We start from the raw sequence: 47,717 nt of genomic DNA, 5'->3' as shown, positions 1-47,717 counted from the left end.
ACAGGAAAAAATCCAAACTGGTGGAAACCGCTCGCCGCGCCAGATACCCGATACCCAGCACAAAAACGAAGTACAACGCCAACAACGCGTAATCCACCGCGTTGGCATCCAGCAGCTGACCCTGAGCTAGCAGCACCGCCACGCCACCTCCAGACCCAACAAAGTCGAACGACAACCACCACACTCGCGACAGCAGCCGGACAGTACCGCACAGTGGGGCGGATCACATCGCTCCGATATCATTTCGTTGGAACTCGACACTAAATCGATCAGGCGATTCCCGCCGGACGGGCGGCCCGTTCGCGCGCCTCGCGACACACGGGGCGTGACGAGCCGCGCGACCCGGCACGGCCATGCGAGTGATATGCGAAAATCCGCTCCCCGCAACGGAATGTGACCGGTACCGTCACTGTTGGCACATGCGCAGCGACGGGGGTGGAGCTGTGAACGCCCGGATCGATCTGGCGATCATCGACGGACTGGCGACGGACCCGAACGACCGGCCCGCGAACGACGCACAACGCGTCCGCGACCGGTCGGAGCAGTTCTGGCGGAACCTCGCCCGGCTGCTGACCCCGTGGACCACCACGCGGCTGCGGCCGTGCTGCCACGGCAAGCCGGACCGCGGCTGACGCGGATCTCGCTACGCGCCAACGCCTTTCAGCAGGGTATCCACGACGAGCGCGGCCATCTCATCCGTGTCGGCGCCCGCCTTGCCCTCCTCGGCGGCCTCGTGGATCAGCGCGTAGTAGACCCGCCGCACCCACTCCAGGTCGACGTCCGCGCGCAGCACGCCGGCGTCCCTGGCGCGCTCCATCAGCCCGGTGCAAGCCCGCCGCACCTCGCCGTGGATGCGCGAGACCTCGCCGGTGATCGCCCGGCTCATCGCGAATCCCCAGTCGACCTTCACCCGCAACACGTTGGCGGTGACCTGGTGCAGCGCGACCAGCGGCGGCGCACCGGCCGGGCGCGCGGCCTCGACCGCGTCGCGGAACTGCTGGGCCGCCCAGGTGGCCATCGCCTCCACCAGCGCCTCCCGGCTGGCGAAGCGCCGGTGCACCGTCGTGCGCGCGACCCCGGCCGCCTCGGCGATCTGTCCCATCGACGCCGCCGGGTCCTCGCGGAGCACGCGTTCGGCCGCCTCCAGGATCCCCCGCGCGGTCCGCTCGGAGTCCGCACGCATCGCTCGCGCCACAACCACCTCCCAAAAACCACCGAAACACTACACGGAAGTACTAGTTCACCAGTTACTTGCGACATCTATGTCGCATCTATATGGTCTGCCGCATCAACATTGATGCAACAGGGAGTCGGAGCATGGACCTGCAGTTGACCGGCAAGACCGCGCTCGTGACGGGCGCCAGCCGCGGCATCGGGCTGGCGGTCGTGTCCGCGCTCGCCGCCGAAGGCGTGCGGGTCGTCGCCGCGGCGCGCACGATCACGCCGGAACTCGCGGCGACCGGCGCGATCGGCCGCACCGCCGACCTGTCCACACCGGACGGCCCGGCGAACCTAGTCGAACAAGCCCTCGCCGACGTGGGCGAACTGGACCTGCTCGTCAACAACGTCGGCGGCGGCGACGGCGGGCTGCTCGGCGGCCTCGCCGACCTCACCGAAGACGAGTGGCAGCGGACCTTCGACCTGAACTTCTTCAGCGCGGTCCGCACCACCCGCGCGGCGCTGCCCAGCCTGCTGCGTCGCCGGGGCTCGATCGTCAACATCTCGTCGATCAGCGCCCGGGTGCCGCACTCCGGACCGATGCCCTACGCCACCGCCAAGGCGGCGCTGACCGCCTTCGGCAAGGCGCTCGCCGCGGAGGTCGGACCGAAGGGCGTGCGGGTCAACACCGTCTCCCCCGGCCCGGCGCGCACGGCGATGTGGGAAGCGGCGGACGGGCACGGCGCGGCGATGGCCGAAGCGCTGGGAGTCCCCCTCGACCAACTGCTCGCCCAACTCCCCGCCGAAGCGGGCATGACCACCGGCCGGCTCGTCGAACCGGCGGAGGTCGCCGCGCTGGTCGCCTTCCTGGCCTCCCCGCACGCGGCGAGCACCGCGGGCGCCGACCACCTCGTCGACGGCAACGCGATCAAAACCGCCTGATCAAGGCCGCTTCGCGCCTGGTGAGCATGGGAACCTTCCTGTCACCCGCGGGCCGACAACGCCCGCGGTGCCCCGGAAAGGTGACTCAGAACAGCCGGTACTCGTCCGGCTCGATGCCGCGCAGCTGGTCGTAGTCCAGCACCACGCAGCGGATCCCGCGGTCCTCGGCCAGGGTGCGGGCCTGTGGCTTGATCTGCTGCGCCGCGAACACCCCGGCCACCGGCGCCAGCAGCGGATCCCGGTTCAGCAGCTCCAGGTAGCGGGTCAGCTGCTCGACGCCGTCGATCTCGCCGCGCCGCTTGATCTCGACCGCCACGCTCGCCCCGGCGGCGTCCCGGCACATCAGGTCCACCGGGCCGATCGCGGTCGGGTACTCGCGGCGCACCAAAGACCAGCCGTCGCCGAGGGTCGTGACGTGCGCGGCGAGCAACTCCTGCAGGTGCGCCTCGACGCCGTCCTTGACCAGACCCGGCTCCACGCCCAGCTCGTGCTTGGAGTCGTGCAGCACCTCTTCGATGCTGATCACCAGCTTCTCGCCGGCCTTGTTCTGCACGGTCCACACGCCGGGATCCTCGATCAGCCAGCACGGCGGGCTCATCCAGTTCAACGGCTTGTAGGCGCGGTCGTCGGAGTGGACCGACACCGACCCATCGGCCTTGACCAGCAGCAGGCGCTGCGCCATGGGCAGGTGCGCGGTGAGCCGGCCGACGTAGTCCACCTGGCAGCGGGCAATGACAAGTCGCACCCGGCACAGAGTACGGGCGTCGATCCAGAAGTCGAGCACCCCCGGGGCGCACCGGGCCGGACCTCGTTCTTCCCGCTGAGCGAGATACCGTTACGCCCCGTGTCCTTCGCCCGAACCCTGCTGCGCGTCAAACCCGCCGAGCAACTCGCCGACGACGGCTCGCGCTCCCAGCTGCACCGGACCCTCGGCCTGGTACCGCTCGTGGCGCTGTCGGTCGGCGCGACCCTCGGTACCGGGATCTTCGTGGTGCTCGCCGAAGCCGCGCCAGCCGCCGGACCCGCCGTGGTCCTCTCGTTCGTGCTGGCCGGCGTGGCCGCGCTCTGCTCCGCGCTGTCCTACGCCGAGCTCGCGGGCAGCGTGCCGGTGTCCGGCTCGGCCTACTCCTACACCTACGCCACGCTCGGCGAGCTCGTCGCCTGGATCTGCGGCTGGTGCCTGCTGCTGGAGTACGGGGTGTCGGTCGCCGCGGTCGCGGTCGGCTGGGGCGGCTACCTGAACGAGTTCCTGCAGGGCACGATCGGCGTCACCATCCCCGAAATCTTCGCCGCTCCGCCCGGCGACGGCGGCGTGTTCAACTTCCCCGCCGCGCTGATCGTGCTGCTCGCCATGGGCGTCCTGCTGCTGGGCGTGCGGGAGAGCGCCCGAGCCACCACGATCACCACCCTGCTCAAGATCGCGGTGCTGGTGTTCTTCTTCGCCGTGGCGATCACGGCGTTCCGCTCCGAGAACATGACGCCGTTCGCCCCGGCGGGATTCGCCGGCATCTCCGTGGGCGCCTCGGCGGTGTTCTTCTCGTTCATCGGCTTCGACGCGGCGTCCACCGCCGGTGAAGAAGCCCGCAACCCGTCCCGCGACCTGCCCCGCGCGATCATCCTGTCGCTGGCCATCGTCACCGCCATCTACGTCCTGGTCGCCTTCGCCGCCGTCGGCGCGGTGGGCGTCGGCGCGCTCGGCGAATCCGACGCCTCGCTGGCCGCCGCACTGCGCATCGTGACCGGCCAGGGCTGGCCCTCGGTGGTGCTCGCGTTCGGCGCGGTCGTCGCCATCGCCTCGGTCGTGCTGACCGTGCTGTACGGCCAGACCCGGATCCTGGTGTCGATGTCCCGCGACGGCCTGATGCCGGGAATGCTGTCCAAGGTGAACCGGCGCGCGGTGCCCGCCCGGAACACCGTGGTGGTCGGCACCGTGGTGGCGCTGCTCGCCGCCGTCGTGCCGCTCAACCAGCTCGCCGAGGCCACCAGCATCGGCACCCTGGTCGCGTTCGGGCTGGTCAACATCGGTGTCCTGGTGCTCCGCCGCACCCGGCCCGACCTGCCGCGCAGCTTCCGCACCCCACTGATGCCGGTGGTGCCGCTGCTCGGCCTCGCCCTGTGCGTGTACCTGATCTTCGGCCTCGACGCGGTCACCTGGGTGACCTTCGCGATCTGGTCGGCGATCGGCCTGGCGGTGTACTTCGGCTACGGCCGCCGCAGGTCCCGGCTCAACGAGCGCAACACCGAACCCGCGAAGTGAGCATGGGAACCTTCCTGTCACTCCCGGCCCACCGAAGCCGTGGTGCGGGTGACAGGAAGGTTCCCATGCTTTCGTCAGGGCAGGCGTAGCCACACGGTGGTGTCGGCGGGGAGGAAGCCCCCTTCGAGCGGGGCGCTCGACAGCAGAACGTCCCCCGGCGGGAGCGGGACGGCCGCGGGGCCGGTGTTGACCAGGACCAGGACGTCCTTGCCCCGCCGGAACGCCAGGACGTCGCCGGCGTCGTGGCGGTCGTCCCAGCCGAACCTCTCGTCGCCGCTGAACCCGCGCCGAAGCCGCAGCGCGGCGCGGTAGAGCTCCAGCATCGAGCCGGGGTCACCGCGCTGCGCCTCCACCGAGTAGCCGCCCCAGTCGGCGGGTTGAGGGAGCCACGGCGGCGCGTCGCCGAACCCGAAGGACACCCCGCCGCGGGTCCACGGCAGCGGCACCCGGCAGCCGTCGCGCCCCTTCACCTTCTGCCGGGAACGCGCCCACTTCGGGTCCCGCAGGACCTCCGCGGGCAAGTCCGCGACCTCCGGCAGCCCGAGCTCCTCGCCCTGGTACAGGTACGCGGAGCCGGGCAACGCCAGCGCGAACAAGATCGCCGCGCGCGCCCGCCTGGTGCCCAGCTCCAGGTCCACGGGCGGTTCGGTTCCGCCCGACGCCAGCCAGACCCGCAGGTCGACGTCTGCGGGCAGCCCCAGCGCGGACACCTGCCGCACCACGTCGTGGTTGGCCAGCACCCAGGTCGCCACGGTTCCCACTGACGATGCTCCCGCGATCGACCCCGACACGACCCGCCGGTACTCCGCCGCCCGCCAGCGCACCCGCAGGAACTCGAAGTCGAAGGCCTGCTGCAGCTCGCCGGGCCTGATGTAGCGGACCCGCCGGTCGCTGCGCGCCCACACCTCGGCCACCCCTACCAGCGGCGGGTCGAACTCGTGGAACACCCGGTTCCACTCGCGGTACACGTCGTGCACCTCGGGCCGGTCCAGGAACGGGTGGTCGGGGTTGGCGGCGAAGTCGTCCAGCCCGGTGCTGCCCTCCCCGCCGAGGACCTCCCGCAACGGCTCACGCAGGTCCTTGACCAGCGCCGCGGCCACGTCCACCCGGAAACCGTCGACACCGCGGCGCCCCCAGAACCGCAGGATGTCCAGGAACTCGGCGCGCACCTCCGGATTCGCCCAGTTGAGGTCGGGCTGCTCCGGGGCGAACAGGTGCAGGTACCACTGGCCGTCCGCCACCCGCGTCCAGGCGCTGCCGCCGAACCGCGACTCCCAGCCGCTCGGCGGACGCGTCCCGCCCGGCCCCCGGCCGTTGCGGAAGACGTACCGGTCGCGCTCCGGCGAACCGGGCCCGGCGGCCAGGGCCCGCCGGAACCACTCGTGCCGGTCCGAGGTGTGGTTCGGCACTAGGTCGATCAGCACCCGGATGCCGAGCCCGTGCGCGGCTGCCACCATCCGGTCGAAGTCCCGCAGGGTGCCCAGGCTCGGGTCGATGCCGCGGTGGTCGGTGATGTCGTAGCCGCCGTCGACCCACCGCGACGGGTAGCAGGGCGTCAGCCAGATCGCATCCACGCCCAGCCAGGCGAGGTGGTCCAACCTGGACGTCAGCCCCGGGAGATCGCCGATCCCGTCGGCGTTCGAGTCGGCGAAGCTGCAGGGGTAGATCTGGTACGTCACCGCGCTTCGCCACCAGGGGTGGGGCACTCGGGCTCGCTCCTCTTGCTCGGGTCGTGGTTCGAGGTTCTCAGCTTGTGGTTCGGTTCGCCGGGTTTGGGCTGGGGGATTGGAGGGGTTGGGACTTTTTGGGGTTCGGTGTGCTTTGGGCCATCCCCGCGATGAGTAGATCGTGGGGGCTTTTTATCGCAGGGATGGCCCGGAGTGGGCTGGCGGGGTGGCGGCTTGCGTTGCGGGGTGGCCGTTTTCGGGTTGGTCAGGGCTGGTGGGGTTTTGGTTTCGGGTTGATCCGTCGCAGGGGTCCGGCCGTTGTGGAGATGGCGCGATTTCGCGGGAAAGCGACCGTCGCTCCCAGCTGTTGGCGTACGGCCGATGGTGGCGCGGTGGTTTTGGTGGTGGATGGGGTCGCCTTCGGCGTGTCGTGACCGTTTCCCTTGACATGGCACGGTTTTCGCGGCCTTGGGCGGGGCGTTTCACCTGATCAAGCGACCCTAAAAACAGTGCGAACACGAGTTCGAGTGCGGGACAATTGTGGCATGACACCGCTACTGAACACCCATGATGCGACCGGGGACCTTGCTGGTCCGTGGTCGGCGGTGTCCTGCACCGACACCGAACTCGCTACCCGCATCCAAGAACTGGAGAAGGAGATGCGGGTGATGATGTGGGAACAGCTCCAATACATCGCCGAAGCCGACCACCGGGCCATCCACACCGAAACCACCGCCCGATCACTGCACGTCTGGCTGCAAGGACTGCTCAACATCGACCCGCGTGACGCGAAAACGCGTGTCACAGTCGCCCGCAACGTCGAGGACCGGCAAACCTTCCACGGCGAGCTCATGCCTCCCGACCTCCCCGACACCGCCGCCGCCTTGGCCGAGGGCGCGATCGGACTGGACCACGCGCGCGTCATCGTCAACGGAATCCGGCGTTTGCCCGAGTACGCCCGCTGCCACCAGGTCACCGAGGTCGAATCAACCCTTGCCGGGTATGCGCGGACGATGTCGCCGAGAGAGTTGGAGAAACTCGCCGAACGCATCCGCTACCTCCTGGATCAGGACGGTGCGTTCCGCGACGAGGAAGCCCAGCACGAAGCACGCGAGCTCCACTACGGCACCACCCGGGATGGCATGACCGTCATCAAGGCGAAGCTGGACCGCGAGACGGGTGCGAAGTTCGCTGCGTTGATCGAGCCTCTTGCCGCACCCCGGCCCGAGATCGACGGGGAGAAAGATCCCCGCACTGCGGGGCAGCGCAACGCCGATGGGTTCGCGGCATTGCTGGATTTGGCACTGGACCACGACGGGATGCCTCGTACCGGCGGGCAACGGCCGCAGATGACCATCGCCATCGACTTCGAGGACCTCAAGCGGGGCTTGGGGTTCATCGGCGAGGACGGCATGCCCGGCACACTCAACACCGAACGCGCCATCACCGCCCACAACGCACGCCGCATCGCCTGCGACGCCGAAATCCTACCCATCGTCCTCAGCGGCGACAGCCTGCCGCTTGATGTCGGCAGGGCGAAACGAACCGCACCCACCCACATTCGCGCCGCGTTGCTTCGGCGGGATGGCGTGTGCGCGTTCCCTGGATGCGACCATCCGCCGGGGACTCCTGAAGCGCACCACGTTCAGCATTGGGTCGACGGCGGAGCAACAGACCTGAACAACATGGTCATGCTCTGCGCACACCACCACCGCACGCTCCACAACCAGCGCTGGGACATCACCATGCACGACGGGCGACCCGAATTCATCCCACCGCCCACAGTGGACCCCAGACGAACACCCAGGCCAGGCGGCAGAGCACTGCCCGCCCGGCACCGCGCGATCGTTGACCGGCACCTGGCGTCGTCGCGTGGTCATGCGAGCGCGCCCTCAGGCTGATCCGGGCCGCTGGGGGTGCTGCGTGCGGCATCATGGGCTCATGCAGCAGACGAGCAGCCGCGAGGTTTACGCCAACTCGTGGATGACCGTTCGCGAGGACGGCATTCGCCGGGCCGACGGCTCGGACGGGATCTACGGCGTGGTCGACAAGCCCAACTACGCCTTGGTGATCCCGCTCGACGGCGATCGGCTCCACCTCGTGGAGCAGTTCCGCTACCCGTTGGGCTTGCGGCGTTGGGAATTCCCGCAGGGCACCGCTCCCGATCGGCTCGACGTCGCGCCCACCGAGCTGGCCGCGCGGGAGCTGCGCGAGGAAACCGGACTACGGGCCGAGAAGCTCGTCGACATCGGCGTCCTCGATGTGGCTCCCGGGCTCACCAGCCAGCGAGGCCGGGCGTTCCTGGCCACCGGGCTCACCTCCGGCGAGCACGAGCGCGAGCTGGAGGAGCAGGACATGCGCGCCGCCTGGTTCTCCCGGAGCGAGTTCGAGGCGATGATCGCCGCAGGTGAGATCACCGATGCGCAGTCGATCGCCGCATACACCCTGCTTCTCCTGCACGAACGCCGGAACCCGGCCTGACCTGCTCCGGAACCTGCCGCGGACCTTGACCGTCGGCTCCGACAGGTACCGGTCAGGCCTCGTCGAGCACCGACCGCAGGAACGCCCGGGTGCGCTCCTGCTCCGGATTCTCGAACAGCTCGGCGGGCGGCTTGTCCTCGACGATCTTGCCCGCGTCGAACATCAGCACCCGGTGCGAGACGTCGCGGGCGAACTTCATCGCGTGCGTCACGCACAGCATCGTGATGTCGCTGGTGCGCGCCAGATCTCGCAGCACGTCCAGCACCTCGGCGGCCAGCTCCGGATCCAGGGCCGAGGTGATCTCGTCCAGCAGCAGCACGTCCGGGCTCATCGCCAGCGCCCGCGCGATCGCCACCCGCTGCTGCTGGCCGCCGGAAAGCTGCGTGGGATAGGCGTCGATCTTGTCCGCCAGGCCCACCACGTCCAGCAGTTCCCGCGCCCGCCGCTCGGCGTCCTCAGTGGACCGGCCGAGCACGTGGACCGGTGCTTCGGTGATGTTGCGCAGCACCCGCATGTTCGGGAACAGGTTGAACTGCTGGAACACCATGCCGATCCGCCTGCGCACCTTCCTCAGGTGCTTCTCGTCGGCGGGCACCAGCCGTCCGCCCCGGCGCACGTGGGTCAGGCAGTCCTCGCCGACGTGGATGGTGCCGCCGTCGACCCGTTCCAGCGTCATCAGCAGCCGCAGGATCGTCGTCTTGCCCGATCCGCTGGGCCCGATCAGCGTGACCCGCTCGCCCGGCCGCACCGCGAAGTCCAGCTCGTCCAGCACCACGTTGTCGCCGAACCGCTTGACCACGCGGTCGAACCGGATCATGTCGTGGCCCGCGTCAGATCCCGACACGACTTTCCAACCTCCGCACCAGCAGCGACGACGGGTAGCTGAGCAGCAGGAAGCAGATGCCCGCCAAGGTCAGCGGCTCGACGTACCGGTAGGCCTCCGCCCCGGCTTCCTGCGCCGCTCCCACCAGGTCGAGTACCCCGATCGCCAGCAGCAGCGGCGTTTCCTTGAACATCGAGATCGTGTAGTTGCCCAGCGCCGGCAGCACCCGCGGGATCGCCTGCGGGAGGATCACGCTCGTCCACACCCGGCGGGTGGGCAGGCTCAACGCCGTCGCCGCCTCCCACTGGCCTCGCGGTACGCCCTCGATCCCGGCTCGGTAGACCTCCGCGGTGTAGCAGGCGTAGTGCACACCGAGGCCGATCACGCCGGTGGTCAGCGAGGAGAACCTCACGCCGATTCCGGGCAGCACGTTGAACAGGAAGTACAGCTGCACCAGCAGCGGCGTGCTTCGGACGAACTCGATGAGCACCCAGACCGCCCCGCTGACCAGCCGGATCCGGGATCGCCGCAACAGCGCCAGGACGAGGCCGAGCGCGAAGGCCACGATCGAACCCAGCAACGTCGCCTCGAACGTCACCACCAGGCCGCGCAGGATGTCCGGGATGATCCGTCCGGTGAACTCCCAGTCCCAGATCAACTAGACCGCCCCGCCTTCGGCTCGGCCGAGCGCCTTCGACGGCGCTACTGGCTCGCGGCCGACGGCCGCTGCGGCCCGCTTCTCCAGCGCCCGCATCACCGCCGTGATCAGCAGCGCCAGCACCAGGTACAGCGCCAGCATCAGCAGGTAGATCAGCGCGGTCTGGCCGGTGAAGTTCGGTTCGAGGACGTCCCGGCCCTGGTAGGTGATGTCGTGCACGAAGATCAGCGACAGCAGCGCACTGCTCTTCAGCAGCTGGATGAACAGGTTGTTGAACGGCGGGATCATCTCCACCACCGCCTGCGGCAGGATCACCCGCCACATCCGCTGCGCCGGGCCGAAGCTCAGCGCGACCGCGCACTCGTGCTGTTCCTTCGGCACCGCCCGCACCGCGCCGCGCACGATCTCGCCGCCGTACGCGCCGTGGTTCAGGCCGAGCACGAGGATGCCCGCCCACAGCGGCAGCAGCTCGAAGCCGACCAGCAGCGGCAGCGCGAAGAAGATCCAGAACAGCTGCACCACTTCAGATGTGCCGCGCCAGACTTCGACGTAGCTGCGGGCGATGACGCGCACCCACCGCCACGGCGACAGCATGCCGAGCCCGGCCGCGAACGACAGCACGACGCACAGCGCGATGCCGCACAGCGTCGCGATCACCGTCGCCGGCACACCTTGCAGCAGGACCGAGAGGAAGTGCGAGACGTTCCCGGACATGTCGCCTCCCGTCGCCGGGATCACCTACCGGCGCACAACGCCTCCGTGGTCACGTCGGCCGGTGGCAGGTTGTCGCTGGTGAAGCCGAACGGCTCGGTGATGCGCACCCACTCGCCGCTGTCGTGCAGCTTCTTCAGCTCGATGTTGAACGCGTCGCGCAGCGCGGTGTCCGACGAACGGAACACGAACGCGCCCGCCTGCACCTCGGCCTTGCCGTTGATCACCGGCGTGAAGCCCTTGGTGACCTCGACCTGCGCGCCCGGGTTCTTCTTCACCACGTCGTTGAGCGAGATGTTGGTCAACGCGGCGCAGTAGGCGCGCTTGTTGAGGACCGCCTGCAGCAGCGCGTTCTGCGTGTCGAAGACCTGCACCTGCGAATCGGGCACGCCCAGCCGCTGCGCGTAGCCCTTCTCCACCGCCCCGCTGAGCACCGCGAGCTGCAGCTTCTTCCTCACCACGTCTTCGAACGTGGCGACGCCCTCCGGGTTTCCCCTCGGGACCAGGAACGCCGTCGGCGCCAGGTAGTCCGGGATCGAGAACGCCGCGTTCTTGCAGCGCTCGGGAGTGATGAACATGCCCGCCGCGACCACGCTGAACTTGCCCGCGTTCAGCGCCGGGATCAACTGGTTGAAATCGACCTGCGATGCCTGCACGTCGTTGACGCCCAAGCCGCGGAACACCGCGCGCGCCACCTCCGGCGCCTCGCCGGTGACCCGGCCGGCCGCGTCGGTGAAGCCGTAAGGCGCTTCGCCTGCGATGCCGACCTGGATGGTGCCGGAGCTGCGAGCCGCTTCGAGCGGATCACCGCCGGCCCCGCCCCCGCCGGTGCGCGCGCACCCGCCCAGCACGAGTGCGCCCGCCGCGGCGCAGGAGCCCTTCAGGAAATCTCTTCGCGTCCACCCTCTGCTCGCCATGACCATCGCCCCTTCAACGCGGGAGCAGGGTCCTCGCCCATGGTCACGCCCGAACGGGTGTACCGCAGCTCAGTCGGTCACGCGTTCGATTTCGGCGCCCAGGCCGCGCAGGTTCTCCACGAAGTTCGGGTAGCCGCGGTCGATGTGGAACACGTCCCACACCTCGGTCGAACCGTCCGCGCACAGCCCGGCGAGCACCAGGCCCACCCCGGCGCGGATGTCGGTGGCCCACACCGGGGCGCTGGACAGCCGCTCCAGGCCGCGCACCACCGCGTGGTGCCCGTCGGTGCGGGCGTCGGCGCCCATCCGGACCAGCTCCTCGATGAAGCGGAACCTGGACTCGAACAGGTTCTCGGTGATCATCGAGGTGCCATCGGCGACCGCCGACAACGCCAGCGCCATCGGCTGCAGGTCCGTCGGGAAACCCGGGTACGGCAGCGTCACGAAGTCCACCGCGTGCGGGCGGCCGTGCATCACCACGCGGAAGCTCTCCTCGGACGTGGTGACCTCCGCCCCGGCGCTGCGCAGCTTCTCCAGCACCAGGTTCACGTGCCGCGGGTCGACACCGCGCACCATGATGTCGCCGCGGGTCGCAGCGGCGGCGAACGCCCAGGTCGCGCCGACGATCCGGTCCCCGATCACGCGGTGCTCGACCGCCTTGAGCGAGGACACCCCGTGCACCGTCAACGTAGAGGTGCCGGCACCTTCGATCTTGGCGCCCATCTGCTGCAGCATCACGCAGAGGTCGACGATCTCCGGCTCCCGCGCCGCGTTGTCGATCACGGTGGTGCCTTCGGCCAGCACGGCGGCCATCAGGATGTTCTCGGTCGCGCCCACGCTGGGGAAGTCCAGCCAGATCTGGGCGCCGCGCAGGTTCTCCGCCTCGGCCACCACCGCGCCGTGCTCGATGTGGCTGGTCGCACCGAGCTGCCGCAGCCCGTTCTGGTGCATGTCCAGCGGGCGGGAACCGATCGCGTCGCCGCCGGGCAGCGTCACGACGGCACGACGGCACCGGGCGACCAGCGGCCCCAGCACGCACACCGACGCGCGCAGCTTGCCCATCGACGGGGAAATGGCCTCGTGGCTGATCGCCGCCGGAGTCGTGATGTGCACGGTGCCGCCATCGATCGACACCTCGCAGCCGAGGCTGCGCAGCACGTCGGCCATCAGCGGAACGTCGAGGATCTCCGGGCAGTTGACGATTGTCGTCGTGCCCTCCGCCAGCAGCGCCGCGGCCATCAGCTTCAGCACGCTGTTCTTCGCCCCGACGACGTCGACCTCGCCGACGAGGCGCGCCCCGCCGTGTACCCGGAAGTGCTCACTCACGAGCATCGAGGTTACGGCCCACCCCCCACCGCCATCGGAGCGGGTTGCATCGGAGCGAGCATGGGAACCTTCCTGTCACTCCGGCCCCGCAGAACTGGAGCATGGGAACCTTCCTGTCACGCCCGACAGGACACGGCCGGCTCCGCCTAGGCTGACGGCATGGCTGTCCACCTGACGAAGATCTACACGCGGGCCGGCGACTCGGGCACGACGCGGTTGTCGGACAACTCCAAGGTGCACAAGACCGATCCGCGGCTCATCGCCTACGCGGACGTGGACGAGACGAACTCCGTGCTCGGCGTGGCGTTGGCCACCGCGCAGCTCGCCGACGACGTCGTCGAGGTGCTGCGGGCGGTGCAGAACGACCTGTTCGACGTGGGGGCGGACCTCTCCACGCCGGTCGCCGAAAGCCCGAAGTACCCGCCGCTGCGCATCACCCAGACCTACGTCGACCGCCTCGAAGGCTGGTGCGACGAGTTCAACGCGCGCCTGGGCAAGCTGGACTCCTTCATCCTCCCCGGCGGCACCCCCGGCGGCGCGCTGCTGCACCAGGCCCGGTGCGTGGCCCGGCGCGCCGAGCGGTCCGCGTGGGCGCTGCAGGAAGCCGACGGCGAGCGCACCTCGCCGCTGCCCGCCAAGTACCTGAACCGGCTTTCGGACCTGCTGTTCATCCTCGCCAGGGTGGCGAACCCGGACGGCGACGTGCTCTGGCGCCCGGGCGGCAACGCCTAGAGATCCTTGCCGAAGCACCTGCTCAGCGGGTCGTCGCGGTACACCCCGAACTTCTCGATCTCCGTGTAGCCGGAGGAGGCGTAGAGGCCGATCGCCTCCGGCTGCCGGGTGCCGGTCTCCAGCACGATGCGCTTGCGGCCGGCCAGCGCGGCGGTGTTCTCCAGTTCGGCGAGCATCCGCCGCGCCAACCCGTTCCCACGCGCATCGGGAGCGATGTACATCCGCTTGAGCTCGGCGTCGCCGTCCCGGAAACCAGGCCCGTCGCCGTCCTGGACCCGCCACCCGCCGGAGGCGACCGCGCGGGCGTCGACGTAGCCGAGCAGGAACAGGCCACCGGGCGACCGGAACTCGACGGGGTCCACCGGCGTCAGGTCTTCCTCGCCGTAGCGCACGACGTACTCCCGCTGGAGCTCGTCGATCAACCTCTTGGCGTCGGGGTGGTCGTACTCGACCGTCTCGATGCGCATTCCCGCAGCTTAGAACCCTGGTCAGCGCACCGGTTTCGGCGCACGAAAAAGCGGGGCCCGGTAGCGGACCCCGCTGGTCGTTTCAGGATGCCCAGGGCACCGACCGGCCCGGTGGGGCCGATTCGAGCCAGGACAGGAAGCCGGTCAGGGCGTCGGTGTTCATCGCCAGCTCCAGCTCCGGGCCGGTCAGGTCGAGGACCGTCGATCCGGACGGCATCGCATACGCCTCGGCCATCGACGGCTCGCGGCGCCGCGCGATCTCCACGTCCCGGCGGTTGATCACCCAGTTCGGCCCGGACCGCAGGCTGAGCACGCGATACCAGGTGAACTCCTCGCCCCGGTAGTGCGCGACACCCAGGTGCCAGCCGCGGCCACCGCCGTCCTTGCTGGCGCGCAGCGCCACGTCGATGCCCCCGACGCGCAGTTCCCGCAGCCGCCGCCACGCGAGCGCCCCGACTACCAGGGCAGCGATCACCAGCAGCCCGAAGGCCGCTGCCAGCAACAAGACCGGGGAACCCATGCGCGGCCCGGATCAGGCCGAGTGGCCGGCCGCTCGCAATCGGCTCAAGGCCCGTGCTCGGGCCTGTTCGTCGGCGCTCTTGACGTCCGCGCGGGCCTGCTCCACGTCGATCTCGGAGGCGAGCTCCGCGGACTCCGCCAGCACGCTCACCCCGTCCGCGGTGACCGACAGGAAACCACCGTGCACCGCGGCCGTGACGGTCTCCTTCTCGGTGGTGGTGATGCGCACCACACCACCCTCGATCAGCTCGCCGAGCAGCGGCTCGTGCCCGGGCAGGATGCCGATCTCTCCCTCGGTGGTCTGCGCGACCACCGCGGTCGCCTCCCCGGACCACAGGCGGCGCTCGACGGCGACCAGTTGGACGGACATGTTGGCCACGCGCGTCTCCTTTGTCGGGTGTGTGCCCGCAGTCTATCCGGTGCCACCAGGGCGATCGTGACTGGCCGGGCTGATAATGCCTTGTGGTGGTGCTTTCGCAAGCGGGGTCGGGGTCCGCGCGGACCCCGACCCCGTTGCCGGTCTGCCGACCCCTTCAGCGGGGCCCGGCGCTCACTTCTCGGTGAGCTTCTTGTACGCCTGCTCCAGGTCGTCGAGACCACCGATGGATAGGAACGCCTGCTCCGGGTAGTGGTCGAAGTCGCCCTTGCAGAGCTTGTCGAACGCCTCGATGGTCTCCTTCAGCGGAACGAAGGAGCCCTCCTGGCCGGTGAACTGCTTGGCCACGAAGAAGTTCTGCGACAGGTAGCGCTCGATGCGACGCGCCCGCTGCACCGTCACCTTGTCCTCTTCGGACAGCTCGTCCATACCGAGGATGGCGATGATGTCCTGCAGTTCCTTGTACTTCTGCAGGATCCGCTTGACCTCCTGCGCCACCCGGTAGTGCTCCTCGCCGACGATGGCCGGGTCGAGGATGGTGGAGCTGGACGACAGCGGGTCCACCGCCGGGTAAATGCCCTTCTGCGAGATCGGCCGGGAAAGCTCGGTCGTCGCGTCCAGGTGGGCGAAGGTCGTCGCCGGGGCCGGGTCGGTGTAGTCGTCCGCGGGCACGTAGATCGCCTGCATCGAGGTGATCGAGCGACCCTGCGTCGAGGTGATCCGCTCCTGCAGCTCACCCATCTCGTCGGCCAGCGTCGGCTGGTAACCCACCGCGGACGGCATCCGGCCCAGCAGGGTCGAAACCTCCTGGCCGGCCTGGGTGAACCGGAAGATGTTGTCGATGAACAGCAGCACGTCCTGGTTCTGCACGTCGCGGAAGTACTCCGCCATCGTCAGCGCGGACAGCGCGACCCGCATACGGGTGCCCGGCGGCTCGTCCATCTGGCCGAAGACCAGCGCGGTGTCGGCGAGCACGCCGGACTCCGCCATCTCCACCCAGAGGTCGTTGCCCTCACGGGTGCGCTCACCGACACCGGCGAAAACCGAGGTGCCACCGAAGTTCTTGGCGACCCGTCGGATCATCTCCTGGATCAGAACGGTCTTGCCGACACCGGCGCCACCGAACAGACCGATCTTGCCACCCTGCACGTACGGGGTGAGCAGGTCGATCACCTTGATGCCGGTCTCCAGCATCTCGGTCCGGCCTTCGAGCTTGTCGAAGGCCGGTGCCTTGCGGTGGATCGTCCAGCGCTCGGCGTCCGAGCCGTAGCCCGGCTCATCGAGGCAGTGGCCCAAGGCGTTGAACACGTGGCCCTTGACGACGTCGCCGACCGGCACCGAGATGCCCGCGCCGGAGTCGGTCACGGCCACGCCGCGCACCAGACCCTGGGTCGGCTGCATCGAGATCGTCCGCACGACGCTGTCACCCAGGTGCTGGGCGACCTCCAGCGTCAGCGTCTTGGCCATGCCTTCCGCAGTGATGTCCACGGAGAGCGCGTTGTAGAGGTCCGGCACCTGGTCTCGCGGAAACTCGACGTCCACGACCGGGCCGAGAACCCGGACGACGCGGCCAGTGCCCGTAGCAGTGCTAGTGGCAGTAGCGGTCATGTCACTCACTTCCTGCTGACGAGAGCGCCTCGACACCACCGACGATCTCGCTGATTTCTTGGGTGATCTGGGCCTGGCGAGCCTGGTTTGCCTCACGGCTGAGGTTGCGGATCAATTCGTCCGCGTTGTCCGTCGCCGACTTCATAGCCGTACGGCGGGCAGCGTGCTCGGACGCCGCTGCATCCAGCAGACCGGCGAACAGGCGGGTCTTGATGTACTTCGGCAGCAGGGCCCGGAGCAGGGCCTCCGCGTCCGGTTCGAACTCGTACGTCGACTTGAGGGTCTTCGTAGGCTCTTCGGCGTACTCGACCTCAAGCGGCGCGATCCGCCTGACCGTCGGCTTCTGGGTGAGCATGGAGACGAACTCGGTGTGCACCAAGTGCAGCTCATCCACACCCAGCGTACCGTCCGTGCCCCCGTCGTCGAGGTAGTCGTCGGCACCCGCCAGGAATGCCTTGACCAGCGTCTCGCCCACCTCGGCGGCGTCGGTGTAAGCGGGCCGGTCGGTGAAACCGGTCCAGCTCGCCTCGACCTTGCGCTGCCGGAAGCGGTAGTACGCCTCGCCCTTGCGGCCGATGACGTACAGCACGGGGGTCTTGCCCTGCTCGCGCAGCAGCGACTGCAGCTCCTCCGCCGCCTTGATCACGTTGGCGTTGTAGCCACCGCAGAAGCCCCGGTCGCTGGTCACGATCAGCACGCCGGCGCGCTTCGGGTTGGAGCGTTCGGTCAGCAGCGGGTGGTCCAGCGTGCTCACGTCGGCCAGCGCGGTCAGGACGTTGGTGATCTCGTCCGCGTACGGGCGAGACGCCTCGACCCTGGCCTGCGCCTTCATGATGCGCGAGGTAGCGATCAGCTCCTGCGCCTTGGTGATCTTCCGGGTCGATTTGACCGACCGGATGCGGTTTCGCAGTTCCCGAAGTTGAGCCATGGCTATCCGGTCACTTCTTCGGGGCGGGGCGGTTGACCTTGACGGTCTCCTGGCCCACCTCGTCGGCCGCCAGCGCCTCGGCTTCCGGCTGCTCCTCCGGTGCGACCGAGGAACCGTCGGACGAGGTGAACTGCTTCTTGAAGTCCTCCACCGATTCCACGATGAACTTGACACCGTCGTCGGAGAGCTGCTTGGTCTCGACGATGTCCTTCAGCACGGACTCGTGGGTGCGCCGCAGGTGCGCCAGAAACTCGGACTCGAAGCGGCGCACGTCGGCGACCGGCACCGAGTCGAGGTGCCCCTGGGTGCCCAGGAACAGCGACACGACCTCTTCCTCGACCGGCAGCGGCGCGCCCTGGCCCTGCTTGAGGATCTCCATCAGGCGGGCACCGCGCTCCAGCTGCGCCTTCGACGCGGCGTCCAGGTCGGAGGCGAACGCGGAGAACGCCTCCAGCTCGCGGAACTGCGCCAGGTCGATCTTCAGCGACCCGGTGACCTTCCGCATCGCCTTGATCTGCGCGGAACCACCGACGCGCGACACCGAGATACCGACGTCGATGGCCGGGCGCTGACCCGAGTTGAACAGGTCGGACTGCAGGAAGCACTGGCCGTCGGTGATGGAGATGACGTTGGTCGGGATGTAGGCCGACACGTCGTTGGCCTTGGTCTCGATGATCGGCAGACCCGTCATCGAACCGGCGCCCATCTCGTCGGAGAGCTTCGCGCAGCGCTCCAGCAGACGCGAGTGCAGGTAGAACACGTCGCCCGGGTAGGCCTCGCGGCCCGGCGGGCGGCGCAGCAGCAGCGAGATCGCCCGGTAGGCCTCGGCCTGCTTGGTCAGGTCGTCGAAGACGATCAGGACGTGCTTGCCCTGGTACATCCAGTGCTGGCCGATGGCCGAACCGGCGTACGGGGCCAGCCACTTCAGACCCGGCGAGTCGGAGGCCGGCGCGGCGACGATGGTGGTGTACTCCATCGCCCCGGCGTCCTCGAGGGACCGCTTCACGCCGGCGATCGTGGAGCCCTTCTGGCCGATCGCGACGTAGATGCAGCGGACCTGCTTCTGCGGGTCGCCGCTGTCCCAGTTGCCCTTCTGGTTGATGATCGTGTCGACCGCGACCGTGGTCTTGCCGGTCTTGCGGTCGCCGATGATCAGCTGGCGCTGGCCGCGGCCGATCGGGGTCATCGAGTCGATGGCCTTGATACCGGTCTGCAGCGGCTCGCCCACGCCCTGCCGCTGCACGACCGTCGCGGCCTGCAGCTCCAGGGGACGCTGCTCCTCGGCGACGATGTCGCCGAGGCCGTCGATCGGGGCGCCCAGCGGGTCGACCACGCGGCCGAGGAAGCCGTCGCCGACCGGCACGGACATGACCTTGCCGGTCCGCTTGACCTCCTGGCCTTCCTCGATCTTCTCGGACTCACCCAGGATGACCGCACCGATCTCCTGAGCTTCCAGGTTCATCGCGACACCGTAGATGCCGCCCGGGAACTCCAGCAGCTCCTCGGTCATCACCGAAGGCAGACCCTCGACATGGCCGATGCCGTCACCGGTATCAGTGACGACCCCGACCTCCTCGCGGCTGACCTCCGGGGAGTAGCTGGAGACGTACTTCTCGATCGCACTGCGGATCTCGTCCGACGAGATCGTCAGCTCCGCCATGTCTCGTTCCTGCCCTCGGTTAGTTCTTGGAAGGGAGTTGGTTTGGGCGCCGCACCGGTTTCCCGGGCCTACGGCCCGTGGTCTTAGTCGGCGAGGTCGCGCCGCAGGGACTGCAGGCGTCCCGTGATGCTGCCGTCGATGACCTCGTCGCCGATCCGGATCAGCAGCCCGCCCTCGACCGCGGAGTCGACCTCCAGGTGCAGGGCGATCGGCCGCGAGTAGATCCGCTGCAGCGTGCGCGACAGCCGCTGCTGCTGCTCATCGCTGAGCGGGATCGCGGACCGGACGTGCGCCACCGAGCGCTCGCGGCGCTTCGCCGACAGCTCGGCCAGCTCTTCCAGCCCCTCGCTGACCCGCCGGCCGCGCGGCCGGGCCACCAGCTGGCGGACCAGGTCCAGGGTCACCGGCTCGACCTTGCCCTCGATGAGCTGGTCGACGACGGCGTACTTGCCCGCCTCGTCGCCGGTCGGGTCCGACAGCAACCGCTCCAGGTCCACCTGGGAGCCGATGATGCGACCCAGCCGGAACAGCTCGTCCTCGACGGCGTCGAGCCGGCCGGCCCGCTCGGCCTGCACCAGCAGCGCGGTGCGGCCCAACCGCTCCAGCCCGTCGACCAGGTCCTTCGGGCTGGACCAACGGGCCCGGACGGCCTCGACGACCACCGGCAGCGCCCGCGCGCCGAGCTTGTCCGCCAACAGCCCGCGGGCCAGGTCTTCCCTGGACCGCGGGTCGGTGGAGGCGTCGGCGAGCGCCCGCCGCAGCGTGGACTCGCGGCCCAGCAGGGCGGCCACGCCGAACAGCTCGTCGGCGAGCCCGGTGATCTCCGCAGCCTGGGCCCCATCGGTGGCCTGCAGCAGCTGCAGCTCGGTGGCTGCCAGCGCCTCACGGCTCGCGGCGTTCACGAGGGTGCTCAACTCTCAGCGCCTTTCACTCGGTTAGGCCTTGGCCGATTCGGACGACGCCGGGGCCGAGGTGGCCTCCAGCTCGTCAAGGAACCGGTCGACGGTGCCCCGCCGACGGGCCTCGTCCTCCAGGGACTCGCCGACGATCCGGCCGGCCAGCTCGACCGCCTGGCGGCCGAGGTCCGACCGCAGCTCGGCGACGATCTGAGCCCGCTGGTGCGCCAACTGGGTCTGGCCCTGGTTGATGATCCGCTCGGACTCGGTCTGCGCCTGGGTGCGCATCTCTTCCAGGATCTGCTGGCCTTCGGCGCGGGCGTCATCGCGGATCCGGGCCGCTTCCGCGCGGGCCTCGGCCAGCTGCGACTTGTACTGCTCCAGCGTCCGCTGGGCCTCGGCCTGCGCGGCCTCGGCCTTGGCGATACCGCCTTCGATCCGCTCGCTGCGCTCCGCGTAGATCTTCTCGAAGCGCGGGACCGCGTACTTCCACAGCACGAACAGCAGCAGCAGGAACGCGATCAGACCGACCACGATCTCCGCGGGTTCCGGGATGATCGGGTTGTGCTCGCCTTCGGCGGCCAGCAGCATCTGCGTCTTCACCACAACGTCTCCCAACGCGTTGAGCCGTTATCAGGCAGCGGACGCGATGAAGTAGACGACCAGGCCGATCAGCGCCAGCACCTCGACCAGAACGAAGGAGATCCAGGCGATGCCCTGCAGCTGGCCCTGGGCCTCCGGCTGGCGGGCGGTGCCGTTGATGACGGCGGCCCAGATCAGGCCGACACCGATACCGGGGCCGACGGCGCCCAGGCCGTAACCGATCGCGGCCAGACCGGGGTTGATGCTGCCCGCGGCTTCGGCGGCCTGCGCGAGAACGATGTTGCTCACTGTCACTACCTTTCACTCGGTCCGCTTCTCGGCGCGGATCGACAGGTCCTTTGTTGGGAACGAAGTCTCTTGTTCAGTGGCCTTCGGACAACGCCGCGCCGATGAAGCTCGCGGTCAGCAGCGCGAAGATGTACGCCTGCAGCACCTGGATCAGGGCCTCGACGAAGGTCAGCGCGATGGCGAAGGCGAACCCGACGAGCGAGACCGGCTTCAGCGCGGCCCCGGCCTCGAGCAGCAGGAACTCGCCACCGAGCGTGAACACCAGCAGGATCAGGTGACCGGCGAACATCGCGGCGAACACTCGGATCGCCAGCGCGGCCGGCTGCGCGATGAACTTCTGGAAGAGCTCGATCGGCGACAGCAGGAGGTAGATCGGCTTCGGCACCCCGGGCGGGAACATGATGTGCTTGAAGTAGCCCAGGAATCCATGCCGCGCGAAGCCGACACCGTGGAACACCAGGTACACCACGGCGGCCAGCGCGAGCGGGAAGCCGATCCGCGACATCGTGGGGAACTGGATGATCGGGATGATGCCGAAGATGTTGTTCACCAGGATGAACGTGAACAGCGCGAAGATCAGCGGCACGAACGGACGGAAATCCTTGGCCCCGATGTGTTCCCGCGCGATCTTGTTGCGGCTGAACTCGTAGACGAACTCCGCGACGAACTGCCCCTTGCCCGGAACGAGCTTCAGGTTCCGGGTGGCGATCACGAAGTACGCGGCCACGATGATCGCCGAGAGAACGACGAGGACCATCGGCTTGGTGACTCCGCCGAAGATCGGCGGAAGGATAAAGCTATCGGCGCCCGGCGGTTGGAATGTTCCGCCCTCGGCCAGCATCAGCGCGCCCAACTGGGCTCCTTCCGGTTCTCCCGGTGAACTTCACTCTGCCGGGGGAATCGTCACGTTTTGCACTTAACGTACCTGATACGCGATCTGGCACGCGGAGGGGCCCTCCCCACCCGGTGGGATCGAGGGGCCTCCGTGCGCCCCTTGGACCCGCGCTGTGCAGGGAAGGCTTCTGCGGCGGGACGATACCAGCGGGTAGGTAGTCTCCCGACATGTGGTCCGCTTCCACCCGTCCGGCGCAGCGGCCGGGGGCCTGGAAACCGCGTCGAGACGAATCAGCTTCCCGGCACGATCGTGGGAATCTTGGTGCGCTTGAACGCCACCACCTCGGCGCCCGCCCACACCATCACGGTGGCCAGCATGGTGAACGCCAACGATTCCCGGTGGATCGCGTCGACGCCGCCGAGCAACGTCATCACCACCAGCAGCACGATCATCTTCCCGACGTAGCCGCCGAGCGCGGCGACCATCACGAAGTGCGGGCTCATGCCGCCGGTGAACCGCATCAGCCAGATCGTCAGCAGCGACGAGGCGAACGCCACAACGCCGCCGATCAGCGCCCCGACCAGGCCGGGCACACCGACCAGCACAGTCGCCACGACCGCCCCGATGGCCACCGTCGCCACACCCGGCCACAAGGCGGTGCGCAGCATCGCCGCAGCGAGCCGGCGCACGGTTTCGGCGTGCGGGTTCACAGCGGGCTCGGCCGGCTCGGCGGGGTTCGGCGTGTCGGTCGCTTCGCTCATCGGGACTCTCGATCGGCTCGGGTGCGCATACGCGGAATCACCGAAATGATAGCCGCCAGCAACACCCCCAAGCCTACGACCCACGCCACAACGACCGCGTTGAACAGCGTCAACGACACCGCGCCGAAGGCGATGACGGCCGCCCACAGGTAGATCAGCAGCACCGCGCGGCGCTGCGAATGCCCGATTTCCAGCAGCCGGTGGTGCAGGTGCATCTTGTCGGCGTGGAACGGGCTCTTGCCCGCCCGGGTGCGGCGCACCACGGCCATGATGAGGTCCAGCAGCGGCACGAACAGCACTGCCGCGACGACCAGCAGCGGCGACAGCAGCGCGATGGTGTCGGTCGGGTTCAGGTGGGCGTAGTCCATCCGGCCGGACGCGGACGTGGTCGCGGAGGCCAGCATCAGGCCGATCAGCATCGAACCCGAATCGCCCATGAAGATCTTGGCCGGCTGGAAGTTGTGCGGCAGGAAGCCCATGCAGGCGCCGGCGACCGCGGCCGCGATCAGCGCCGGCGGGTAGGCGTTGACGTCGCCGTTCTGCCGGTCCAGCACGGCGAGGCAGAACACGAACGTCGCGGTGGCCGACACCAGGCCGATGCCGGAGGCCAGGCCGTCCAGCCCGTCCACGAAGTTCATCGCGTTGATCATCGCCACGACCAGCAGCACCGTCAGCAGCTGCCCCTGGTTGCTGCCCAGCACCATGAGCTGCCCCAGGTTGCCGTCGGTGCCGCCCCACGGCACCCAGAACACGAACCACTGGACGCCGAAGAGCACCAGGATCCCGGCGGCGGTGACCTGCCCGGCGAGCTTCGTCAGGGAATCCAGCTCGAAGCGGTCGTCCAGCGCGCCGACGAGGACGATCAGCCCGCCGGCGATGACCACCGCCGAGATGTCGTTGGAGTAGGTGAACCCGCGCGACAGCGTAGGCAGGTTGGCGGCCAGGAACATGGCCACCAGCACCCCGCCGAACATCGCGACCCCGCCCATCCGCGGCATCGGCTTGACGTGCACGTCGCGCTGCCGCGGATATGCGACGGCGCCGACCCGGAAGGCCAGCAGCCGGACCAGTCCGGTCAGCAGGAAGGTCGCCGCCGCGGCGGTGAGCATGACGAGCAGGTACTCACGGGCGGGAAGCCCGTTCGGAGCCCACGACGCGTTATCCATACCGGTGGCTCACCCGCGCGGGGCCGAGGCCCGCGTGAATTCGAACTTCAGCCCCCAGAACGGATTGCTCAAACCCGGCGCTCCTCATCGCTGTTCACGTTGCGGCTGGCGGAGCCAACGCTATCGGCCCGCGCTCGGACGGGTTTCACCGGTCCGCTTCGAGGTCCTCACCGAGCACCTCGGACAGGTCGGCGAGGCTCACGGCGCCCTCCCGCAGCACCCGCGGCGCGCCCTGGGTGAGGTCGACGATGGTGGAGGCCACCGGTTCCCCGGACGGGCCTCCGTCCAGGTAGATCTGCACCGAGTCGCCGAGCTGCTCGCGAGCCTCGCCGGCGCTGGCGGCCGGCGGCTGGCCGGTGCGGTTGGCGCTGGAGACGGCCATCGGGCCGACCTCGCGCAGCAGGTCCAGGGCCACCGGGTGCAGCGGCATCCGCAGGTTCACCGTGCCCCGGGTGTTGCCGAGGTCCCAGGACAGCGACGGCGCCTGCGGCAGCACCAGCGACAGCCCGCCGGGCCAGAACGCCTCGATCAGCGCCCGCGCCTGCTGCGGGACCGACATCACCAGCCCATCCACAGTGGACCAGGAGCCGACCAGCACCGGCACCGGCATGTCCGGGCCGCGCCCCTTGGCGGCGAGCAGGGCGTGCACTGCGTTGGCGTCGAAGGCGTCCGCGCCGATGCCGTAGACGGTGTCGGTGGGCAGCACGACCAGCCCGCCCGCGCGAACCGTGTTGGCCGCGGCGGCCAGACCCTCTTCGCGGCTGTCCGGACTGGTGCAGTCATAGACGGTGCTCACACCCGAATCCTGGCACGCCCCCCGTTCGACCCGTTCGAGTGGTGCCGTCGATCCCCGTCCGGGAATATTCGTCCCGAGTAACACCCGGGCGCTCGACCGAGATCCGTTGGGTGTGCCCGCACCGGGCAACGCCGGTGGCGTCCGGGCGTCTGCCGGAAGCGGGCACGGAACTGCGACGAAATGCGAGGAGAGCGAATGACCGCCCCACCCCAGGGTGTCGAGGTCGACCAGATCGAGTTCCCGGCCGGGAAGATCCGCTTCTACCGGGCGGGCTCCAGCGGTCCGGCGATCGTCCTGCTGCACGGCGGCGGGCCGGACAACGCGATGCTGGCCTGGCGCCACGCGATCGGCGTGCTGGCCGCCGACCACCGGGTGTTCGCGCCGGATCTGCCCGGCCAGGGCGGCAGCATGCCGTGGTACGGCAGCGCGAACCAGCGCACCTTCGAAGAGGTGCTGCGCTGGCTGCTGGACGCCTGGCGGGTGCCGGACGCCATCCTGGTCGGCCTGTCGATGGGCGGCAGCATCGCGGCCGGTTTCGCGCTGCGCAATCCGCAGCGGGTGCGCGGACTCGTGCTCGTGGACAGCACCGGCATGCAGCACAAGATGCCGCACCACTTCCTGACCTACGCGCTGCTGCGCACCCGCTTCGCCGGTCCGCTGGCCGCGAAGTTGTTGCGGCTCAACCGGTCCTTCGCCCGCCTGGTGCTGACGCGGGGCTTCTTCGCGGGCGCGCAGACCGTGCCGGACCTGGAGTCCATTGTCGACGAGGTCGTCGCCGAGGCGGGCGCGCGAGGCTCGGTGTTCGCCGACTGGCACGCCGACGCCGTCGACCGGCGGGCGATGCGGATCAACCACCTCCCGCACCTGGACCGCATCCACTGCCCGGTGATGGTGATCCACGGCGAACGCGACGCCATCGTGCCGGTGTCGGCGGCCCGCGACGCCGCGGACGCGATCCCGGGCGCGTCGCTGCGGGTGATCTCCGGCGCCGGCCACTGGCCGAACCGCGAGAAGCCCAGCGAGTTCAACGCCCTGCTCCGCGAGTTCGTCAACGCCCACTGACCCCTGCGGGGTGGTGGGAGCATGGGAACCTTCCTGTCAAACCGCAGGTCAGGGCGTCGGCGGCGGGGTGCGGCGGGCGGTGGCGAAGCGGGGGCGGCCGGCCAGGTCGGTGTGCTCCTGCACGTCTTCGAGGACGCGGCGGGCGCGCAGCAGGGCGGGCACCGAACCGCCGTGGGTGTCGTCGTGCTCGATGGCCACCCCTCCGCCGGGACGCAGCAGCCGCGCCGCGCAGCCGATGACGTGCCGGACCACATCGAGGCCGTCGCGGCCGCCGAACACCGCCTCGTGCGGGTCGTGGTTGCGGACCTCCGGCGGCACCGGCGTGCCCTCCGGCACGTAGGGCGGGTTGCAGAGGACCAGGTCGACCAGGCCCTCCAGCTCCATGAACACCATCGGATCGGTGACATCGCCCGCGTACAGCTGGATCGGGGTGTCACCGGCCTGCGCCTGCTGGTCGGCGTTGCGGCGCGCCCAGGCCAGCGCGGTGGGTTCCTTCTCCACCGCGTGCACGGTGGCGTCGGGGCGGGCGTTGGCCATCGCCAGCGCCAGCGCCCCGGACCCGGTGCAGAGGTCCACCACGACCGGCCGGTCCACGCCCTCCAGCGTCGCCAGGCCCCACGCGAGCAGCAGCTCCGTCTCCGGGCGGGGCACGAACACCCCGGGCCCGACGCTGAGCGTCACGTTGCCGAGCGAGGCGTTGCCGGTGAGGTGCTGCAGCGGCACTCGCGCGGCCCGGCGGCGCACCAGGTCGTGCAACGCCTGGACCACCGGCGGATCCACCAGCGGCACCATCATCAGCTTGGTGCGTTCGACGCCGAGCAGGTGCGCGGCCAGCAGCTCCGCATCGGTGCGCGGGCTCGCCACGCCCGCAGCGGCGAGGATGCGTTCCGCCTCGAGGATGGCCAGGCGCAGGGGCTGTCGCGTCACGCGTTCAGCTTAGAGAACGCATGTAACCCGCAGTCCCGCCTGCTCAACTTACGAATGCCACGAGGCAAGCGGCGCAGCCGCTTAGCCCACCCTCGCAACTCGCACCACCGCGGGTTCTCAGGGGTCTTCTCGCGAGGACAGCCCCGACGTGGTGAATTGGCATTCATGATGTCGGGGATCCCACAGCGAGAAGACCCCTGAGGTTCCGCCACCCGCACCGCCACGCAAAACGAGCCTGGAACACCGTTTTAGAGCGCGAGTCGTTCTTTCCTGTCGGCGGCGAGCAGGGCGGCGACGACCGCTTCCAGATCGCCGTCCAGGACCTGGTCCAGGTTGTAGGCCTTGTAGTTCACCCGGTGGTCGGAGATGCGGTTCTCCGGGAAGTTGTAGGTGCGGATGCGCTCCGAACGGTCCACTGTGCGCACCTGGCTGCGCCGGGCCTCCGCGGCCTCCCGCTCGGCCTCCTCCTCGGCGTGGGCCTGCAGCCGGGCCTTGAGCACCTGGATGGCGCGGTGCTTGTTCTGCAGCTGCGACTTCTCGTTCTGGCAGGACACCACGATGCCGGTCGGCAGGTGGGTGATCCGCACCGCCGAGTCGGTGGTGTTCACGCTCTGCCCGCCGGGCCCGGACGACCGGTAGACGTCGATGCGCAGGTCCTTCTCGTCGACCTCGACCTCGACCTCCTCCGGCTCGGGGTAGACCAGGACGCCCGCGGCCGAGGTGTGCACCCGGCCCTGCGACTCGGTGACCGGCACCCGCTGCACGCGGTGCACGCCACCCTCGAACTTCAGCCGCGACCACACCCCGTCGGGGCTGGTGTCGCCGGCCTTGGCCTTGATGGCGACCGTGGCGTCCTTGTAGCCGCCGAGGTCGGATTCGGTCTTGTCCAGCACCTCGGCCCGCCAGCCTTGGCGCTCCGCGAACCGCAGGTACATGCGCAGCAGGTCGCCGGCGAACAGCGCGGACTCCTCGCCGCCCTCGCCGGACTTGACCTCCAGCAGCACGTCGGAGCCGTCGTGCGGGTCGCGGGGCAGCAGCAGTTCGGTGAGCTTCGCCTCAAGCGGCGGGATCGCCTCGGCGAGCCGGTCGGCCTCCTCCGCGAAGGTGGAGTCCTCGGCGGCGAACTCGCGAGCGGTGTCCAGGTCGGACCGCGTCTGGTCGAGCTCCCGCGCGGTGCGCACGACCGGGGTGAGCTCGGCGTAGCGGCGGCCGAGCTTGCGGGCGTTCGCCTGGTCGGCGTGCACGCCGGGGTCGGCCAGCCGCTGCTCCAGCTCCACGTACTCGGCGAGCAGACCCTCGAGCTTCGATGTCTCCACTGGCGACCCTCTTCACTTGCTGCGGACGTTCGGACACCAAACGCGGCGACGGCGCCCGTCCCGCGCTGTTCGCGTGGGACGGGCGCCGTCGGTGCAGCTACTTCTGCGTCTTCTGGCGCTTGCCGTAGCGGGCCTCGAAGCGAGCCACGCGACCGCCGGTGTCCAGGATCTTCTGCTTGCCCGTGTAGAACGGGTGGCAGTTCGAGCAGACCTCGACGGTGATCTGGCCGGTCTTGCGGGTGCTGCGAGTCGTGAAGCTGTTGCCGCAACCGCAGTTGACCTGCGTCACCACGTACTCGGGGTGGATGCCACTCTTCAACGGCTTGTCCTCTCTACTTGGCCGCCGGGTCCACGCGGCCGCTGCCGCGCGGTGAACCGGTGCCGGATCAACCCTGCATTCTGCCAGACCAGGGCTCGTGACCTGCAACGCAGGGTGCCCGTCCGGTATTCCGGTGGGCCCCGGGCAACCGTCCAACGCACCAGAGGGACCGCCTGCCGAGCAGCCCCGGGCCGAGGGTGCATCCGGAGTGGTCCGCCATTCATCCTCTACGCGTGCTGCTCTGTTCGGTCCTGGGAAAGCTCACGGTGCGGTCGTGGGTTTCCCTCCCCCTGCTCTTCCTCTGCAGCGCAGCCGGCGTCGCCGCCCTGCTCAACGTGCTGCTCGTGCAGCACGTGAGCTTCGACCAGGACCTGGACCTCTCCGCCCCGCTGCTGTTCGGCTTCGCTGCCGGGCTGACGGTGCTCAGCGCCAACCACGTCCGCTGGACCTCCGGGTGGCAGCGCCGCCTGCGGTTCGGCTACCCGCTGCTGATGATGGCCTGCGCCCTCGCCCTGGACGGGCTGCGGATGCCGGTCTTCGCCGCGCTCGCCATCGGCCCGGTCGCCGCCGCACTGCTGGCCACCCTGCTGGTCCGCGCCCACCGCGACCGCGACGCCCCGGAATGCGCCCGGGCCTGACGCTCCGCCGGTGCGAGCATGGGAACTTTCCTGTCAACGCGGTGGCAGGAAGGTTCCCATGCTCGCGTTCCGCCCCCGGAAATGCGGCAGGGCCCGCACCGGGGTCGGTGCGGGCCCTGCCGTCGGTCGAAGGAACCGGGCTGGCGGTCGGAACCGTCAGTCGTCGTCCTTGCCCGGGGTGGTCTTGGCGACCTGCATCAGGAACTCGATGTTGGTGCGCGTCTTGCGCAGCCGGTCCTGCAGGAGTTCCAGAGCCTGCTGCGCGTCGAGCGCGGCGAGCACCCGGCGCAGCTTGTGGGTGACGGCCAGCTCGTCGGGCGAGAGCAGGATCTCGTCCTTGCGGGTGCTGGAGGAGTCCACGTCCACCGCCGGGAACAGCCGCTTGTCCGCGAGCTTGCGGTCCAGCTTCAGCTCCGCGTTACCGGTGCCCTTGAACTCCTCGAAGATGACCGTGTCCATCGTGGATCCGGTCTCCACCAACGCCGTGGCGAAGATGGTCAGCGAGCCGCCGTTCTCGATGTTGCGGGCCGCGCCGAGGAACCGCTTCGGCGGGTACAGCGCCGTGGAGTCCACACCACCGGACAGGATTCGCCCGGATGCCGGGGCCGCCAGGTTGTAGGCGCGGCCCAGCCGGGTGATCGAGTCCAGCAGGACGACCACGTCGTGGCCCATCTCGACGAGCCGCTTGGCCCGCTCGATGGACAGCTCGGCGACCGTGGTGTGGTCCGACGGCGGCCGGTCGAAGGTGGAGGCGATGACCTCACCCTTGACCGAGCGCTGCATGTCGGTGACCTCTTCCGGACGCTCGTCGGCGAGGACGACCATCAGGTGGCACTCGGGGTTGTTGGTGGTGATCGCGTTGGCGATCGCCTGCAGCACCATCGTCTTACCGGCCTTCGGCGGCGAGACGATCAGCGCGCGCTGCCCCTTGCCGACGGGCATCACCAGGTCGATGATCCGGCCGGTCAGGTTGTGCGGCTCGGTTTCGAGGCGCAGCCGCTCGTTCGGGTAGAGCGGGGTCAGCTTGTGGAACTCGGGGCGGTTCTTCGACGCGTCCGGCTCCAGGCCGTTGATGGAGTCCACCCGCACGAGCGGGTTGAACTTCTGCCGCTGCTGCTCGCCCTCCCGGGGCTGCCGGATGACGCCCTTGATGGCGTCGCCGCGGCGCAGCCCGTACTTGCGGACCAGCGACAGCGACACGTAGACGTCGTTCGGGCCCGCCAGGTAGCCGGAGGTGCGCACGAAGGCGTAGTTCTCCAGCACGTCCAGGATGCCGGCCACCGGCAGCAGCACGTCGTCCTCGCGGACCTCCGGCTCGCCGCCGCCGCCCTCACCGCGGCCGCGGTTGCGGCGGCGGTCGCGGAACCGGCGGCCACGACCCCGACGACCACCCTCGTCGTCATCGTCGTCCTGCTGCCGGTTGTCGCGGTCCCGGTCCTGCCGGTTGTCGCGGTCCCGGTCCTGCCGGTTGTCCCGGTCCTGCCGGTTGCCGCGCTGCTCCTGGCGGTTGTCCCGCTCCTGGCGCTCCTGACGGCTGTCACGGCCGTCCGACTTGCGCTCGCGCTGCTCGTCACCGCCCGATTCGGCGGTCGCACCGGCCCGCCCGGACGAGCGGCGCCGGCGGTTGCCACCGCGACGGCCGTCGTCCTCGCCGCCGGCGGCCGGCTCGGCGGCCTGCGCGCGGCGGCCTCGGCCGCGGGTGGGAGCCCCGTTGGTGCCGGACTCGGCCGCGGTCTCGCGCGGGGCGGCCTCGGTCTCGGTCTCGTCCAGCGCCGGCTGGTGGGCCTTGGCGGCCGGAGCTTCCTCGGCGCGGGACGGGCTCTTCTTGGTGGAGCGGGTCTTCGGCGCCGTGGTGCCGCCCTGCTTCTCCTTGATGGCGGCGATCAGGTCGCCCTTGCGCAGGCCACCAGTCTCGATCCCCAGTTCCCCCGCGAGTTGGCGCAGTTCGGCAAGGACCATGCCGGAGAGTCCGCCGCGTCGCCGCGGGGTTCCGTTGGCCTCGGATTCCTGCTGGCCAGCCGAAGAGGCGTTCGTCGCCTCGCTGCTCAACAGTTCGGTGTTGCTCACGAATGTCCTTCCTGACCGGACCGCGCCTCCTACGCGACCCAGCGGATTGCCCGCCCGCTCTGGAGTGCGGGCGGCCTGTGTGTGCTACCAGCCCTCTTGCCGGTGTGCTCAGCGCCGCGCTCGCGGCGCGACCGATTTCGGCAATGGCTCGGGGAACCAGCAGCACCGGGCGGTGGGAGGTACCCGGCTCGCGTGGTCCATGTGCGACGCATCCACTCCGATCCACACGTGCCGATGCACGCTCTGCTGCCGCCTCATTCCAGGAACCCCCGGCTCAACTTCGTGCCCCGGTGGTGAACCGGGAAGCTACGGGACATCGAGTCGGCGTCATGGTCACCTTGGGGGGCCACACCGTGGAACTTAAGGCCCCCACCCCGACATCGGCAACGGATGCGCACCGCCGATCGTCCCGAAGCGAACTCGATTGAGTTGAGAACTCCTGCCTCGGTCACCGCGATCGCCGAACCCGCTAAGTTGATCTTCACCCGTGGCGGGTGGAGTTCAATTCACAGCGGGAGATGCGTCCCGGAAAACGATGTCCCGGGCACGGCACCGGCGCCCTGGGCGCGGTGACTGATTGACCTTGAGGGTAGACGCCCCGTAGTTCGGGTGCAACAACCCCCCTGGGCGTGTGGCACGCCCGCTCCGATCACGTCCTCGGTAGCCGACCAGCTGCTGTCGCTGTTGGCGACCGGTGACACTTCCTTTGTACCACTTGTCGCGAATGCGCTTGCTCCGGGGCCGTGAACAGGGCTTTTCCGGCCCCGTTCACGGCCTCGGGTCATGCCTGCGGCTCGACCCGCACGCCGGTCCGATCGACCGGAAGGCGCAGCTCGTCGAAGCCGTTCGGCGCAATGTCGGCGGGAAGCTCCCCGCCCGGCGGGAACGCCAGTACGGTCGGTCCCGCACCGGACACGGCGGCGGCGACGCCGGCCGAGCGCAACCGGCGGACCAGCGCGATGGTCTCCGGCCACGCCGACTCGCGGTAGTCCTGGTGCAGCCGGTCGTCGGTGGCGGCCAGCAGCAACGCGGGATCGCTGGTGACGGCGTGCACCGCCAGCGCCGCACGACCGGCCGCGAACGCGGCGTCGGCGTGCGGAACCCGCTCGGGCAGCAGGCCGCGGGTGGTGTGCGTCGACGACTCCGCTTGGGGGACAAGGACGATCGGTGACACATCCGGGTGCGGATCCATCCGGACCGCTTGGAAGCGCCCGGAATCCTGCCATGCGACGACGAAACCGCCGAGCAGGCTCGCTGCGGCGTTGTCCGCGTGCCCCTCGCGGACCGCGGCCATCTGCAGCGCGCGGTCGGCGTTTTCCTTGTCCCGCAAGTCGAATCCGGCGAGCCCGAAGGCGGCGGCGACCCCGGCGACGATGGCCGCCGCCGAGGAACCCAGCCCGCGGGAGTGCGGAATCGCGTTCTCGCAGTGCAACCGCAGCGCGGGCGCCGGGAAACCCAGTTCGGCCAACGCCTTGTGGATGACCCGCACCACCAGGTGACGCTCGTCAGTGGGCAGGGCGGCGGCGCCCTGCCCCTGCACCGACACCTCGGCGGTGCCCGCGGCGCCGTCGACGACCTGGACGGAAACCTTGTCGTACAACGACAAGGCCATGCCCAGCGCGTCGAACCCCGAGCCGAGGTTCGCGGTCGAGGCAGGCACCGTCACCCGGACGGCCGACACCGGCAATGCGGTCATGCCAGTTCCAGCGCGGTGGCGACCGCGCCCGGGTCCACCGGCAGCGGCTCCACCTCGACCATGCCGGACAACGCGGTGTCCGGGTCCTTCAGGCCGTGGCCGGTGACCGTGCATACCACGACGGAGCCCGCCGGGAGGCGGCCGTCGGCGGCGGTGACGAGCAGCCCGGCGACGCTGGACGCCGAGGCGGGCTCCACGAAAACGCCTTCCCGTGAGGCCAGCGTCCGGTAGGCGGCGAGGATCTGCTCGTCGGTCACCGCGTCGAACAGCCCACCGGACTCGTCCTTCGCGCGCACCGCGCCCGCCCACGACGCCGGGCTGCCGACCCGGATGGCGGTCGCGATGGTCTCCGGCTGCGCAATCGGCTGGCCGTGCACCAGCGGCGCGGCACCGGCGGCCTGGAAGCCGAACATGCGGGGCGTCCGCTCGATGACGCCGTCACCGGCGTACTCGGTGTAGCCCTTCCAGTAGGCCGTGATGTTGCCGGCGTTGCCGACCGGCAGGCAGTGCACGTCGGGCGCCCGGCCGAGCACGTCGCAGATCTCGAACGACGCGGTCTTCTGACCCTCCAGCCGGACCGGGTTCACCGAGTTGACCAGGGTCACCGGGTGCTCCGCGGAGGTCTTGCGGGCCAGCTCCAGGCAGTCGTCGAAGTTGCCCTGGACCTGCAGGATCTTCGCGCCGTGCACGACCGCCTGGGCGAGCTTGCCCAGCGCGATCTTGCCCTGCGGCACGAGCACCGCCGAGGTCAGCCCGGCGCGGGCGGCGTAGGCCGCGGCCGACGCCGAGGTGTTGCCGGTGGAGGCGCAGATGACGGCCTTGCTGCCCTCGGCCAGGGCGTGCGTGATGGCCACGGTCATGCCGCGGTCCTTGAACGAGCCGGTGGGGTTGGCGCCCTCCACCTTCAGGTAGACGGTGCAGCCGGTGAGCTCGGAGAGGTGGTGGGCGGGCACCAGCGGGGTGTTGCCCTCCTGGAGGGTCACGATGCGCGCCCCGTCCGGGACCGGAACCCGGTCCCGGTACGCCTCGATCAAGCCGGGCCATCCGGCGCCGGACCGCACCGGCGCACCCTGGATGTTCGTCACGACGATTCACCTTCCACACGCATCACGCTGACCACCTCGCGCACCACCGGTAGCTGCGCGATCTTGTCCACTGTGGACTTGAGTGCCGCGTCGGGGGCCGTGTGGGTGACCACCACGAGGCTGGCCTCCGCACCCCGGCCCTGCTGACGCACCACCGAAATGCTCACATCGTGCTCGTTGAACATGGCCGCGACCTGCGAGAGCACGCCCGGTTTGTCGGCCACGTCGAGGCTGATGTGGTAGCGGGTGGGGGTCATGCCCATCGGGCGCATCGGCAGCTGCGCGTGCGCCGACTCCCGGGGCCCCCGGCCCGCCACGACCAGGTTGCGCGCGACCGCGACGAGATCGCCGAGCACCGCGCTGGCGGTCGGCGCTCCCCCCGCGCCCTGACCGTAGAACATCAGCTGCCCCGCGGCCTCCGCCTCGACGAACACCGCGTTGAAGGCGTCGCCGACGCCGGCCAGCGGGTGGCTGCGCGGGATCATCGCCGGGTGCACGCGAGCGGACACCGACTCGGTGCCGTCCTCGTCCACCACCCGCTCGCAGATCGCCAGCAGCTTCACCGTGCGGTCCAGGGTGCGGGCGGCGGCGATGTCGCCGGGCGTCACCGCCGAGATGCCCTCCCGGTGGACGTCGCTGGCGGTCACCCGGGTGTGGAAGGCCAGCGACGCCAGGATCGCGGCCTTCGCCGCCGCGTCGAAGCCGTCCACGTCAGCGGTCGGATCCGCCTCGGCATAACCCAGCCGACCGGCCTCGTCCAGCGTCTCGGAGTAGCCGGCGCCGGTGGAGTCCATCGCGGACAGGATGTAGTTCGTGGTGCCGTTGACGATGCCCATGACCCGGTTGATCCGGTCCCCGGCCAGCGACTCGCGCAGCGGGCGCAGCAGCGGGATCGCACCCGCCACGGCCGCCTCGAAGTAGATGTCGGCACCCGAGGCGTCCGCCGCCGCGTACAGCTCGGAGCCGTGCTCGGCGAGCAGCGCCTTGTTCGCGGTCACCACCGACTTGCCGGACTTGAGCGCGGTCAGCAGCAGCGAGCGCGCCGGCTCGATGCCGCCGATCAGCTCCACGATGACGTCGACGTCGCCCTCGACCAACGCGTGCGCGTCGGTGGTCAGCAGGTGCTGGGGCACGTCGGGGTGCTTGTGCGGTCGACGCACCGCCACCCCGGTGACCAGCATCGGCGCGCCGGTCCGCGCGGCGAATTCATCCGGTTGGTCCTGCAACAGGCGCAGCACCTCGGTCCCGACGGTCCCGCACCCCAAGAGTGCGACCCTGATCGGTTCACGGTCCTGGCTCACTCACACCTCCAGCCGGAGCAGGTCGTCCTCGGTCTCCCTGCGCAGCAGCAACCGCGCCTGACCATCGCGAACCGCAACGACGGGCGGCTTGGGCAGGCGGTTGTAGTTGCTGGCCATCACGTAGCAGTAGGCGCCGGTGGCGGCGACTGCCAACAGGTCTCCTGGAGCAATGTCCTCCGGCAACCAGCAGTCGCGCACCACTACGTCACCGGACTCACAGTGTTTGCCCACGATGCGGGACAGCACGGCGGGCGCCTCGGCGGTGCGGGACACCAGCCGGCAGTCGTAGACGGCGTCGTAGAGCGAGGTGCGGATGTTGTCGCTCATGCCGCCGTCCACGCTGACGTACTTGCGCTGCGCGTCGCCGCCGAGCGCCACGTCCTTGATGGTGCCGACCTCGTAGACGGTCACCATGCCGGGGCCGACGATCGCGCGGCCGGGCTCGACGGCGATCTTGGGCACGGAGATGCCCGCGTTGTCGGCTTCCTTTCCGACGATCTCGTGCAGCCGGATCGCCAGTTGCTCGGGCGGCAGCGGGTCGTCGTCGGCGGTGTAGGCGATGCCCAGCCCGCCGCCGAGATCCACAGTGGACGCGCTGGCCAGCGCGTCGGCGCCGTGCTCCTCGCGCAGCTCTGCGAGCAGCCGGACCACCCGGTGCGCGGCCAGCTCGAAGCCGTCCACGTCGAAGATCTGCGAGCCGATGTGGCTGTGCAGGCCGGCCAGCACCAGCGAATCGGCCTTGAGCACCCGGTGCACCGCCTCGGCGGCCTGGCCGTTGGCCAGCGAGAAGCCGAACTTCTGGTCCTCGTGCGCGGTCGCGATGAACTCGTGGGTGTGCGCCTCGACGCCGACGGTGATGCGCACCAGCACGTGCTGGCGGACGCCGCGCTCGGTGGCGATGTGGTCCAGCCGGGCGATCTCGTGGAACGAGTCCAGCACCACGGAGCCGACCCCGGCCTCGACGGCGGCGGTCAGCTCGGCGACGGACTTGTTGTTGCCGTGGAACGTGATCCGCTCGGCGGGGAACCCGGCGCGCAGCGCCACGGCCAGCTCGCCGCCGCTGCACACGTCCAGGCTCAGGCCCTCCTCGGCGACCCACTTGGCGACCTCGGTGCACAGGAAGGCCTTGGACGCGTAGTGCACGGCGGCCGGGTCGCCGAACGCCTCGGCGTAGTCGCGGCAACGCGACCGGAAATCGTCCTCGTCGAGCACGAACAGCGGCGTGCCGAAGTGTTCGACGAGCTCGCGTACGTCGATGCCGGCGAGCCGGACGACGCCGTCAGCGCCGCGCTCGCAGTTGCGCGGCCAGACGTTCGGGTGCAGCAGGTCGACTTCGTCCGCGGTCGCCGGGAGGGGTCCCGCGGTGTTGCCGGGCAGCACGACATCGGCGTGCCGCGGCCCGGCGGGATGGGCGCGCATTTACAGCTCCTTCGCGCGGCCTGCCGATGGGCAGGCCGTTGTTGCATTCATCTGCCCCGCGTGCGCCCTACATCTTGTCCGGGGCGCTGACCCCGAGCAGGCCGAGGCCGTTGGCGAGGACCTGGCGGGTCGCCTCGCACAGCTGCAGCCGGGCGATGGTCAACGGGCTCGCCTGGTCGTCACCGGGCTGCAGCACGCGGCACGCGTCGTAGAACTTGTGGTACGCGGCGGCCACGTCCTCCAGGTAGCGGGCCACCCGGTGCGGTTCCCGCAGCTGGGCGGCCGACAGCACCACGCGCGGGAACTCGCCCAGGGTGCGGATCAGGTCGCCCTCACGTTCGTGGGTGAGCAGCGACAGGTCGGCTTCGTCCACCGGCCCGCGCTCGATGCCGAGCGAGGCGGCGTTGCGCTGCAACGAGGACAGCCGGGCGTGCGCGTACTGCACGTAGAAGACCGGGTTCTCGTTGGTGCGCTTGCTGATCAGGTCCAGGTCGATGTCCACCGCGGAGTCCGCGGAGGACCGGATCAGCGAGTAGCGGGCCGCGTCCACGCCCACGGCGTCGACGAGGTCCTCCAGGGTCACGACGGTGCCCGCGCGCTTGCTCATCCGCACCGGCTTGCCGTCGCGCACCAGGTTCACCATCTGCCCGATGAGCACCTCGACGACGGCCGGGTCGTCGCCCAGCGCCGCCGCGGCAGCCTTCAGCCGGGCGATGTAGCCGTGGTGGTCGGCGCCCAGCATGTAGATGCACAAGTCGAAGCCGCGGCCGCGCTTGTCCCGCAGGTAGGCGACGTCGCCGGCGATGTAGGCGGGCGCGCCGTCGCTCTTGATCAGCACCCGGTCCTTGTCGTCGCCGTACTCGGTGGAGCGCAGCCACCAGGCGCCGTCGGCGAAGTACACGTGGCCGGACTGCTTCATCTCCTCGACGCACGCGGCGACCGCGCCGGAGGTGTGCAGCGAGTCCTCGTGGAAGAACACGTCGAAGTCGGTGCCGAACTCGTGCAGGCTCTGCTTGATCTCGTCGAACATCAGCCCGACGCCGATGCGGCGGAACGCCTCGTGCCCCTCCGCCTCGGGCAGCTCCAGGGCGTTCGGCTCGGCCTTGAGCACGGCCGCGGCGATGTCGGCGATGTAGTCGCCGCCGTAACCGTCCTCCGGCGCGGGCTCGCCCTTCGCGGCGGCGATCAGCGACCGCACGAACCGGTCGATCTGCGCGCCCGCGTCGTTGAAGTAGTACTCGCGGGTCACCTCGGCGCCCTGCGCGGCCAGCACCCGGCCGAGCGCGTCGCCGACCGCGGCCCACCGGGTGCCGCCCAGGTGGATCGGGCCGGTCGGGTTGGCGGAGACGAACTCGAGGTTGACCTTCAGCTCCGAGTAGAGCTCGCCGCGGCCGTAACCGGCGGACTTGGTGAGCGCCTCGCGCACGATCTGGCCCTGCGCGTCGGCGGCGAGCCGGAGGTTCAGGAAGCCGGGCCCGGCGACGTCGACGGAGTCGATGGCGTCCTGCCCGGTCAGCGCCTCGGCGAGCCAGCCCGCGAGATCGCGCGGCGACACGCCGACCTTCTTGGCGACCTGCATGGCCACGTTCGTGGCGTAGTCACCGTGCTCGGGGTTGCGGGGTCGCTCGACCGTCACCGCCTCGGGCAGCACGGAAGTGTCCAGGTCCCTGTCGGAGAGGACCTCGACGGCGGTGTTGCGGACCAGTTCTGCGAGCGCGGCGGGAGTCACCTTATGCAGTCTAAGGAAGCGTCCGCGCTGCTCAGCCAACGGGTTGGGGACGAGCGAGCAGGGAATAACACGCCGTGTGATCGACTCGTCACTCTGATGTGAGAACGTGGTGGCGAGCATTGGACGCACGGCCACCCGCGGCGCCCGGAATCTCTACACTGACGGGCCGGATCCCCCCGGTGGTTCTCGGCGAGACGAGGTTTGCGAAGAGCATGGCGAACAGGAAGAGCAAAGCGGTGCGCGGCGCCGTGGTGCACCAGCGGTCGATCCCCTGGATGCTGATCTCCGGCGTCACCGTCGTGGTGGTTTTCGCGGCCGTGATCTTCGGGTACGCGTACAGCCGGTGGTCGGGACAGGAGTCGGTCCGGCAGGCCCAGGCCGAAGCGGAGAAGGCCACCGAGGCGTTCAAGCCGTCGCCGCAGAACCCGGACCCGTCCAAGACCATCCCGGGCGTCACCGTCGTCGACTACCCGGGGCAGATCCACGTCCGCCCGGACCAGCGGGTGGCCTACGACCACACGCCGTCGTTCGGCGGCCCGCACGACGGCATCTGGGCCGACTGCACCGGCGTGGTCTACCCGGAGGCGGTGCGCACCGAGAACATGGTGCACTCGCTGGAGCACGGTGCGGTGTGGATCGCCTACAACCCGGATCGGGTCAACGAGCCCGGCCTGGAGCGGCTCAAGGCCCGCGTCGATGGCAAGCCCTACACGATGATGTCGCCGTACCCGGGCCTGGACAGCGCGATCTCGCTGCAGTCCTGGGGCCACCAGCTCAAGGTCGACAACGCCGACGACCAGCGCATCGACCAGTTCATCACCGCGCTTCGGCTGAACAACAACGGCGTCTACCCGGAGATCGGCGGCTCCTGCCAGGCCTACCCGGGCGCGTTCGACACGAACAACCCGCCGAAGTTCGACCCGACCCCGCCCGGCCCGGACGCGATCCCGATGGACGGCCGCGGCGCCAGCGCCGCCACCGGCGAGATGGGCCAGTGACCCGTGTCGGCTGAGGCACGGCGACCGCTGCCGGTCCGCATCTTCGTGGCCGTCGCGGCGGCGGTCGTCCTGCTGCTGCTGGGGGCGGCGCTCGGTCTGCTGATCCGGGTGCCGTCCTTCGACAACGCCGAACCGCAGCCGACGGCGGTGGACGTCGGCTTCGCGCAGGACATGTCCGTGCACCACCAGCAGGCGGTGACGATGGCGACGCTCGCGCGGGAGCACGCCGCCGACGTCGCCGTGCGCCAGCTGGCGTTCGACATCGAGACCAACCAGCGCGACCAGATCGGCCGCATGCAGGGCTGGCTCAGCCTGTGGGGCCAGTCCGCGCAGGCCGTCGGCCCGCTGATGACGTGGATGACGGAGGACGGCGGCCACCAGCACAGCGCCCCGGCGGCCGCGCAGTCGGAGTCCGGCAGGCTGATGCCCGGCATGGCGACCAGCGCGGAGATGTCGCGGCTGCAGTCGCTGCGCGGGCCGGAGTTCGACGTCTACTTCCTGCAGCTGATGCTGCGCCACCACGAGGGCGGCGCGCCGATGGCGGACTACGGGGCGACGCACGCGGCGATCCCGGCGGTCCGCGAGCTGGGGAAGAACATGCTCGGCTCCCAGCGCAGCGAGAGCGACCTCATGCGCTCGATGCTCGCCGAACGAGGCGCCCAGCCGCTGCGCTGAGGCGCGAGCATGGGAACCTTCCTGTCACCCGGCGGCCCTCACCAGGTCAAAGCCCGGCAACGCTGGGCGCATTCGGCGGGCTCGACCTGCAGGGTCGCGTGGTCGATCTGGTAGCGCTCGGCCAGGACTCGCTGGGCGGCCACCAGCACGCCGCCGTGGTCGGCGCCCGCTCCGGTGGTGAGGTGGGCGGAGGCGACCTCCATGCCCGAGGTGAGGGTCCACACGTGCAGGTCGTGCACCTCGGTGACCGACGGCAGCGCGGCGAGATCGGCCCGCAGCTTCTGCAGGTCCACCCCTTCCGGCGCCTGCTGGACGAGGATCCGCAGCGCCTGCCGCGCCAGCTTCCAGGTGCGCGGCAGCACGAAGAGGCCGACGGCGACCGCGACGATCGGGTCGGCCAGGTACCAACCGAACGCCCAGGTCACCGCGCCACCGATCAACACGCCGACGGAGCCGATGGTGTCCGCGAGCACCTCGAGGTAGGCGCCGCGCACGTTCAGGCTCTCGTTCGCGCCGCGCCGCAGCAGCGCGAAGACGACGAGGTTGGCGGCCAGCCCGGCGGCGGCGGTCAGCATCATCGGGACACCGGCGACCTCCGGCGGCTCCTGGAACCGGGCGATGGACTCGTAGAGGATGTAACCGGCGACGCCGAACAGCAGCACGGCGTTGGCGAGCGCGGCGAGCACTTCCATGCGGTAGAGGCCGAAGGTCCGCTTGCCCTCGACCGGTCGCCGGGCGGCGGTGATCGCGGCCAGCGCCATGCCGACGCCGAGCACGTCGGTGAGCATGTGCCCGGCGTCGGAGAGCAGCGCCAGCGATGACGTGAGGAACCCGACCACCGCTTCCAGGACGAAGAACGCGAGCAAGATCGCGAACGATGCGGCCAACCGCCGCACGTAGCGGCCGGATGCGCTGACCGCGTCGGCGGCCGAGCCGTGCCCATGCCCCTGACCCATCGACCGTCCTCCTCAGTCGTCCCTCCGATACATAGTGAAGTATGCATGAGTGCACGCGTCAAGTCAGGCCGTCCCGTCCACCGGGATGCGAGCATGGGAACTTTCCTGTCATCGGTGACAGGAAAGTTCCCATGCTCCAACCTCGCCACGAAGGCACGGTGAACTGCGGGACAGCGGCAAACGGACCCCCGTCGAAGGGTGCCGGCCGGGTGCGCTAAGCTAACGATCGTCCGCAGCGACAAGCCCTCGTAGCTCAGCGGATAGAGCACTGCCCTCCGGAGGCAGGTGTCACAGGTTCGAGTCCTGTCGAGGGCGCACTGAAATCGGGTCCTGGCGAGTTTCACTCACCAGGACCCGATTTCGTTATGCGACAAGCAACATAGACGCAGCGCTCACCTGGTGGTATAAGCGCCGCCGTTCACGTGCAGGGTCTGCCCGGTGATGTGGCTCGCGCCTTCGGACGCCAGGAAGTGCACCGTTTCGGCGATGTCGCTCGGCCGCCCCGCACGACCGTTGTGGGTGGCGTCGATCAGGGCGGTTCGCTTCTGCTCGCCGAGTTGCCCGCGGAAGAACTCGGTTTCCTCGATGTAGCCGGGCGCGATCAGATTTGCCGTCAGCCCCTTCGGCCCCACCTGCGCGGACAGGCCCGCGTTCCAGGCCGCCAGCGCCGCCTTCGCCGCCCCGTAAGACGTCGAGGCGTATTCGGCGCCGATGGAACCGATGTTGACGATGGTGCCGCCCGGCCGGAGTTTGCCGAGCACGGCCGTCGTGGTCGCGACAGCGCTGAGCAGGTTGGCGTCCAGGTTCTCCCGCCACGCCGACATCACCTCCTCGAGACCTTCCGGCTCCCCGGACCGCTGCAGATCGGTGTTGCCGCCGGCCATGTTGACCAGTACGTCGAGATGCTCCCCGAGCTGGTCGGCCAGGTCGGCCACCTGCCGGGGATCCGTCGCGTCGCAGGCGGTCGACCGGACGTCGATCTCGGCCGCGGTGGCGGCCAGCCGCTCCGCGTTGCGACCGGTGATGATCACGGTGTCGCCGTCGGCGCGGAATCTGGCCGCAACCGCCTTGCCGATTCCCGTACTACCTCCGGTTACGAGCACGATGCGCTTCACTGAGAGCTCCTAAACTGCTACGTTTAGCGCTAAACGTAGCTCGGGAGGCGGCAGATGTCCAACACCCCAGGAGCCGGGGACTATCCGCTCAACCAGGCCGCCACGTGGCCCACGGCGGACATCGCGGCGGCATGGCAACGCGAACTTCCCGGCGTGGACACCGATTCCATCGGGGTCATCACGCCGATCTGGCGAATCGCCAAGGTCCTCGCCGACGAACGGCGGCGCACCCTGAGCAGGCTCGGGATCGATCCGTCCACACTCGACCTGCTCAGCGTGATCCGCCGCGCAGGTCCGCCGTACGAGCTCACGACCCGCGAGATCACCCGCCGGACGCTGGTCACCCCGGGTGCGGTCTCCCAGCGAATCGCCCGGGCCGAACAAGCCGGACTGGTCTCGCGATCACCGTCCACGGCCTCGCGCCGGGCGGTCGCCGTCCGGCTGACCGACGCGGGCCACCGCCTCATCGAAACCACCGTGCGCGAACTGCTCGAACACGAATCGAAGTTGATCAGCGCGCTCACCGCGACCGAACGCTCATCCCTGACCGGCTTTCTCGCCAAGCTGGAACACTCGCTCGTCGAGCCGCCGCCGGATGAACGTTGATGTCCTGCTGGTCGCCGGTAGCGCCACGTTCAGCGCGCTGCCATCGAGCAGGATCATGAAGAATCCCAAGCAAACGGCGGCTTCTGAAGCTGTCCACTGTGGCCGCCGTCGATAAGGTGGGGCCATGGCTGTTGCGAGGCCTCGGTGAGTGCGGGCAAGCGGCTCGGGTTGCTGCTGATGATGGCGGTCATCGTCGGCGGAGCGGCCGGGATGGGCGCGATGGCGGGGCTCGGCGCGGCGACGACGTTGGCTGCGCTCACCGCCATGTTCTGCTTCATGGCGGCATCCGGCGGCGCGTTGCGCCCCGATCTGCGGCTGCTCGCGGTGCTCGCGCCGGCGATGGTGTTGGCCGTCGCAGTGCCGCGCCTGATGGCCGAGGTGTCGAGCTGGGTCTCGATCGCACTGGTCGTGGTCGTCGTGTTCGTCGCGGGTCTCCTGCCGGCGTTGGGCCAACGTTTCGTCCAGGTTGGGCTCGGCTTGGGCATGGCGGCCCTGTTCAGCTACGGATTCCAGCTCACCGGGACCGCCACGCACATCCAGATCGTCGCGGCTCCGCTGCTGGCCGTGATCTGGGTCTTCCTGCTCCGCCTGTTGCTCGGTGCCAGGGACCCGAGCAGGCCGACGAGAGCCGCTCTGGCTGGTGCGTTGGCCGACGAGCAGCCAACCGACCCGGCGGAAGCACTGCGCAAATGGCACTCCGACCGGCCGACGCGCTGGACCGGGCAAGTGCTGTTCGCAACCATGCGCTACCGCACCATCCTCGGTGTCCTCGGCGACCGTCGTCGGTATCTGCCGACCCACGACGCCGAAGAGCTGGATGCCGCGCTGGACGCCGCGCGCGAAGAAGCAGCCAGGCTGGCCGACGCTGTGCGCGCTCCCTCCTCGCCCGCGCTGCCTGACAATGGCAGGCCGGCAGCCCCCGAACTTCCCGGCGGCACCAGCGGCCTGATCTCCCGCTTGTGGGAGGAGCTGGCCGAGATCCGCGCTGCGGCTGTGGCTCGGGACGCCACTCGGGTCACGGTGCCCGCGGCGGTCCGCCAAGTGCTGGTGAAGACCTCGCGCGGCACGCTGTCCTGGCGGTCGACCCAACTCCGGCATGCGGTGCGGTGCGCGCTGGGCGTGCTGATCGCGCTCGTGATCGCGAGCTTCCGGCCTGGAGATCCCCTCACCGTCGCGTTCCTGATGACGATCTTCGCGATCATGCAGCCGGAGTGGCACGACAGCCTGGCAAAAGCCCGCGAAAGGGTCATCGGTGCGCTGGCCGGTTCCGTGGTGCTGGCCCTGGTGATCTGGCTGCTTCCACAGGCCGCGCTGGCACCGGTGGCCCTGATCGCGCTGCTGATCGGCTTCTGGTTCATGCGAACGCAGCCCGTGGTGTTCAACGGGTGCATCGTGCTGATGAGCGTCGGGCTCAACGCCACGACGCGCCACCTGGACCCGGTGTCGGTCCTGGCGGAGTACGTGGTGCTGATCCTGCTCGCCCTGGTGATCGGATTGGTCTTCGGGTTCGCCGCGATACCCGGTGTGCCCAAGCCCGGCATCAACGAACGCTTCGCCAACGCCTGCGGCGCGATCCGCAACCTGCTGGCCCAGGTGGCGGATGTCCACCGAGGCGCAGGGCCCGACCCGCACGATCTCGCCCGGAGCTTCCACACAGCCGTCCGAACCCAGCATGAGCTGGTCACCGCCACGCCCGGCAGCAGGCAACCGCAGCCAGACCAGCAGGAAGCGATCGATACCGCCTACGACAGCCTGCGAGGCCTGTTCCACCAGGCAACGGCCGTGGTCATGCTCCCACCCGACAAGTCGACCGCAACCGCCATCGACGACACGCTTCGCCTGCTCGACGACGGCAGCATGGGAACCTTCCTGCCAGAAGTGACAGGAAGGTTCCCATGCTCCAGCACCTCCAGCGACCTTGCTGACGGCGAACCGCTCCCCAAGATCTCCGAAACAGAACTACTGCTGGTGACGATGAACGCCGACGCACTGCTGCTGCGGCAAGTGACACCGGAGTTCACGGATTGAGAGGCATCGCCCGCTTCAGCGGGTTCGAGCCGACGGTCGGCGACCCGGCTAGGCGGTGCCGCCGGCAAAGGATCCGGGCTCGTAGAAGTCGGTGATGTGGTCGCGGACGAGTTCGACGGCCCGCGGCGCGTCGTGCTCCTCAATGGCCCGCAGGATGTTCCGGTGTTCGGCGCGCACCGTCTTCGCAGTCGCTCGCCAATCGGCCAGCTGCTCGTAAGCGTCGATCATCTGGCGCTGAATCGCGGTGCGCAGCGAACTCATCAGGTAGGAAGCCAGCGAGTTCCCAGTGGATTCGGCGATCCGCACGTGGAACTCGGTGTCCAGGCGGTTGAAGTCGCGGGCGGTCAGGTCGGCCGCGTCCATCTGGTCCAGGATGCTCCGCAGCGCCTCGTGATCCTCGCCGGTAGCGTTGCGCGCCGCGTCAGCGACCGCCCACTCCTCCAGCATCACGCGGGTCCGGAGTACATCGGTGCCGCTGAAGTGCCCGAGCGCCAACTGCATCTTCAGCAGGATGGCGAACCCTTCACCGGGGTGACCGACGAACACCGTCCCGCCTTCGGGGCCGCGGCCGGGCCGAACTTCGACGATGCCGAGCGCCTCAAGCACGCGCAGCGCCTCACGCAGCGACGGGCGGCTGACGCCGAGGAGCTGCGAAAGTTCGCGTTCGCTGGGCAGCCTGTCGCCGGGCGCGAGCAACCCGTCCAGCATGCGCTGCTCGATCTGCGCCATGACCTGCTCGTAGGTGCGCACCTTGCGCACCGGTTCCCACGAGCTCTGGCTTGCGGAACTCACGCTTCTCCTCGATTTTCCTGCGGTGCCCCCGGAGACCGCCCCACTCTACGGGCGCAGCTCGCCCCTGCCCGCCGTCATCCGCGCATCGTTCGTTCCAGCTCACGCCGCAACTGCACCGCCAGCACCGAGTCGTCCACTTCGACGTCATCCCAGCCGACGACACCGCCCTGGGGAATGTCGTTGCCCAGCTTGACACCGCTGGCCAATCCCATCGGCAACGCACCGAGCTTCAGCGACATCTCTGCCGGGGCGAGCTTGCCGTGGACCATGTAGCCACCCTCGCCGTCGAGGACTTCTCCGGCCTTCAGCGCGCGTTTTGCAACGGAGACGACGTCGCCCCGGAAGGCCGTCGGGCGACCGGTCGCCTCCCCACGCACGGCGGCCGAAGCGATGCTGATGCCCAGTTCCAGTCCGATCATGTGGTATGGCCGGTAGAGCGAGCCGTAGCGCCCGGTCTCATCCGTGCGCACGCCGTACTCGGCGAAGCACTGGACCGCATAGTCGGTGCGCGCTTCGAAGGTGACGTAGACACCCCGGGAGCATCGATCAACGCATCGGCATCGTCAGTGACATGCGTGCCGCCGCCGCGCAAAGCCTCGCCGAAGCTCGCGGCCGCGTAACGCTCGGTGGGCCAGCCGGTGCGCTGCAACGCGGCCCGAGCTCGCTCCGGCGAGAGGTCTGCGACGCCGACGACGTGCATGGTTTCGGTGCTCAGCGCCTGGGTGAGAAACATCGAGGCGAACTTCCCGGCCCCGATCACGCCGACTCGGACCGGCCCACGATCCCGTGTCCGCTCGCCCAGCAACGCGTGGAGATTCATCAAACCTCTCACTGGACATACGGTCTGACCACAACAGCCGTCCAACGTAATCCCACCCCCACCCACCGTCAACCCGCCGTAGCGGGCGACAGCATGGGAACTTTCCTGTCATTCAACCCCGACGTCCCAGCTCAAACGGGGGTTGCCACCTGCGGCTAGATTGAAAATGATTATCATTGCTTTGCTGGTGCGCCTCGGGTGGCCCGGATCCGCAGCAAGGGAACCTTCCCGCCGCCCAGCAACGAGCACGCATCACCGATCGCCCGGAGAGGACGCGATGCAGCACAACATCGAACACCGCATCGGCGAGTACACCGTCCGCGCCGCCAGGCCATCCGACGTTGATGGCGCACGGAAGGTCATGCTCGACACCTTCTACAACGAGTTCGGACACGGTTACGACTCGAAATGGCACTCGGACGTCATCAACATCGAGCCCACGTATCTGCAGAATCCTCGGCACGCCCTGTTCGTCGCGGTGCGCGACGGCGAGGTCGCGGCAACAACAGCGGTGCGAGCCAACGGCCCCAGCAGTCCGCCGCATCCACAGTGGATCGCCGACCGCTACCCGAGCGGCGAGACCGCTCAACTGTTCAGGGTCTACGTCGCCAGGGCGCACCGCCGACACGGTCTTGCACGCACTTTGGTCGCGATGGCTTGCGATTTCGTCGCCGACACGGCGGGTTACTCCGCGATCTACCTGCACACCAATCCGGCGATCGAAGGCGCCGAGCCTTTCTGGCACGCGGTGGCGAAGGAGATCTACGACGCGCGTGCCGACGAGCAGCACAGCCAGTCCGTCCACTTCGAGATCCCGATCCCGCACTGAAGAGACCCGAGGACTGTCGCGCCAGTGACAGGAAGGTTCCCATGCTCCAGCTCCTAGACCCCTGGAGCCACACGAGCTAGAAGGCCGCCGCATGGGAACCTTTCTGCCACTACTGCCCGGCAGGCGCGCTTGCCGCCATTCGACGACTCGCGACACCGTTTCACTTCAGGGAAAATTAAGAAACGGAAAAGGCCCGCATAGAAAATGCGGCCCCAGGGATGCCCCGAAGTCCTGATTAAGGCTCGTTTATCGGCCGCGTCAGATGCCTTTACGCATTCTCTTCAGATGACAACACACTACCCCTCACCTGCAAGAACACCTAGAGAGCCAATAGTTTTCGCTGAGCACGAATAGAATTTTCGCCGTGGACACCGCCCCGCCTGCCGAGTCAGCATCTGTTCACCCCGAAACGATGCACCGGTGATCGATGCGCGCCGCTCGCGGCCGACGTCGGCACCGGCGGACAACGAGGAGACTCGACGTGAACGTGCGCCGCAAGCCAGCCGCCGCCGCTCTTGGTGGCTTGTCCGTCATCGGCGCCCTGCTTGCCCCGCAGGCCGCCTTCGCCCACGGCGACATGCAGGCACCTGCCGGCCGCGCCTACACCTGCTTTCTAGAGGGCGCCGAGAGCCCCGACGAGGAATGCTTGAGACCTGTGGATCGGCTGGGAAGGGGCGTACCTTCCCAGTGATCGGATGCAAGGTTCCAAGCATGGCCAGCGCTGCAACGCTGGCTGGGAAGGTACGTCCCGATGCTCAGCGTAG

General features: G+C 69.4%; 47 protein-coding genes, 1 tRNA gene and 1 pseudogene. 14 read left to right on the top strand and 35 right to left on the bottom strand.

Annotated features, from left to right (window positions below):
• Positions 1 to 419: 419 nt before the first annotated feature.
• Positions 420 to 632, top strand: a complete 213-nt coding sequence (locus E1288_RS36165; protein ID WP_132493187.1) for a hypothetical protein — start codon at positions 420 to 422, stop codon at positions 630 to 632.
• 11 nt (positions 633 to 643) lie between these two features.
• Here E1288_RS36165 and E1288_RS36160 read toward each other — a convergent pair whose 3' ends face one another.
• On the bottom strand, positions 644 to 1,183 hold the full coding sequence (locus E1288_RS36160; RefSeq protein ID WP_132493186.1) for a TetR/AcrR family transcriptional regulator: 540 nt from the start codon (positions 1,181 to 1,183) through the stop codon (positions 644 to 646).
• Positions 1,184 to 1,317: 134 nt separating this feature from the next.
• On the opposite strand from E1288_RS36160, the gene E1288_RS36155 reads away from it, so the two are divergent.
• The gene (locus E1288_RS36155; RefSeq protein ID WP_132493185.1) at positions 1,318 to 2,100 is read left to right on the top strand and encodes an SDR family oxidoreductase; all 783 of its coding nucleotides are present in this window, start codon (positions 1,318 to 1,320) and stop codon (positions 2,098 to 2,100) included.
• 85 nt (positions 2,101 to 2,185) lie between these two features.
• Here the strand turns inward: E1288_RS36155 and nucS are convergent, their stop codons facing one another.
• Complete coding sequence (gene nucS, locus E1288_RS36150; RefSeq protein WP_132493184.1) at positions 2,186 to 2,845, bottom strand: endonuclease NucS; 660 nt, start codon at positions 2,843 to 2,845, stop codon at positions 2,186 to 2,188.
• A gap of 99 nt (positions 2,846 to 2,944) precedes the next feature.
• On the opposite strand from nucS, the gene E1288_RS36145 reads away from it, so the two are divergent.
• Entirely contained in the window at positions 2,945 to 4,357 is a 1,413-nt protein-coding gene (locus E1288_RS36145; protein WP_132493183.1) for an amino acid permease, read from the top strand.
• Between the two features lie 74 nt (positions 4,358 to 4,431).
• Here the strand turns inward: E1288_RS36145 and E1288_RS36140 are convergent, their stop codons facing one another.
• Complete coding sequence (locus E1288_RS36140; protein WP_132493182.1) at positions 4,432 to 6,063, bottom strand: glycoside hydrolase family 13 protein; 1,632 nt, start codon at positions 6,061 to 6,063, stop codon at positions 4,432 to 4,434.
• Between the two features lie 506 nt (positions 6,064 to 6,569).
• On the opposite strand from E1288_RS36140, the gene E1288_RS36135 reads away from it, so the two are divergent.
• Positions 6,570 to 7,925 carry an HNH endonuclease signature motif containing protein gene (locus E1288_RS36135; protein WP_132493181.1) on the top strand — a complete coding sequence of 452 codons (1,356 nt, stop codon included), beginning with the start codon at positions 6,570 to 6,572 and terminating at the stop codon, positions 7,923 to 7,925.
• 40 nt (positions 7,926 to 7,965) lie between these two features.
• Complete coding sequence (locus E1288_RS36130; protein ID WP_132493180.1) at positions 7,966 to 8,505, top strand: NUDIX domain-containing protein; 540 nt, start codon at positions 7,966 to 7,968, stop codon at positions 8,503 to 8,505.
• 52 nt (positions 8,506 to 8,557) lie between these two features.
• On the opposite strand, the gene ehuA is transcribed toward E1288_RS36130, so the two are convergent.
• The 5 genes from ehuA to murA all read right to left on the bottom strand — a co-directional run bounded on the left by ehuA (position 8,558) and on the right by murA (position 12,940).
• Positions 8,558 to 9,322, bottom strand: a complete 765-nt coding sequence (gene ehuA / locus E1288_RS36125; RefSeq protein ID WP_093271119.1) for an ectoine/hydroxyectoine ABC transporter ATP-binding protein EhuA — start codon at positions 9,320 to 9,322, stop codon at positions 8,558 to 8,560.
• Positions 9,323 to 9,335: 13 nt separating this feature from the next.
• Positions 9,336 to 9,986 (bottom strand): ectoine/hydroxyectoine ABC transporter permease subunit EhuD, encoded by a 651-nt coding sequence (gene ehuD / locus E1288_RS36120; protein ID WP_132493179.1) that lies wholly within the window; start codon positions 9,984 to 9,986, stop codon positions 9,336 to 9,338.
• Entirely contained in the window at positions 9,987 to 10,700 is a 714-nt protein-coding gene (gene ehuC, locus E1288_RS36115; protein WP_132493178.1) for an ectoine/hydroxyectoine ABC transporter permease subunit EhuC, read from the bottom strand.
• Positions 10,701 to 10,720: 20 nt separating this feature from the next.
• A complete protein-coding gene (gene ehuB, locus E1288_RS36110) occupies positions 10,721 to 11,614 on the bottom strand; it encodes an ectoine/hydroxyectoine ABC transporter substrate-binding protein EhuB (protein WP_132493177.1) in 894 nt (297 codons plus the stop codon).
• 69 nt (positions 11,615 to 11,683) lie between these two features.
• The gene (gene murA / locus E1288_RS36105; RefSeq protein ID WP_132493176.1) at positions 11,684 to 12,940 is read right to left on the bottom strand and encodes a UDP-N-acetylglucosamine 1-carboxyvinyltransferase; all 1,257 of its coding nucleotides are present in this window, start codon (positions 12,938 to 12,940) and stop codon (positions 11,684 to 11,686) included.
• A gap of 159 nt (positions 12,941 to 13,099) precedes the next feature.
• On the opposite strand from murA, the gene E1288_RS36100 reads away from it, so the two are divergent.
• On the top strand, positions 13,100 to 13,672 hold the full coding sequence (locus tag E1288_RS36100; protein ID WP_132493175.1) for a cob(I)yrinic acid a,c-diamide adenosyltransferase: 573 nt from the start codon (positions 13,100 to 13,102) through the stop codon (positions 13,670 to 13,672).
• On the opposite strand, the gene E1288_RS36095 is transcribed toward E1288_RS36100, so the two are convergent.
• The 13 genes from E1288_RS36095 to E1288_RS36035 form a co-directional block, all read right to left on the bottom strand.
• Positions 13,669 to 14,139 carry a GNAT family N-acetyltransferase gene (locus E1288_RS36095; RefSeq protein WP_132493174.1) on the bottom strand — a complete coding sequence of 157 codons (471 nt, stop codon included), beginning with the start codon at positions 14,137 to 14,139 and terminating at the stop codon, positions 13,669 to 13,671. The two genes, E1288_RS36100 and E1288_RS36095, sit on opposite strands and share 4 nt — an antisense overlap.
• An 82-nt stretch (positions 14,140 to 14,221) precedes the next feature.
• The gene (locus E1288_RS36090) at positions 14,222 to 14,659 is read right to left on the bottom strand and encodes a DUF2550 domain-containing protein (protein ID WP_132493173.1); all 438 of its coding nucleotides are present in this window, start codon (positions 14,657 to 14,659) and stop codon (positions 14,222 to 14,224) included.
• A 12-nt stretch (positions 14,660 to 14,671) separates the two neighbouring features.
• A complete protein-coding gene (locus E1288_RS36085; RefSeq protein ID WP_132493172.1) occupies positions 14,672 to 15,037 on the bottom strand; it encodes a F0F1 ATP synthase subunit epsilon in 366 nt (121 codons plus the stop codon).
• A gap of 171 nt (positions 15,038 to 15,208) precedes the next feature.
• Entirely contained in the window at positions 15,209 to 16,642 is a 1,434-nt protein-coding gene (gene atpD, locus E1288_RS36080) for a F0F1 ATP synthase subunit beta (RefSeq protein ID WP_132493171.1), read from the bottom strand.
• 1 nt (position 16,643) lies between these two features.
• Positions 16,644 to 17,570 carry a F0F1 ATP synthase subunit gamma gene (locus E1288_RS36075; protein ID WP_132493170.1) on the bottom strand — a complete coding sequence of 309 codons (927 nt, stop codon included), beginning with the start codon at positions 17,568 to 17,570 and terminating at the stop codon, positions 16,644 to 16,646.
• A gap of 10 nt (positions 17,571 to 17,580) precedes the next feature.
• Positions 17,581 to 19,230 (bottom strand): F0F1 ATP synthase subunit alpha, encoded by a 1,650-nt coding sequence (gene atpA / locus E1288_RS36070; RefSeq protein WP_132493169.1) that lies wholly within the window; start codon positions 19,228 to 19,230, stop codon positions 17,581 to 17,583.
• Between the two features lie 83 nt (positions 19,231 to 19,313).
• Positions 19,314 to 20,144 carry a F0F1 ATP synthase subunit delta gene (locus E1288_RS36065; protein WP_132493168.1) on the bottom strand — a complete coding sequence of 277 codons (831 nt, stop codon included), beginning with the start codon at positions 20,142 to 20,144 and terminating at the stop codon, positions 19,314 to 19,316.
• Positions 20,145 to 20,165: 21 nt separating this feature from the next.
• Positions 20,166 to 20,729: a F0F1 ATP synthase subunit B gene (locus E1288_RS36060; protein WP_132493189.1), complete on the bottom strand. Its 564-nt coding sequence runs from the start codon at positions 20,727 to 20,729 to the stop codon at positions 20,166 to 20,168.
• A gap of 30 nt (positions 20,730 to 20,759) precedes the next feature.
• On the bottom strand, positions 20,760 to 21,017 hold the full coding sequence (locus E1288_RS36055; RefSeq protein WP_029534827.1) for an ATP synthase subunit c family protein: 258 nt from the start codon (positions 21,015 to 21,017) through the stop codon (positions 20,760 to 20,762).
• Between the two features lie 73 nt (positions 21,018 to 21,090).
• Positions 21,091 to 21,870 carry a F0F1 ATP synthase subunit A gene (gene atpB / locus E1288_RS36050; protein ID WP_132493167.1) on the bottom strand — a complete coding sequence of 260 codons (780 nt, stop codon included), beginning with the start codon at positions 21,868 to 21,870 and terminating at the stop codon, positions 21,091 to 21,093.
• 272 nt (positions 21,871 to 22,142) lie between these two features.
• Positions 22,143 to 22,613, bottom strand: a complete 471-nt coding sequence (locus E1288_RS36045; protein ID WP_132493166.1) for a hypothetical protein — start codon at positions 22,611 to 22,613, stop codon at positions 22,143 to 22,145.
• Complete coding sequence (locus tag E1288_RS36040) at positions 22,610 to 23,779, bottom strand: glycosyltransferase family 4 protein (protein ID WP_132493165.1); 1,170 nt, start codon at positions 23,777 to 23,779, stop codon at positions 22,610 to 22,612. Before E1288_RS36040 ends, E1288_RS36045 begins: the two co-directional genes overlap by 4 nt.
• A 145-nt stretch (positions 23,780 to 23,924) precedes the next feature.
• Positions 23,925 to 24,575 carry an L-threonylcarbamoyladenylate synthase gene (locus E1288_RS36035; protein WP_132493164.1) on the bottom strand — a complete coding sequence of 217 codons (651 nt, stop codon included), beginning with the start codon at positions 24,573 to 24,575 and terminating at the stop codon, positions 23,925 to 23,927.
• Between the two features lie 195 nt (positions 24,576 to 24,770).
• Here E1288_RS36035 and E1288_RS36030 point away from each other — a divergent pair, with 195 nt between their 5' ends.
• Positions 24,771 to 25,637 carry an alpha/beta fold hydrolase gene (locus E1288_RS36030; RefSeq protein ID WP_132493163.1) on the top strand — a complete coding sequence of 289 codons (867 nt, stop codon included), beginning with the start codon at positions 24,771 to 24,773 and terminating at the stop codon, positions 25,635 to 25,637.
• A 48-nt stretch (positions 25,638 to 25,685) separates the two neighbouring features.
• On the opposite strand, the gene prmC is transcribed toward E1288_RS36030, so the two are convergent.
• From prmC to rpmE, 3 genes are all read right to left on the bottom strand, one after another.
• The gene (gene prmC / locus E1288_RS36025; RefSeq protein WP_132493162.1) at positions 25,686 to 26,564 is read right to left on the bottom strand and encodes a peptide chain release factor N(5)-glutamine methyltransferase; all 879 of its coding nucleotides are present in this window, start codon (positions 26,562 to 26,564) and stop codon (positions 25,686 to 25,688) included.
• A 248-nt stretch (positions 26,565 to 26,812) separates the two neighbouring features.
• The gene (gene prfA / locus E1288_RS36020; RefSeq protein ID WP_132493161.1) at positions 26,813 to 27,880 is read right to left on the bottom strand and encodes a peptide chain release factor 1; all 1,068 of its coding nucleotides are present in this window, start codon (positions 27,878 to 27,880) and stop codon (positions 26,813 to 26,815) included.
• 97 nt (positions 27,881 to 27,977) lie between these two features.
• Positions 27,978 to 28,199, bottom strand: coding sequence for a 50S ribosomal protein L31 (gene rpmE / locus E1288_RS36015; protein WP_093271061.1), 222 nt, complete (start codon positions 28,197 to 28,199; stop codon positions 27,978 to 27,980).
• 233 nt (positions 28,200 to 28,432) lie between these two features.
• On the opposite strand from rpmE, the gene E1288_RS36010 reads away from it, so the two are divergent.
• Complete coding sequence (locus E1288_RS36010; protein WP_132493160.1) at positions 28,433 to 28,837, top strand: hypothetical protein; 405 nt, start codon at positions 28,433 to 28,435, stop codon at positions 28,835 to 28,837.
• Positions 28,838 to 28,993: 156 nt separating this feature from the next.
• Here the strand turns inward: E1288_RS36010 and rho are convergent, their stop codons facing one another.
• From rho to argS, 6 genes are all read right to left on the bottom strand, one after another.
• Positions 28,994 to 30,904: a transcription termination factor Rho gene (gene rho / locus E1288_RS36005; RefSeq protein ID WP_132493159.1), complete on the bottom strand. Its 1,911-nt coding sequence runs from the start codon at positions 30,902 to 30,904 to the stop codon at positions 28,994 to 28,996.
• Between the two features lie 781 nt (positions 30,905 to 31,685).
• Positions 31,686 to 32,600 carry a homoserine kinase gene (gene thrB, locus E1288_RS36000; protein WP_132493158.1) on the bottom strand — a complete coding sequence of 305 codons (915 nt, stop codon included), beginning with the start codon at positions 32,598 to 32,600 and terminating at the stop codon, positions 31,686 to 31,688.
• Positions 32,597 to 33,661 (bottom strand): threonine synthase, encoded by a 1,065-nt coding sequence (thrC, locus tag E1288_RS35995; protein ID WP_132493188.1) that lies wholly within the window; start codon positions 33,659 to 33,661, stop codon positions 32,597 to 32,599. The genes thrB and thrC overlap by 4 nt, the downstream gene beginning before the upstream one ends.
• 20 nt (positions 33,662 to 33,681) lie before the next feature.
• Complete coding sequence (locus E1288_RS35990) at positions 33,682 to 34,986, bottom strand: homoserine dehydrogenase (protein WP_132493157.1); 1,305 nt, start codon at positions 34,984 to 34,986, stop codon at positions 33,682 to 33,684.
• Entirely contained in the window at positions 34,987 to 36,405 is a 1,419-nt protein-coding gene (gene lysA, locus E1288_RS35985) for a diaminopimelate decarboxylase (RefSeq protein WP_132493156.1), read from the bottom strand.
• A gap of 67 nt (positions 36,406 to 36,472) precedes the next feature.
• Positions 36,473 to 38,134: an arginine--tRNA ligase gene (gene argS, locus E1288_RS35980; protein WP_132493155.1), complete on the bottom strand. Its 1,662-nt coding sequence runs from the start codon at positions 38,132 to 38,134 to the stop codon at positions 36,473 to 36,475.
• Positions 38,135 to 38,346: 212 nt separating this feature from the next.
• On the opposite strand from argS, the gene E1288_RS35975 reads away from it, so the two are divergent.
• Together E1288_RS35975 and E1288_RS35970 are read left to right on the top strand one after the other, a co-directional pair.
• Complete coding sequence (locus tag E1288_RS35975; RefSeq protein WP_132493154.1) at positions 38,347 to 39,132, top strand: DUF3105 domain-containing protein; 786 nt, start codon at positions 38,347 to 38,349, stop codon at positions 39,130 to 39,132.
• A 3-nt stretch (positions 39,133 to 39,135) separates the two neighbouring features.
• On the top strand, positions 39,136 to 39,807 hold the full coding sequence (locus tag E1288_RS35970; RefSeq protein ID WP_132493153.1) for a DUF305 domain-containing protein: 672 nt from the start codon (positions 39,136 to 39,138) through the stop codon (positions 39,805 to 39,807).
• A 38-nt stretch (positions 39,808 to 39,845) separates the two neighbouring features.
• On the opposite strand, the gene E1288_RS35965 is transcribed toward E1288_RS35970, so the two are convergent.
• Positions 39,846 to 40,763, bottom strand: coding sequence for a cation diffusion facilitator family transporter (locus E1288_RS35965; protein ID WP_132493152.1), 918 nt, complete (start codon positions 40,761 to 40,763; stop codon positions 39,846 to 39,848).
• A 242-nt stretch (positions 40,764 to 41,005) separates the two neighbouring features.
• On the opposite strand from E1288_RS35965, the gene E1288_RS35960 reads away from it, so the two are divergent.
• Positions 41,006 to 41,078 (top strand) — tRNA-Arg (locus tag E1288_RS35960).
• 77 nt (positions 41,079 to 41,155) lie between these two features.
• On the opposite strand, the gene E1288_RS35955 is transcribed toward E1288_RS35960, so the two are convergent.
• Positions 41,156 to 41,878 carry an SDR family NAD(P)-dependent oxidoreductase gene (locus E1288_RS35955; RefSeq protein WP_132493151.1) on the bottom strand — a complete coding sequence of 241 codons (723 nt, stop codon included), beginning with the start codon at positions 41,876 to 41,878 and terminating at the stop codon, positions 41,156 to 41,158.
• 54 nt (positions 41,879 to 41,932) lie between these two features.
• Here E1288_RS35955 and E1288_RS35950 point away from each other — a divergent pair, with 54 nt between their 5' ends.
• Together E1288_RS35950 and E1288_RS35940 are read left to right on the top strand one after the other, a co-directional pair.
• Complete coding sequence (locus E1288_RS35950) at positions 41,933 to 42,484, top strand: MarR family winged helix-turn-helix transcriptional regulator (RefSeq protein WP_132493150.1); 552 nt, start codon at positions 41,933 to 41,935, stop codon at positions 42,482 to 42,484.
• A gap of 144 nt (positions 42,485 to 42,628) precedes the next feature.
• A complete protein-coding gene (locus tag E1288_RS35940; RefSeq protein WP_132493148.1) occupies positions 42,629 to 44,512 on the top strand; it encodes an FUSC family protein in 1,884 nt (627 codons plus the stop codon).
• 48 nt (positions 44,513 to 44,560) lie between these two features.
• On the opposite strand, the gene E1288_RS35935 is transcribed toward E1288_RS35940, so the two are convergent.
• The 3 genes and pseudogenes from E1288_RS35935 to E1288_RS50185 all read right to left on the bottom strand — a co-directional run.
• Positions 44,561 to 45,304 carry a FadR/GntR family transcriptional regulator gene (locus tag E1288_RS35935; protein WP_132493147.1) on the bottom strand — a complete coding sequence of 248 codons (744 nt, stop codon included), beginning with the start codon at positions 45,302 to 45,304 and terminating at the stop codon, positions 44,561 to 44,563.
• A 74-nt stretch (positions 45,305 to 45,378) separates the two neighbouring features.
• Entirely contained in the window at positions 45,379 to 45,723 is a 345-nt protein-coding gene (locus tag E1288_RS48310; protein ID WP_328592527.1) for an SAF domain-containing protein, read from the bottom strand.
• Positions 45,718 to 45,837 (bottom strand): annotated as a pseudogene (locus E1288_RS50185) (hypothetical protein); the annotation flags it as partial. The gene E1288_RS48310 and the pseudogene E1288_RS50185, both read right to left, overlap by 6 nt.
• A 564-nt stretch (positions 45,838 to 46,401) precedes the next feature.
• Here E1288_RS50185 and E1288_RS35925 point away from each other — a divergent pair.
• Positions 46,402 to 46,953, top strand: coding sequence for a GNAT family N-acetyltransferase (locus E1288_RS35925; protein ID WP_132493146.1), 552 nt, complete (start codon positions 46,402 to 46,404; stop codon positions 46,951 to 46,953).
• Positions 46,954 to 47,717 lie beyond the last annotated feature (764 nt).

This window comes from Saccharopolyspora elongata, from assembly GCF_004348985.1.
Classification (GTDB): domain Bacteria; phylum Actinomycetota; class Actinomycetes; order Mycobacteriales; family Pseudonocardiaceae; genus Saccharopolyspora; species Saccharopolyspora elongata.
Note: the sequence above shows the minus strand (reverse complement) of the source record. Positions and strands in the feature narration are given on the sequence as shown.

Bases quoted from the DNA above. Each gene is read 5' to 3' on its own strand.
- E1288_RS36135 (WP_132493181.1), top strand. From the start codon at position 6,570: ATGACACCGCTACTGAACACCCATGATGCGACCGGGGACCTTGCTGGT.
- ehuA (WP_093271119.1), bottom strand. From the start codon at position 9,322: ATGATCCGGTTCGACCGCGTGGTCAAGCGGTTCGGCGACAACGTGGTG.
- E1288_RS35965 (WP_132493152.1), bottom strand. From the start codon at position 40,763: ATGGGTCAGGGGCATGGGCACGGCTCGGCCGCCGACGCGGTCAGCGCA.
- E1288_RS35925 (WP_132493146.1), top strand. From the start codon at position 46,402: ATGCAGCACAACATCGAACACCGCATCGGCGAGTACACCGTCCGCGCC.
- E1288_RS36075 (WP_132493170.1), bottom strand. From the start codon at position 17,570: ATGGCTCAACTTCGGGAACTGCGAAACCGCATCCGGTCGGTCAAATCG.
- lysA (WP_132493156.1), bottom strand. From the start codon at position 36,405: ATGCGCGCCCATCCCGCCGGGCCGCGGCACGCCGATGTCGTGCTGCCC.
- E1288_RS36130 (WP_132493180.1), top strand. From the start codon at position 7,966: ATGCAGCAGACGAGCAGCCGCGAGGTTTACGCCAACTCGTGGATGACC.
- ehuC (WP_132493178.1), bottom strand. From the start codon at position 10,700: ATGTCCGGGAACGTCTCGCACTTCCTCTCGGTCCTGCTGCAAGGTGTG.
- E1288_RS36095 (WP_132493174.1), bottom strand. From the start codon at position 14,139: ATGCGCATCGAGACGGTCGAGTACGACCACCCCGACGCCAAGAGGTTG.
- atpD (WP_132493171.1), bottom strand. From the start codon at position 16,642: ATGACCGCTACTGCCACTAGCACTGCTACGGGCACTGGCCGCGTCGTC.
- thrB (WP_132493158.1), bottom strand. From the start codon at position 32,600: ATGACCGCATTGCCGGTGTCGGCCGTCCGGGTGACGGTGCCTGCCTCG.
- E1288_RS36155 (WP_132493185.1), top strand. From the start codon at position 1,318: ATGGACCTGCAGTTGACCGGCAAGACCGCGCTCGTGACGGGCGCCAGC.
- atpA (WP_132493169.1), bottom strand. From the start codon at position 19,230: ATGGCGGAGCTGACGATCTCGTCGGACGAGATCCGCAGTGCGATCGAG.
- E1288_RS36090 (WP_132493173.1), bottom strand. From the start codon at position 14,659: ATGGGTTCCCCGGTCTTGTTGCTGGCAGCGGCCTTCGGGCTGCTGGTG.
- E1288_RS35975 (WP_132493154.1), top strand. From the start codon at position 38,347: ATGGCGAACAGGAAGAGCAAAGCGGTGCGCGGCGCCGTGGTGCACCAG.
- E1288_RS36165 (WP_132493187.1), top strand. From the start codon at position 420: ATGCGCAGCGACGGGGGTGGAGCTGTGAACGCCCGGATCGATCTGGCG.
- E1288_RS36160 (WP_132493186.1), bottom strand. From the start codon at position 1,183: ATGCGTGCGGACTCCGAGCGGACCGCGCGGGGGATCCTGGAGGCGGCC.
- E1288_RS36100 (WP_132493175.1), top strand. From the start codon at position 13,100: ATGGCTGTCCACCTGACGAAGATCTACACGCGGGCCGGCGACTCGGGC.
- E1288_RS36030 (WP_132493163.1), top strand. From the start codon at position 24,771: ATGACCGCCCCACCCCAGGGTGTCGAGGTCGACCAGATCGAGTTCCCG.
- E1288_RS36040 (WP_132493165.1), bottom strand. From the start codon at position 23,779: ATGGATAACGCGTCGTGGGCTCCGAACGGGCTTCCCGCCCGTGAGTAC.
- E1288_RS35950 (WP_132493150.1), top strand. From the start codon at position 41,933: ATGTCCAACACCCCAGGAGCCGGGGACTATCCGCTCAACCAGGCCGCC.
- E1288_RS48310 (WP_328592527.1), bottom strand. From the start codon at position 45,723: ATGATCGGACTGGAACTGGGCATCAGCATCGCTTCGGCCGCCGTGCGT.
- E1288_RS36045 (WP_132493166.1), bottom strand. From the start codon at position 22,613: ATGAGCGAAGCGACCGACACGCCGAACCCCGCCGAGCCGGCCGAGCCC.
- ehuB (WP_132493177.1), bottom strand. From the start codon at position 11,614: ATGGCGAGCAGAGGGTGGACGCGAAGAGATTTCCTGAAGGGCTCCTGC.